Here is a 56,016-nt window from a genome sequence, read left to right on the forward strand (position 1 = left end):
CGCTGAATCAGCAGCAGCAGGTGGACGAGGAGGACGAGCAGCACATGGTGCCGCCGCTGGAGGCACCCATCTCCGGCAGGGCGGCGGCGTCGCCGACCTCCAGCACCGACAGCTCCTCGACGTCGACCGCCGGGACCTCGGCCGACTCGACCTGCGGGGTGTTCACGGACTCGCTCATCTGTGGATCTCCATGGGATCTCGTCGGTTCGCTCCGGGAGCGGGCCCGTTCGGGCCGCGTTCCGGACTCCGCGCGGCGGGCGCCGGCGGAGCGGGGCCGGCCCGGGAGGGCCGGCGCTCACCCCTGACGGGGGAGGTCTGTGGGGGGGATCAGCCGATCCCGGGGAATGGGCCGCACGGGCGGCCGGATGTTCGGCCGGCCTGCGGCGGGGGCGCCCGGTCGGGCCGGGCGGGCACCCGGTTCGGCTACGCGGGCGCCTGGTCGGACAGTTCGGCGACCAGCAGGACACCGGTGTCCAGGCCGTCCAACTGCGCTGCCATGTCGAGCAGTTCCTGGTCGTGCACCCGCGGCCAGCGCACCGCGAAGCCGTGGGCGGCCGCGGCGTGCGCCAGACCGCAGCGCAGCCCGTCCAACACCGCCGGGTCGGTCTGCGGCTCGCCGGCGAGCGCGCACCAGAAGGATCCGTCCGGCCCTGTGGCCGGCGTGCCGAGGGCGGCCGCGAAGGCCTCGGCGAAGGCGTGGCCGTGGTACGCCCGGCCACCGAGCGGGAGGAGGACCCGGCCGTACCGGCCCGCCGTCCGCTCCAGCGCGAACCAGCGGCCCTCCGCCAGCGGCGGCCCGACCCGCTCGGCGAGCTCCGGCAGCAGGGTGGCGCAGGCGCGCTCGTACCCGCTCACCGGGGCGGCCGTCGTCCCGGCCGCCGTCCCGGTGACGGTCACGCCGCGGCCGCCGTACGGTGGCCCGCCCAGAGCTCGATCAGCACGCTGAGCAGGAAGACCTCCTGCTCGGGGCCGAAGCCCAGCCGGTTGAGCGTCATGTGCAGGTGCGAGGCGAGGATCTCCGGCGGGCTGGAGCTCAGCGTCCCGGCCCGGGCGGCGTCCCGCCAGACGTCCATGGCGGCGCCCAGCCGCTCCGCCCACCGGTCGGCGGCCCGGCCGGCACCGGGCAGGGCGCCCGGCCCGCCCGGGAAGCGTTCGGCGAGCAGTCCCGCGGAGCGCAGCGACGCCTCGCGGGCGGCGAGCGGGTTCATGCCCGGGTGCTCGGCGCGCCCGGCCCAGGTCAGCCAGGAGGTGCGCAGTCCGCGCAGGAACCGCTCCTGGGAGACCTGGTCCGGGTCGGCCGCGCGGACCGCCGCCGCGATCGCGAGCAGGGCGAAGGAGACCCGGGCGTTCCAGCTCGGACGGGTCCGCAGAACGGCCGTCACCAGCTCGCTGCTGTCGCCGAACAGCGACTCGCTGAGCCCCAGCCGGGCCGGACCACCGTAGCGGTCGGTCTCCGGGGTGTACGGCTCGCGGTGCACCCCGCCCGGTCGCAGCTCGGCCAGCGGCAACGCCTCGAAGCCGTCCGCGCCGCCCTCGCCGGCCTTGGCGATCGGGCCGGTGCTCCGGTGGTACTGCTCGGTGCTCATCCGCTCGCCGTCCGGGATGCCGGCGTTGACCGGGGCCAGCCGTTCGGCGAGCGCCGCCGTGACGCCGGGCTCGGCCGACTCGTCCAGACCGGCGAGCCGCAGCCGCAGGTGCGGCCCGTGCTGCCAGTACCGGATGAAGAACCAGCCGGTGATCGCGCCGTCGGCCCGCAGCTCGCGCACCACCGGTTCGACCACGTCCAGCAGGACGGTGTCCACCAGCGCCGGTACGGCGGAGTCGAGGTGGAGGTGCCAGCAGCTCCAGCGGGGGCTGCCGCCCGGGGTGGCGGTCATGACCGCAGGTCCAGCATCGGCTCGCGGAACCGGCCGGTGCCGCAGACCACCTGGAAGACGGCGGTCTGGTCGCGGTCCAGCTCCAGCGTGCGGGCGATCCGCACCTCGTCGAAGGCGCGGGCCGGCCGGGCGTACATGCCGTACGCCGCTGCTCCGAGCACCAGGCCCTGCGCCGACCAGCCGCACGCGTACTGCAGCAGCTTCCACGCGCTGGGCCCGAACTCGGCGAACAGCGCGCGCAGGTCGGCGGTGAAGGTCCAGACGAAGGTGGCGTGCCGCACCGGGCAGTCGTTGCCGCCGCTCAGCGGGTACCCGAACTGGGAGTCCAGCGCGGCGTGCACGCCGGGCCGGGCGAGGTGCCCGGTGAGCCGGTTGTCCTCGACGCGGTGGATGCCGTCCGGCAGCCCCTCGACGTCCTGGGCGCAGAGGGTGAGCCGGACGTGTCCGGCGACGGCGGCGAGCAGCGGGGACGGCGGCGGCGCGCAGGCCAGCGCCAGGCTGTCGGCGACGGCCGCGTACGGCTGGGGCGCCCGGACGCCGGAGAAGCCTCCGACCCCTTCGGGGGTGCGCCCGGCCGTACGGTTCCAGAGCACCTCGGCCCAGCTCAGGCCGTTGCCCTCGACCGGGTACGGGCCGGTGCCGGTGACCTCGCCCGCCGGGGCGGGCGCGCCGGACGGCCGGGTCATCCGGTCGATCCGCAGCACCCGGTCCAGTGCCGGGTCGCCGGTCGGCGCCGGCCGGTCGGTGCCGGGGCGCCAGCGCGGGGTCGCGCCGTCCAGCCGGACCGCGACCGGGTAGGCCCAGCCCTCGGCGGGCCGGATGCCGATCCGCTCGGCCAGGCCCTCGGGGTCGGGGGTCGGCAGTTCCAGCTCCGCCCGGACCCCGAACAGCTGGGCCGCGAGGTACAGGCTGCGCAGGTTGTGACCGATTTCGAGGTCCACCAGCGGGCCGCGCAGCAGCGCGTACTGCGGTGGCAGGTCGGTGTGCCGCCCGGCCAGCACCACGGTGGTGCCGTGCTCGCCGTCGGCGGCGGGGGTGCCCTCGACGTCCAGGAGCGCGTGGCGCTGGACGTCCAGGTAGCGGGTGGCGCCGTCCTGCAGCAGGTAGGGGCGGACCGGGAACTTGCTGCGGACCGACGGCACGACGCGGTGGTCGTTGAAGGAGTTCGACGGCTCCCGGCGCTGCAGGCCGAACGCGGTGACCAGCAGGTGGTCCAGGGTGTCCTCACCGGCCGCCGGCCCGTCCGCCGGCCCGAGGCCGGCGGGGAAGGGGGTGCGGCGCAGCAGCCGGGAGGTTCCGAGGGCGAGCGGGCGGCCGGCGTCGGGGCGGACCGCTGCGGGGAGCTGCCCGCTGGTGGTGCCGATCGAGGGGTCGATCTGCGGGCCCGGGGCGACGAAGGCCTTGCCGGCGCCCTGTTCGAAGGCGAAGCGGCGCAGTTCCCGCAGCTCTTCCGTGCCGTGCGGGGCGTCGGTGGGCCGCGCTTCGGCGGTGCCGTGCGGGGTCTCGGTGCCGTGCGCTTCGGCGGTGCCGTGCGGGGCTGTGGTGCGGCGCGCTTCGGCGGTGCCGGGCAGAGCGCCGCGTTCGAGTGTCAGGCTCATCGGTCCTCCTCTCACGGGAACGGGTGGGGGTCGAGCGGAAGGTCGTCGGCGGTGACCGGGCGGCCGTCGACCAGGAGGCCGTCGGTCAGCCTGGTGAGGCCGAGCAACCGCTGGTTGGCGTGGCCGAAGGTCATCGGCAGCGTGCCGGGGACGATCACCTTGGCGGCGGCCAGTCCCAGGTCGCGGTGGTCCCGGGTGGACTGGTCGACGACGATCGCGGTGTCCATTCCGGCGTCGGCGTACAGGCCGAGCACGGTCTCCAGCGAGGCCCGTACGTCGGGCCGCGCGCCGGCCGCCGGACGCAGGGCGTCGGGCCAGCCGGGGAAGGCCTCGTCCAGCCGGACGACCGGCCCGCCCAGCACCTCGGTGACGCGGGGCAGCAGCTCGGGCCGCTTGTAGAGCTGGTAGTGGTCGTCGAGCACGCGCACCTCGAACGGGTCGGCGATCATCCGCTCCACCGCCGCCGGGTCGAACGGCACCCGCTCGTGGACCAGTTGCGCCAGTTCCCACAGGCCGGCCTCGACCGCGGCCTCCGGGTCCGGGTGGGTGCCGGCCGCGGAGTAGCTGGCGGGGAACAGCCCGTCCCGGTGGACGGCCAGCACCCACACCGAGGGCAGCGGGACGTCCTGGCTCGCCGCCAGCAGGTGCACGTCGTAACCGCGCGAGCGGATCAGGCCGATCAGCTCCCGGCTGCGCTCCCGGCGCACCGACGCGGGGTCGATGGCCGGCAGCGGGCGCCGCCGGTGCCAGGCGAGCAGGAACGCGTCGCGCTCGGTGACCTCGAAGAGGGCGTGCAGCGCCGCCTCCTCCAGGCTCGCGCCGAGCGCGCAGCCGCTGGAGGACTCCAGGAAGTGGATCTTCCGGTCGCCCTCCCGCTGCAGCTTGTACTGGTAGAAGCCGACCTCGGCCGGAACCAGCACCGGCTCGCCGGTGGGGATGCGGTGGCCCCAGACCCAGTCGGTCGGGGTCTGCGGCGCGTACGGCAGCACCCGGCAGTAGGGGTGGGCGAGCTGTCGCGCGGTGTGCCCGCCCAGCGTGGCCGGGTCCAGCGCGGGCAGGTCGATGCCCTGGTAGGCCAGGTTCCTGACGACCCGTCCCGTGCCGTACGGGAAACCGCCGATCCGCTCGTACATCTCCAGGATGGCGACGGGATCGCTCTCCCGGTAGGTGGCGCCGCGGCCGTGCCCCGCGCCGACCGGTCCGCCCGGCATCACGGCGTTGCTCATCGCGAACGGGGCCTGGGTCTCCCGCTGCACCCCGACGAAGGGGCCGAAGCGGGCGTCGACGGTCCGCCGGTGCAGCTCGTCGGCGGGCATCGGCAGGCCGGGGCGCTCGCGCAGCGGCAGCTGCTGCGGCGACGGGCGGTCGGCGAGCACCAGGGGCTCCGGCGTCCGGACGGGCGGCGCGGCGGTGCGGTCGTGCGGCATGCCCGCGTCCCCGCAGACCGGACAGGCGTGGTACCGGGCGATCCGGTGGCGGCGCAGTCCGCCCGGACGGACGGACAGCAACTCGCCCGGGGCCAGGGGGGTTCCGGCGGTCAGCGCGGCCCGGGCCAGCAGCGGGAGCAGCGGCGACGCGCCGGTGCCGGAGCGCCGGGCACCCCACTCACGGACGATCGGGTGGCCGCCGGCGATCGGCGCGGCGAGTCGCTCCCGCGCCTCGGCGCAGCCCGCGCAGGAGGGCGCGGGCGCGGCCGCGTCCCACAGCGGGCCGATCTGCACCTCGTCCGGGAGGACCCGGACGGAGAGCAGCGGCACCCCGGCCTCGCGGGCCGCCGTCCAGGCGGCGCGCTCGGCCTCGGTGTCCCAGCCCTCGGTCACGCTGAGGCGGGCACCGTGCAGCTCGGCGAACTCCGCCCAGGGGGTGGACGGTTCGGTGATCGTCAGGACAGCCATACCGGCCCCCAGCACAGCTTCTGCTCCCCGGCCAGCGGGTCGGCGACGACACGGACCCCGAGCGGACGCACGCCGTGCGCGTGGCAGTACGCCTCGATGTCCCCGGCCAGCGCGTTCAGCTCCGGCTCGGCCATCAGGTCGATCAGTTCGGTTCCGGGCGCCGGGTCGACGGTGCCGGGGTGACCGGCCTGTCCGGCCCGGCGGGCACCGTGGGCCGCGGCCAGCGCCAGGCCGGCGGCCCGGTCGGTGCTGTCGCCCCACGCGGAGCCCAGCACCGCGCCGGTACGGGCGTCCGCCACGGTGACGGTGCACCAGGGGCCGGCGAGTCCGGCGGGGCGGCCGAGCGTGAGCACGACCGGCTGGTCCTCGTACTCCTCCAGGGTGCGCCAGAACCGCAGGGTGTCGTGGTCGGTGATGTCGTCCCAGCCCAGGACGGTGGCCGGCGCCGCGGCCGAGCGGGCCAGGATCCGCAGGACACCGTCCAGCAGCCAGCGCGCCTCGGTGGTTCCGGCGGCCGACACCGAGCGCTCCAGGAGACGGATCCCGGGCGGGTACGGCACGGCGGCCAGGACGCGCAGCCCGGCGAGGATCGCCTGGACGGCGGCGGAGCCGTGGTCGATGCCGCGGCGGACGAGGGGCGTGCCGAAGTCGGGGGTGAGGCCTTCGAGGACGGCCAGCGCGGACGGGAGCTGCGGCAGGTCGTCGGGGGCGATCCACCGGAACGGGCCGGTCCAGGGTGCGAACAGCGGCAGCGAGTCGGTGAGCACCTCCTCGGTCACGACCGGCGCGAGCCCCGACGGGTCGGCGTCACCGAGGCTGCGGATGCCGCTCCACTCGGCCTGGCCCGTCCCGGCCAGCACGGCCTCGTCGGTCTCCAGCGCGGGGCCGTGCACCACCGAGACGGAGCTCTCCGGCGTGCCGAGGCCGATGTGCTGGAAGGCCCGGTGGGCGGCGAGCGCGCCGGCCATGATGGCGCCGGTGGGCGACGGTACGGTCCGCGCCTGGTCGCCCTGGCGGATCACCGCACGCTCGACCAGCCTGCTGTGCAGACCGCGCGCCTCGCCCGCCGTCCGCAGCGGGCCGACGACCTGGGGACCACCGGCCCTTGACGTGTCCGCGGTGGTCACCGGGACGATCGCGGCACCGGGCGCGAGGTCGGCGGTCGCGTCGACCGACGGCGCGGCGTCCACGACCACCGCCACGCAGGCACCGGACAGCAGTCCGGCGGCCTCGGCGGCGGAGGCGGGCAGCACGACGCGGTCGAGCTCCGGGTCGAGCAGCAGCAGCTCGGACGGGTCCGGGGCGCTCCCGTCCGTACCGGCCAGGACGACGCTGCCGAAGCCGGCCGCGGCCAGGCCGCGGGCCGCCGACTCGGCGGCGGGCCCCCGGCCGAGGACGACCGCCCGGCCCTCGCGCACCCGGCGGAAGGCGGTGTACGGGTCGTCGCTGCGGGTCTCCAGGTAGGCGAGCGAGTCGCCGTACGCGGCGCGCTCGTCCGGCCCGGGCTCCGGGGTGTCCAGCCGGTCGAGGTCGAACAGCAGCTCGCGCAGGAGGAGCTGCCCGGCCACCCAGCGCACGACACCGCGGGTCTTCTCGGCGCCGGCCGCCGCGACCAGTTCGTCCTCGGTGGCGCCGCGGTCCAGCAGCGGGGTCAGCCGGTCGACCAGCTGGAACAGGCTCGCCGGGCCGGCCAGCAGGAACGCCCCCTTGGCGGCGGAGACGTACACGCCCTTGCTGACCGGTGCGTAGTGCACGCCGGGGCGGGATCGCACGCCGCGGAGCGGCAGCGGAGAAGGTGCGGCAGACATCGGTCCTCGATCGCGGGTCGGATCAGGCGGATCAGATCGGGTCAGGTCGGGTGGGGCGCGGCCGGGCCGGGCTCCGGCGGGGCTCCGCGGTCACTCCCAGCGGAGGTCGCCGTGGCCGCCGTCCTTGCCCGGCTTGTGCGCGACCGGCTTCGGGACGAGGTGCAGCGGGTCGGCGTCCGGCCCGGCCGCCTGCACGGTGATGGTGGCGGCAGCGGCGGCGGTGGCGGCAGCGGCGGTGGTGGCGGCGGACGCCGGGCCGGCCATGACGGCGGTGGCGAGAGCGGTCAGAACGAAGCAGGAAGCAAGGCGCTTGCCCATGGTGTTTTCCCCCGTTGTGTCGATCGCCGGATCACGGCGTCGTACGTTCCCTCAGGCTCCTGCGCCGTTCCCGGCCGGGAGCCGCACCTGCTTTCCGGTGCAGCTCCACATTGGCCCGCCGATCGGGGGGATCTCCACCCAGCGCCCCTGTCATAAAGTTGCAGCGCAGTGAAATCACTATGATCAAACGGGGGCAATCATGGTCTTTCCGGACATCCTTCCATCACTTTCAGGCCGTCTCGACGAGACCGCGGCGAGGGTGTTCACCTGGGCCGTCAGGCACGGCCGGCTGGACGAACGGGCGGCCGACGAGCTCGGCCTGACCCCCGAGCAGCTGGAACGGGCGACCGACGACCTCTCCGCACTCCACCTGCTACGCCCCGCCCCCGACGGCTCCTCGGCGCTGATCGCCACCAACCCCGAGCTCGCCGCCGCCGAACTGATCGGCCCCATCAACGCCGTCCTGCAGGCACGCCAGCAGCAGGCCGCCCAGGTGCGGACCGAACTGCTCGGACTGGTGCCCTTCTATTACGAGATGCGGCGCGAGCGCAGCAGCGCCGAGGCGATCGACGTGATGGAGAACCCCGACGACGTCCGCGCCATGTTCCAGGAGCTGGCCGCGAACTGCCGTACGGAGGTGTTCAGCGCCCACCCGGGCATCGGCTCCACCGAGGGCATGACGGACGCGCTCGCCCGCAACCTCGAACTGCTCGAACGCGGCGTGCGGATGCGGGCGCTGTACCAGCACACCGTCCGCGTCAACCCGGCCATGCAGAGCTACGCCAGCCAACTCACCGCCTCCGGCTGCGAGTTGCGCACCGACAACGAGATCGTCGACCGGGTCGTCATCGTGGACCGCGAGGTGGCGTTCATCCCCCGGACGGGGATCGGCGCGCCCGCCGGCGCCGTCATGGTGCGCGAGCCCGCCCTCGTCGACTACATCTACCGTTCGCTGGAACAGTGCTGGGGCCGGGCCATGCCGTTCGACCAGGAGGAGACCCGCAGCGTGGTCGCGGGCTACGGCGAGGCCGGCGCGGCGATCAAGCGCTCCATCGCCCGGATGCTCGCCGAGGGCAGCACCGACGAGCAGGCCGCCCGGCGCCTGGGCATGTCCGTCCGCACCTGCCGCCGGCACATCGCCGAGCTCATGGACAGCCTGGGCGCGGACAGCCGCTTCCAGGCCGGCGTCCTCGCCGAACGGGCGGGCGTCGTCACCGCGTCGGCCGCCTGAGCGGACCGCCGTCCGCCGCCCGGGACCGCGGCACCGGCCCCCGGGCCGCCCCGGGCCGGACCGCCGCACCGGCCCGGCCCGGCCCGACGGCCGGGGCTCCCGGCCGTGACCAGGGCCACGGCCCCCGTCACAGCAGCGCGTAGAGGGCCGAGGCGTCGTCGTGCGCCTTGCCGCGCGGCCAGCGCTCGCATGCGGTGTCCGTCCGCTCGACCGCCCGCACCTGGGCGATCAGCTCGCCCGGGCCCGACTCGGCGAGCAGCCGCAGCGCGTCGGCCCAGCTGCCCAGGCCGAAGCGCTCGGTGTAGCGCGAGGCGCCGTCGGTCAGCGCGGCCACCGCGTGCAGCCGCTCCGCGTCGACGAAGCCGGTCTCGGCGTACCGGGCCGCCTTCGGACTGGCGGCCGCGATCCACGGGCCGTTGCCGGTGTTCCGGGCGGCGCGGACGGCCAGCACGTACTCCAGGTGCAGCGCGGCGCGCTCGGCCGAGCCGGGCACCGTCGACCAGACCTGCCGGCGCAGCTCCTCGCCGCCGGGGAAGCGCTGGTTGTCGCCGATGACCTTCGGCGGGCCGTCCTTGAACTGGAGCACCAGCAGCGAGTCCCCGAGCACCAGGTACTCCAGCGCGGCGCCGTGCCGGCGGGCCGCCACCACCATGGCGGCCGGCGTGTTGGGGTGGCCGAGGTCGCAGCGGCCGCCGTGCAGCGCGGCGGTCTCCGCGATGGCGTCGGCCAGGCACTCCCCGATCGACCGGTCCGCGCGGTCGGTGAGTCTGGCCAGCAGGTGCACCCCCAACCGCCGCACGTACCAGGGGGTGCCGTGGCGGCACCCGGACTCCAGGCCGGTCGGCGAGCTCGAACCGTCGAGCAGTACGAGCGCCTCCGGCGAGGCCGCCGCGAAGTCCTCGCTCTCGCGGTCCGGCCGCCGTGCTTCCCCTGCGAGCTGTACCTGCATCCCGACAGTGTGGCCGCCGGGCGGGGCGCAGGCCCAGACCCGTGCACGCGGCACGCGGATCCGTCCCGGTGGCAGTGGGGGAAATTCGGCCATACCGTCGGATACCGAGTGGACAATTCGGCCAATCAGGGCCTGTCGGGTTTGGGATCTCCTTCGAGGGGCCCGGCCCTCCGGGGCTGACGGGCCTCCCCGGACTGGCGAGGAGCGAGAAATGGTCTGGCAGTTCTTCGTGCTACTGGCCGCCTCGATCGGCTTCCCGATCGCCGCACTGCTCTTCCTGATCGGCGGACCCCGCTTCCCCGACGAGCAGCCCGACCGTCGCTGAGCCCGGCCCCTGCGGCCCGACTCCTGCGGCCCGTCGCCGGACTCCCGCCCCCGAAGGCCCGGCAACGCCCCTACCGGACGGGCGGGGCCCAGCCGGGGTCGCGGCCGAGAAGCGCCAGCACGCGGTCGAACGACCCCGCCCCGCGGGGCCACTGACGAGGCTTCCGGAAGGCGGCCCCCGGCACCCGGTCCTCGGGCGCGGCCGGCACCAGCACGGCCGCCGAGAGCAGGGCGGACGCCAGCCACTCGTCGGCGTCCACCGCCCCGGCGACCTCCTTCGGCGTGCCCAGGGCGGCCGCGACGTCCCAGGCGTGCACCAGGGTGTCCAGCAGGTGGAAGCCGACGGCCTGGCGCAGCGGGAAGGCGGCGCCGTCGCGGATCTCCGGCAGCCAGAGTCCGTGCCCGGCGCGCGGCGCGGCGTGCGCCTCGGCGAAGGCCGCCGTCAGCTCCCCGGCCGAGAGCCGGAACGCGCCCGCCGGATCACCGTCGACCGGGACGTCCCGCCAGAGCGCCGGGTCGGGCCCGGCGCCCCGGGCGGCCGCGGCGAAGCCCCGGTGCTGGCCGACCACGTGCTCCAGCAGCCGGCGGAGCGTCCAGCCGGCGCAGGGCGTCGCCAGCACCAACTGCTCGGGCTGGACGGTGGCCACCACCTTGCCGGCCAACTCCAGCGACCTGGTGTGCAGTTCGAGCAGGATCATGCCGCGCCGACCTCCCGTCCGGCCGCCTGCGCGGTCTCCCCGCCGGCGGGGGGAGCGGCCGCCAGGAAGCCGACGGCGTTGTCCACGACGGTGGGCTCGGTGAGGATCCGGCGGTGGCCGAGGCCCCGGGTGACGATCAGGTCGAGCCGGTCCCCGTACGCGGCCTTGAGCCGGTGGGCGTGGGCGAGGGGGACCACGTCGTCGTCCTCGTCGTGCGCGACCAGGATCGGCAGGCCGAGCTCCTCGGGCCTGCGGGCGGCGTCGAAGTACGCGCCGACGTCGGCGACGCCGGGGAACATCTCGTGGTTCATCAGCCACCGCAGCCGCCGCTCGACCACGGCGTTCAGCCCGGCCCGGGCGCAGAAGGCGGCCGGCATGAAGGAGACCTCGCCGACCCCGGCGAGGGCCACCAGCCGCCCGGCCCGCAGGCCGCCGCGCAGGGCGAGGAAGGCGGCGTTGACGCCGAGCGAGTGCGCGACCAGCGCCTCGAAGTCGCCGTAGCGCTCCTGGAGCCGGACGGCGATGTCACGGTGGTCGAGCACGGTGGAGGTGCGGCCGCCGGAGTCGCCGTGCCCGGGGGCGTCGTAGGCGACCGGGCTCAGTCCGAGCGCCCGGAGCCGGGGGACGAAGTCCGCGAACCGCGAGGCGCGGGACTGCCACCCGTGCAGCAGCAGGACGGGCCGGGTGCCGTCGCCCCAGCGGTAGACCACCACGCGCTCGCCGTGGTGGGACAGCTCCTCGGTGACGGCGCTCCGGTGGACCTCGCGCTCGCGGATGCGCACCCGGCCGCGCCCGACGGGGTGGCGGAACAGCCGGAACGCGGCCCGGCCGGCCAGGCCGGGGGCGATCAGCGAGGTGGCGTTGAGGGTGGTGCGGATCAGTGTGACGGCCGGGTCCATCGGGTCTCCCTGTCGGTGCTGACGGGTCTGCCTGGGTGCGGGGGCCGAACTCGGGGAGATATTAGCACGACCGTTCGTGCAGTTTTATGGGCGCAGACCTGCGTCTCCTCCGCCCGGGCGTACCGGGCGTACCGGGCGTACCGGGCGTCAGACCAGCTCGGAGGCCCCCGGGTCGGTCGCCTCGGCCCGCAGCAGGCGCAGCACCGCGCGCCCGGCCCGGTCGTACGGGGTCTCCTCGTCGAACAGCAGCGCCTGCGAGTTGGCCGCCTCCATCACCGCGACCAGCGCGAAGACGAGGTCCTCCAGGTCGGCGTCGGCCCGCAGCCCGCCCGTCGCCCTGGCCTGCGCCAGCGTGTCGAGCAGCAGCTCGTGCCACTCCCGCGCGCAGCCGGCCAGCGCGTCGCGCAGCGGGCCGGGGCGGGCGTCGAACTCGGCGGTCACCTCGAAGAAGAAGCAGCCGCCCTCGAAGACCCGGACCCGCGAGTACGCGAGCCAGCTCTCGCAGAGCGCCCGGGCCCGGCCGAGGCCCGGGGCCACGCCCTGCACGGGAGCGACCACCGCGTCCGAGAAGATTCGCCGGGCGGCCCGGACGGTCGCCAGCTGGAGCTCCTCCTTGGAGCCGAAACCGGCGAACACCCCGCTCTTGCTCAGCCCGAGGTCGGTGGCCAGCCGGCCGATCGACAGCGCGTCCAGGCCTTCGACGGAGGCGATCTCGACGGCCCGCGACAGCACCGCCCGGCGGGTCTCCTCGCCGCGCACGACCCGCCCGTCGGCGCGTCCGTCGGCGCGGACGGCCGTGCGTCCCTCGGTGCGTCCGTCCTTGACCGAACCGCTCACGGTCCACCTCAGCTGTCCGTCGTGGCGGGAGCGCCGCCGGGCGGCCCACAGTCGTGAGCCGCCCGGTGCGCCTGCGTCCAGCCAGGGTATAGCGGTCGCCACTCCCACCCGCCCGCCCGGCGTCACCCGGCCGGGACGGCGAGGGCGGGTGCCCGCAGGGCCTGCCTCGCCGGCAGGGTGGTGGCGGCCAGGGCCAGCACCGCGGCCAGCGCGAGCACCCCGGCGTATCCGGTCCAGCCCCAGGCCACCCCGGCCGCGCCCGTCATGCCGAGACTGAAGGCGGTGAGCACCGCGAAGGCGATCGCCGAGCCGACGGTGACACCGGTGACCACCACCGCGGCCGACTCCAACCGCAGCATTCCGAGGACCTGGCGGCGGGTGGTGCCGGTCAGCCGGAGCAGGGCGAACTCCCGGCGGCGGTCCGCGGTGGCCATGGCCAGGGTGTTCACGACCGAGATCGCGGTGAAGCCGAGCACCAGGGCCATCCCGAGGTAGTTGGCCTCGGCGCCGTTCTGCCGGGCCTCGGCCGCGATCTCCCCGGCCTGCGCCCGGTCGAGCACCCGCACCCCGGGGAAGCCGGCCACCGCCGCGGTCAGCCGCTCCCGGGTGACCCGGCCGTCGCCGGCCACCAGGACGGCCGCGGCGAGCGGGTTGTCGACGTGCCGGGCCAGCAGGGCGTGCGAGAGCGTGAGGTCGCCGAAGCCGAGGCCGCGGGCGTAGACGGCCCGGACGGTCAGGGTGGCGGGGGTGCCGTCGCCGAGGACCAGCCGGACGGTGGAGCCGGGGCGGACCCCGAGGGCGCCGGCCGCCGTCTCGCTGACCGCGAGGTCGCCGTCGCCGAAGTCCGCCAGCGTGCCCGCCGTGACGCCCGGGTCCCAGCTCGCCGCCAGTCCCCCGGTGGTCATGCCCTGCACGGTGTACTTCTCCAGGTCGATCCGGGCCGAGCTGCGGAGCACCTCGGTCGCCGCGGTGACGCCGGGGAGCTCCCGGACGGCCTGCGCCGCCCGGCCGGGCACCCCCGGCGCGCTCGCGGCCAGCGTCCACGGGGCCCGGACGCCGTCCTCGGCCTGCCGGGCGGCCGCTCCCCCGAGGGTGGACTCGGTGAACAGCACCGTGCAGACCATCGCGGTCAGCAGGGCCAGCGGCGCGGCGGCGGCGCCGAGCCGGCGGGACTCGGCCCGCAGGTTGGCGGCGGCCAGGTGGCCGCTCACCGGGAAGATCCGCAGCACCCCGCCGAGGACGGCGGACGCGCCCCGGGCCAGCACCGGGCCGAGCAGCGAGACCGCGACGGCCAGCACCACCACGGCGGCGAAGGTCACCGGGGTGGCCGCCTTCTCGGTGTCCAGCGCGGCGAGGACGGCGACCAGGACGATGCCGCCGGCCAGCACCACCACGCCCGCCACCGCCCGCGCCCACCCGGCGCCCGGCACCTCGACCGCGGCCTCGGACAGCGCCTGGCCGGGGCGGATCCGGGACGTCCGGCGGGCCGAGATCCGGGCGGCGGCCCAGCCGGCCAGCACGGTCGCGGGCACCGCGGCGAACACCGGGAAGACGCTGAGCGTGTGGTGCAGGGTCTCCGGCACCGCGCCGAGGCCGACGAAGCCGTCGTACAGCCACCCGCCGGCCGGCAGCCCGGCCAGCGAGCCGAGCACGCCGGCGGCCAGACCCAGCAGCAGCGCCTCGCCGCCGATCATCTTCCGCACCTGCCCGGGTGTCGCCGCCACCGCGCGGAGCAGGGCGATCTCCCGGCCCCGCTGCTGGATCATCAGGGCGAAGGTCCCGCTGACCACGAGGACGGCCACCAGCAGCGCGGTGCCGCCGATCGCGGCGCCCATGCTGACCAGCTTCACCCGGGCACCGGCGGCGTCCGGGAACTCCGCCTGCCCGCGGTCGGCGCCGCGGTGGACGACGGCGTTGCCGCCGGCCAGCGCCGGGGCGAGGTCGCGGGCGAGCTTCGCCGGGTCGGTGCCGGGCGCCGGCAGGACGGCGATCGCGGCGGCTCGGCCGGGCCGGTCGGCCAGCCTCCCGGCCTCGGCCGGGCTGAAGAACAACGCGCTCTGACTGGTCAGTCCGCCGCCCCGGGCGGCGGCGATGCCGGAGATCCGGTAGGCGGCCGGCGTCTGCGTGGAGCGGACGGTCAGCCGGTCGCCGACGTGCAGTCCGGCCCGGGCGGCGAGGCCCGCGTCGACCACCAGCTCGTCGTCGGCGCCCGGCGCCCGGCCCTCGGTGAGGGTGAACGGGGTCAGCTCGGCGGAGGCCCAGGAGTGCCCGTACCCGGGGAGCCGGTCGACGGCCACCGGCTGGGCGGGGAAGGTGAGTTCGGGAACGACGGCGCGGACGCCCGGCACGGCGGCGATCCGGTCGGCCAGGGCGGCGGGCAACCAGGCCCGCTCGGCGAGCGGCTTGGCCTTCTCCTTGGCCTTGGTCTTCCCGTTGCCCTTGTCCTTGACGACCGTCTGGTGCACCTGCTGGTCACCGGCCACCACGAGGGGGGCGCCCGCGTACCGCTCGGTGCGGATCTCGCCGCGCAGGCCGGTCTCCAGCAGGGTGCCGCAGGCGGTGACGGTCAGGGCCGCGAAGAACAACGCGCAGAAGGCGCCCACGAAGCTCGACCGGCGGGCGTTCAGGCTCTGGAGTGCGTAGGAGAGCAGCATCAGGCCCGCACCCCCGGGCGCATCGGGGCGCGGCCCGCCCGGCGGGAACGGCACTGCGGACTGGGGTGACGGAGCGGCGTCGGCATGGCCCCACCCTCCCGCGCGGCAGGGCGCGGACGCAGTGCGGCGGTCCGGCGGATCCGGGCGGGGGTTAACCCCCTACTCGCCCCGGCGGTGCGCCCCCAACTCCGCTTCCAGCACGGCCGACTGCGCCAGCAGCCGCTCGTCGGCGCCGGCCGGGGCGACCACCTGGAGGCCCAGCGGCAGGCCGTCCGCCGCCGGTCCGGCCGGCAGGCTGAGCGCCGGCAGCCCGGCGAAGCTCCACGGCAGCGACATGGCCGCGTCACCGGTGGTCCCCAGCCCGGCCGGGGCCGGCCCGGTCGCCGCGGGCGTCAGGACGAGGTCCGCCCCCGAGGCCGCCCAGGCCTCGGCGAGCAGGCCGCACAGGTGCTCGCGGGCGTGCAGCGCCGCCTCGTAGTCCTCCGGCTGGACGGACTGGCCGTGCCGGATCCCGGCCGCCGTCTCCGCCCGGTAGAGACCGCCGAAGCGGACGAACCAGTCGGCGTGGGTACGGGCCAGCTCGAAGCGGTTGATCGTCCGCAGCAGGCCCAACAGCTCCGCGAGGTCGGCCGGAAGATCGACCCGACGGACCGTCAGTCCTGCTGCGGCCAGGTGCTCCAGCTGCTCCTCGAAGGCCTTCCGCGCCTGCGGACCGGCCTGCTCCAGACAGGGGCCGGCCGGCACCCCGAGGACGGGTGGCGCGGCGGCCCCTGCCGCCCGGGCCTCCTCGGCGCGCCAGTCGTCGCAGAGCAGCGGCGCCGCCAGCGCGGCGCCCGCGAGGTCCGCGGTGAACAGGCCCGGGGTGTCGAAGGTCGGCGAGTGCGGGATCACCCCGTCCATCGGGATCCGCCCGTGCGTCGGACGGAAGCCCACCACCCCGCAGTAGGCGGCGGGCCGGATCACCGAGCCGCCGGTCTGGATGCCGATCGCCAGCGGCACCAGCCCGGCCGCGACCGCCGCCGCCGACCCGCTGCTGGAACCGCCCGGGGTGTGTCCGGGGTGGTGCGGGTTGCGGGTCGGGCCGGGGGCGGTGCCCGCGAACTCGGCGGTCACCGTCTTGCCCGCGACCAGCACGCCCGCCGCCCGCAGCCGGTCCACCACGGCGGCCTGCGGCCCGGCCAGCACACCGGGCGGCAGGGCGGAGCCGGCGTGCGTCGGCAGGCCGTCCACGTGCACGATGTCCTTGATCCCGACCGCCACCCCGTACAGCGGCGGCGCGGTGGCCGGGTCGGGGTGGCGCGCGGCCAGCGCGCGCGCCTCGGCGTGCAGCCGCCCGGGCCGTCCGGGCTCGGGCACGAACGCGTGGAGCAGCGGGTCCACCTGCTCGATCCGGGTGCAGAGCCGGTCGACGTGGACGGACAGGCCGGGATCGCCGGCCCGCAGCCCGGCGGCCTCGCGGGCCAACGACCTTGGCCGGACCAGGGATTCGTCCATGCCGACCACAGTAGACCCGCCGGCGGGTACCGGCACCGACCGTCGCACGCCTACGGGTTCCCCTGGTGCTCGCTCCCCAGGTAGGGCGTCTCGCGCAGGTAGTACGCCCCGCAGGTGTGGCAGCAGAGTTCGGGCGTCTTGCCCCAGTCCACCGGCTCCCGCATCGGCGCACCCTCATCGAGGTCCCGGCCGCACATGGCCACGGCGTCGGAGCCGCGGACCATGTGCCAGAGCCTCACCCCGGCGGCCGGGCCGCCGTCGCCGTACTCGGCGCGCATCTGGTGCATCATCTCCCCATCGTCCGGCGGCCGTCCGGCACCGGCAACCGGGGAGGGCGCCAGGACCGCGGCCGGACGGCGGCGGCGGGTTCAGACCAGGCTGCCGTGCAGCCGCAGCCGGGCGATGCCGCCGTCCGGGAAGACGTCGAGCCGGACGTGGGTGGCCGGCCGCGGCGCGTCCAGCACCAGGCGGTGGACGGCGTCGGGCTGGAGCCTGGTGCGCGGGACCAGCTCGAACCACTCCTCCGGGTCCGCCGCCTGCTCGTCCCGTCCGTGGAGCGCGGCCCAGCCGGCCGCGTTGCCCACGTAGTAGCCGGTGTCGATCTCCACGGCGCGGATCGCACCGCGCCCGGCCAGCCGGAGCCGGACCCAGTCGTGGCCGTCGTCCCGGCGCCGGCGGTTCTCCCAACCATCGCCCATGGCACGGGACTTGCCGGGAAGGGCCAGGTTGGACGGGGGCGAGAAGAAGCGGTCCGAGGCGTCCTCGACGGCGCCGCCGTGCTCGATCGCGGCCAGGTCGAAGGTGCCGAGCGCGGCCAGCCAGGCGGTGTCCGGCCTGGCCTCGCCGTGCACCCGGAGCCGGGCGATGCCGCCGTCGGGGTACTGGCTGAGCCGCAGGTGCGTGAAGCGGCGGCCGCCCTCGACGGTGAAGCCGTTGGCCGCGTGGCCGCGCACCGGCGAGCGGGGCACCAGCGGGTGCCAGACGACGGAGTCGGCGAGCAGCTCCTCCGGGCCCGGGGTGCCGGGGAGTTCGGTGCCTTCGAGGCTGATCTGCTGCGGGTGGTTGCCGCGGAAGTGCGCAGTGTCCACGATCACGCCCTGGACGACTCCCGGCACGCCCAGGCGGATCAGCGCCCAGTCGTGGTCGTCGGCGGCCGGGTGCGGGCGGTCGGCGCCGGCGCCGCGGCGGCGGCGGGTCTCCCAACCGTCCATGATCTGGCCCTTGTTGCCGAAGGTGTGCGGACGGAACTCGGCGGGCTCGGGCAGCAGCAGGTTCTCCCGCTCGGCGAACAGCTCGTCGTTGGCGGCGATCACGGCGCCGCCGAGCCGGCGGTCGGCCAGGTCGGTCAGCGCGGTGAAGGCGAAGTCGCCGGAGCGGTAGTCGGCGTACGGATTGCCGCCCCCGTAGGGCAGGGCGTCGGCGTCGGGAAGGGTCCCGGGAGCGTTGTCGGTGGCCATGCGTCCACCATGAACCCGGGGCACTGATCAGGTCCATCACAAAGAACTGAGCAAACCGTTCACTGCGACTGAACGGTCTGCACGGTCACCGCCACCTCGGCCAACGCCGCCAGCACCCGGCGCAGCGGCGGCGTCCCCTCCGTCCCGGCCCGCACCGCCGCGACCACCCGGCGGGTCGGCAGGTCGGCCGGCAGCGCCCGGACCACCGCGCCGCCACCGCGGCCCGCCGAGGCCAGCCGGGGCACCAGCGCCACCCCGAGGCCCGCCGCGACCATCGCCAGGATCGCCGTCCAGTCCGCCGCAGTGTGCGCCCGCTCCGGCACGAACCCGGCGTCCGCGCAGGCCGCCGACGTGATCTCCCGCCAGGGCCCGGCGGCGCCGTAGATCCACGGCTCGTCGGCGAGGTCCGCCAGCCGCAGCCCCGGCACGCCGGCCAGCGGGTGGCCCGGCGGCAGCGCCACGTCCAGCGGGTCGCTGAGCAGCACCGACTCCACGAACCGCGGGTCGCCGCCGGCCGGCTGCACCGCGAGCGACAACGCCAGGTCGACGTCGCCCGCCGCCAGCAGCCCGTACGCCCCGGCCGCCTCCGCCTCCACCACCCGCACCGCCAGCCGCGGCGCGGCTTCGCGCAGCCGGGCGATCGCCGGCACGAGCAGCCCGCCGATCGCGGTGGCGAACGCGCCCACCCGGACCTCGCCCGCCTCGCCGTGCAGGTACCCGGCCAGCTCCGCCTCGGCCCGCTCCAGCTGACCGAAGACCAGCTCCGCGTGGCGCAGCACCAGCCGGGCCGCGCTGGTCAGCCGCACCCGCCGCCCGTACGGCTCCAGCATCGGCGCGCCCAGCTGCTTCGCCAGCGCCGACACCTGCTGCGACACCGCCGACGGCGAGAGGCAGAGCCGCTCGGCCGCCGCCGTCACCGTCCCGCACTCGTCCACCGCCCGCAGCACCCGCAGCCGCCGCAGATCCCATTCGCCCACCGCACCCATCGCGCCAGCGTAAGTCCGCGCCGGCGGCGCCCGCCGGGAGCCCGTCGGCCGGCTCCCCCCTTCAGACGTTCAGCAGGGCCGGTAGTGCAGGAACTATGTCCCTCGCAGCCTGCAATGCAGCTCGCACCCGTGCGGCTCCGGCGGCGGCCACGGCCGCCCCACCGCTAGCCTGGACCGTTCGCCCACCGATGCCCGCGCACGCGGCACAGATGCCCGGCTGCGGCATGGGGTCGTGGCACTTGGCGCACTCGGCATAACGGGGCTTGGAGCGCTGCTGCGGGACCGGAACGGGAGGCATTTTGCGCTTCAGGCGGCTGCGGAGCACGCCGACCGGGGAGTGCAGGGGCACGGGCAGGCCGGGCAGCAGGGCCTGGGCCAGCTCCTGGGCTGTGCTGCCGCGCTCCAGCCACTGGGCGACGAGCGGCGCCAGCTCGGTAGCCTCGGCCTCGCCCAGCCGCAGGCGCGGCTCCGCACGGAGCACCCGGAACAGCGTCGCCATCGCCTCACGGAGCCGTTCGTCCGGTATGGCCGGAGTCTCCTGGTCGAGGGTGTGGCCCTCCTCCCGCCCTTCGGGCCGAGCGGCGGTCTCCCCGCCAGCAGTCGGCTGCTGGTCGACCTGCTCGGCAGGGTGGGAGGGTTCTTGGTACCGGTTCTTTACAAGAGGGACGTCAGCGCGGCCGGTGGTCGCCTCACCGGAGACCGGACGGGTGACACCCGGCACCGCCAACTGCGGCGTGTCGTAGACGTGCGTCTCGGTGCGGATCGTCCCGTCCGGCATGCGGATCTTCTCGACCCGGTAGTACCCGGCCTCGGTCAGCTCCTTCAGGGCCTTGCGGATCGCCCCACGCCCCTGCGGGCTGGGGTCGGCCATGTGCCGGCCGTCCTCGCGCCAGCCGTCCGGACGGGAGAGGAGGTCCGCGAGCAGGCCGCGGGCGGTGTAGGACAGCCGCCGGTCCTGCAGCAGGCCGTTGGGCAGCACGGTGAAGTTGCGCATGTGGGCGCTACGATGGACACGCATTGGGAGTGTCAGCTCCTGTTGCCGGACCCCGGGGTGTTGGTAGCACCGCCGGGGTCGCCTATTTTCGGTTGGACCACGGAACGTACCACGTCACCCGCTACACCAAGGTCCTTTTGCCGCAGCGGTCTTGATCACATCAAGGCCTGTCGTTTCTTGGCGGAGCCGTGTGCGGCGGCTGTCGCGGGTTGCGCGCGAATGTCGGGTGGCCGAGCCCACCCGGCCGCCTTTGCGGTCAGCGGGCGGCGAGGAGTTCCCCTCGCTCGACGGCGTCGCGCAGGACGGCCGCGAAGTCCTGGGGCAGGAGGTTGACCATGTCGAGGGCGTCGGCGGTCAGGGGGATCTCTTCGAGGATGTACTCGCCCCGGCCTTCCTGGCTGAACTCGGGGCCAGTGCGGTCCTCGAAGCTCCACTTCTCGATGGTGGCGAGGTAGAAGTCCTGACGCTCGTCGTCCGTCTCGATGGTGTGGAGGAGGCTGACGATCTCCGCCTCGCCCGCGATTTCCTCGCGGACCTCGCGCAGGAGGGCGTCCTCGGAGCCGGCATCGGTCGGCTCAATCTTGCCGCCGACGATCACCCAGTACGGGTCGATGCCGGGACGGATGCGCTTGATCAGCAGCATGGTGTCGTTCGGGGTGAGGAGGACGGCGCGGACGCGGTGCTGCATGGTGATCTCTTCCCTCTCGGTGGTCTCGGCAGTGTGGGGCGGGTCAGTGGAGGAGCCAGCCGCCGTCGACGTGCAACGACTGGCCGGTGATGAAGGACGCGCTGGCGGCAGATCTGGTCCTCGGGTCGGGCACGGTGGTGGGCGGGCAGGTCATTCTCCGCCTCGACCTGGATGGCCCCGGGTACGACAGTGTTCACGCAGATCCCGGCCGGTCCAAGTTCCCTGGCCAGCGACCTGGTGAGGCCGAGGAGTCCGGCCTTGGCGGCGCTGTAGGCGGCGAGTCCGGGGCGGCCGGCGCGGGCGTTGACGCTGCCGATGTTGACGATCCGGCCCCATCGGCGATCGGCCATGCCCGGGGTGATGGCCCGGCAAGTTCGGTAGTGGATCGTCAGGTTGGACTCGATGGCGCGCGCCCACTCGTCCTCGCCGAGCTCGTCCCACGGGATGCGCGGGTAGACGCCCGCGTTGTTGATGAGGACGTCGACCGGCCCGAGTTCGGACTCGACCTGACTTACCAGCGCGGCGACGGCGTTCGAGTCGGCGAGGTCGGCGCTGACCTCGATGCCGCCGCGGCCCCCGCGCCGCACGTCGGCGAGCACGGTGCGGGCCTGGCGGATCTGTGAGAGGTGGTTGACGGCGACGCAGGCGCCGGCGGCGGCGGCGAGCGCTCGGGCGATCGCGGCGCCGATCCCGGTGGCTCCGCCGGTGACCAGCGCCACTCGGCCCTGGAGCGGCAGGGCGGCGATGGGCAGTTCAAGCGGCGTGAGTGTGGTCATCGTCGGTCCGATCGTCGGGGCCGGTGGCCGGCGCGGGCTGGGTGCGGGTGAAGGTCTCGCAGACGGTCTCGGGCTGCTGGGTCTTGGCGAGCTTGGCCAGGAGCAGGAGGAGGTCGTGGCCGGTGAGACGGCCGGGCGGGATGACGCCGAGGATTCGCAGGGCGAGGAAGTGCCGGATCTGGTAGAGGAAGCGGTCCGGATCCAGCCCGGCGGCAAGCGCGAGGTCGGCACGAATACGCTTCAGCAGGTGGTCGATTGCGGCCTGGCGCCCGGCACCGACCGCCCAGGTGTAGCGGACTTCCAGACGGCGGTGGTGCTCGTCGTGGTCGACGTGTTCGAGGTGCGGGGTGGTGACCGGCAGCAGGGCACTGGCAGCATGCGGGCGGCGGCCTGCCAGCCCTGGACCTCGGCCTCCGCTGCGGCGGGGGCGAGGATCTTGCGGAAGACCGGCAAGCCGGTGCACGAGGACCTGGCCGCGATCATCACAGCATGCGGCGAACGGATCGACGTCGTGGCCTGACTAAGGCGTGTCTCTTTGATGGGCTGAGCAGTTGATCGGATGTGTCTGTCCGGTTGGTAATCAGTGATGCGATGTGGGACCGGATTGAGCCGTTGATGCCGGCCGATCCGGCCCGTAGACGGCGGTGGGCGGACCACCGACGCACGCTTGAGGCGATCGCATGGAAGTACCGCACCTGGTCAACCTGGCGGGATTTGCCGGAGGAGCTGGAGCCGTTCCAGACCGCGCACAAGCGGTCGTTGCGGTGAGCGGCCGACGGCACGTGGCAGCGGGTGTTCGCACGAACGCAATGAGCGCCAAGGTCCACAGGGCGAGGTCTTCGCACTCTCCCTCGACGGCATCGACTTCGACCGCCGCATGGTGACGGTCCGGCGCCGAATCCGCTTCGTGGCAAAGAAGATGGTGTTCGCGCTGCCGAAAGGCGGCAAGGTCCGACAGGTTCCGCTACCCGACGGCCTGGCGAGCGCGCTGAAGGCCCACATGAAGAAGCACCCGCGACTCGGGTCACGCTCCCCTGGCGTACTGCCAACAGTGACGCCCACACGGCGAACCCGGTCTTCACTGACCGCTACGAGGCGGCCCTCAGGAGGGCGTCGTCCTGCCACTTGAGGATCTTGTCGAAGCTGACGATCGCGCCGCGGAGCGGGTGGTTGCGGAGCTGGACGTGGTCGGTGAGGGCGTGGATCAGGAAGAGGCCGCGGCCCGACTCGGCGGTGAGCTCGGGGAGGGTGTCGAGGTCCACCGGGCGCAGGGTGGGGGCCGGCGGGCGGGGCGGGAGGACGTGGGTGTCGTAGGGGCGGCCCTCCCGGCGGGGGCGGTGGGCGGTGAGGACCGGGGCGGGGACGCTGGCCCGGCCGCCGCGCCGCGTGCGGCGGGGCCCGCGGCCGGCCGCCGCCGGGCGGGCCGGCGGGGCGCTCGGCCGGCGCAGCGGGAGCGGTCCGGCGGCGGGGGCGGGAGCTGCGGGGGCCGGGGCCGGGAGGCCGGGCCCGGCGTCGGTCACCTCGATCCGCAGCAGGTCGCCGCTGATCGACGCGGAGACCTGGAAGCCCTCGTCCGGCCGGCCGCCGGCGCCGTGCTCGACGGCGTTGGCGCAGGCCTCGCTGAGGGCGACGCCGAGGTCGTGGGCGACCTGCGGGTCGACGCCCGCCGTCGCCATCGCACCGAGCAGGATGCGCCGGGCCAGCGGAACGCTGGCCGGGTCGCGCTTGAGGTGCAGAGTCCACCAGATGTCCACGGGAGGTCCCTCCTGGCTGCGGCTCCACATACAACTAGGTATCTCCGGGCGATCCGGCGGTGAACCGTGCCTGAGGTCCGTCACCGCCCGTTCGGCGGATGGACTGGGGCCGCGGACTGTGCCGAGCGGCGCACACCGGGGTCCGCACGCCGGGGCCGAACGGGGCATTCGTGGGACTTTCCCACCCTGCCCGTGTCGCCCTCGTAGGCGATGAGAGGATGGGGCCCGCCATGACTGCCCTCGCCGCCGCCCCGCACCCGGGCGCCCCCGCACCGGACGCGCCGGTGGGGGCCGCCGCCTGGGACCTGCGGCTTGCGCGGGCGGTGCCGTTCGCCCTGGTCTGCACGCTGATAGCGGCCGCCGGGCACGCCCTGGCCGGCGGCGGGAACGTGGCCCCGGCCGCGCTCGCGACCGGCTTCGCGGCCGTCCTGGTGCTCGCGGTGGCCCTCGGCGGGCGGGAACGCTCGCTCGGCGCCATCGCCGGTGCGCTCGGCGCGGGCCAGCTCGGCCTCCACTGCCTCTTCCACGCCGTCGGCGGTCACGCCACCGCGGCGGCCGGCGCGATGGCCGGCATGCACCACGGCGGCGCCGGCGGCTCCGGGCCGCTGACCCTGCCGCAGGTGGCCGGCCGGCTGATCTGCAACGAGGCCCGGCCCGGCACGCTGGCCGGCCTGCCCGGCAACCCGACCGCCGAGCAGCTGGTCTCCAGCGCGGGCCTGGACCCGCAGGCGTACGCCGTCGCGCCCTGGTGGCAGGGCGGCGTGCTCGGCATGACGCCGTCGATGTTCGCGGGCCACCTGGCCGCCGCCCTGGTGGCCGGCTGGTGGCTGCGCCGGGGCGAGGCGGCGCTCTGGCGACTGGTCCGGATCACCGCCACCGCCGCCCGGGACCACTGGGCAGCGCCGCTGCGGACGGCGTTCGCGCTGGCCGCCGCCCTGCTGCGCGGCCTGTTCGGCACACCCGGCGGCCCGGCCCGCCGGTTCGGCGCGCGCGGCGGGGAGCACCCGCTGCCGGCCGGTGCCGCACTGCGGCACAGCGTGGTGCGGCGCGGTCCTCCGTTCGGGGCGCTCGCGTACTGACCCGCCGTCCCCGGTGCTCCCACACGCACCGGGCCCGGGTGTACGCCGCAGCCGGCCGCACCCGCACTCCCGTGGTCAGCGGCCTCCCCACATTCGTCCCCACGCCGCGCGGCCCCGTCTGCGCACGGATCACCGTGCCCGCCGGGCCTGCCGCCGAGCCTCCGAACGGAGACCCCGAAATCATGCGTTCCCTTCCCGCCCGTCGCATCGCCGCCGTCGCCCTCACCGCCGCCGCCTCCGTCGTGGCCCTGGCCGGCCCGGCCTTCGCGCACGTCACCGTGAACCCGGGCAGCGCCCCGCAGGGCGGCTACACCGCCGTCGACATCCGGGTGCCGAACGAGAACGACACCGCCTCCACGGTGAAGCTGGAGCTCAGCCTCCCGCTGGACCACCCGCTGGCCTCCGTCCGGACCCTCCCGATGCCGGGCTGGACCGCGACCGTCGAGAAGTCCAAGCTCGACAAGCCGATCAAGGTGCACGGCAACGACGTCAACGAGGCCGTCTCCAAGATCACCTGGACCGCCGAGGCGGGCACCAAGATCGCCCCCGGCCAGTTCCAGGAGTTCCGCGTCTCGCTCGGCCCGCTGCCGACCGACACCGACAAGCTGACCTTCAAGGCGCTGCAGAGCTACGACAACGGCGACGTCGTCCGCTGGATCGACGAGGCCAAGGACGGCCAGCCGGAGCCGGCCAAGCCCGCGCCCGTGCTCGCCCTGACCAAGGCCGCCTCCGCCGACGGCCACGGCGTCACCGCCTCCGCCGCCCCGGCCACCGACGGCCACACCCACGACGACGGCGCCAAGGACGAGGCCGCCGGCTCGGACAAGGCCAACGACTCCACCGCCCGGGTGCTCGGCGTGGTCGGCATCGTGGTCGGCGTGATCGGCGCCGCGTTCGGCGTCCTCGGCCTGCGCCGCAAGAACGGCGGCTCGGCCTCCTGACCCCTCACACCGGCGGGGCCGCCCCGCGCCGCACCCCTGCCCGGGGCGGCCCCGCCGGTGCTCCACCGCGCACGATCGGACCTCCCATGCCCCGCACCCCCCGTACCGCCCGCCTGGCCGGCGCCGCCGCCGTCGCGCTCGCCGCCGCCCTCACCCTCACCGCCTGCGGCTCCGACGGCGGCGGCACCAGCCCCGCCAAGGTCACCCGGCAGAAGGCCGACTCGCCCTACGAGGGCACCGTGCTGGGCAAGAACTTCGAGAAGCCCGACCTCCAGCTGACCGACACCGCCGGCCAGCCGTACGACCTCCGGCAGAAGACCAACGGCAAGGCCACCCTGCTCTTCTTCGGCTACACCAGCTGCCCGGACGTCTGCCCGACCACCATGGGCGACATCGGCGTGGCGATGAAGAAGCTCTCAGCCGAGGAGCGGCAGAAGGTCAACGTCGTCTTCGTCTCCACCGACCCGCAGCGCGACACCCCGCAGGTGCTGCGCACCTGGCTGGACTCGATGGGCAGCGACTTCACAGGCCTCACCGGGGACCTCGCCAAGGTGAAGACCGCCGCCAAGTCGCTCGGCATCATGATCGAGGACCCGGTGGTCAACGGCGACGGCACGGTCACCTCCACCCACGGCGCGCAGGTGCTGGCCTTCCTGCCCTCGGACGACAAGGCGCACGTCCTCTACCTCAGCGGTACCGAGGAGAAGACCTACGAGCACGACCTGCCGCTGCTCGCCAAGGGGGTCTCGGCGTGAGGGGCACCGGCGTCCCCGGTTTCCGGCGGACCGCGCTCGCGGGCGCGGTGCTGGCGACGGCACTGGGCGGCGGCGCCATCCTGGTCGCCTGCGGGGCGGGCGGCCAGGACGGCGCCGCCGACGACGGACCGGCCAGGCTGAGCGTCGCCGGCTCCTACATCCCGCTGCCCCCGGCGGGCGGGATGGCGGCCGGCTACCTGACCGTGCGCAACGACGGCGGGCAGGACCAGCTGGTGAAGGTCTCCAGCCCGGCCGCCCAGTCGGTCACCATGCACCGCTCCACCGCCTCCACCATGGAGCAGGTCGAACGCCTGGACGTCCCCGCGCACGGCGCGTTGCAGCTCGCCCGCGGCGGCACCCACCTCATGATCATGGGGTGGCAGAAGACCCCCGCCCTCGGTGACGAGCTCGAACTCGACCTGACCTTCGCCAGGACCGGCACCATCTCGGTCAAGGTGCCGGTCAAGGAGCTCACCTACCGCCCCGGCCAGCAGTAAGGGACCCGCGAGATGCCGAAGGCCGCCTTTCCGCAGACCCTGCCGCCGGGAACCCCGCCGCCGCGGACCGCCGGAGGCCGGACCGCCCGCCACCGGATCGCCGCGCTGCTCGGTCTCCTCGGCGCCGTCCTCGCGCTGATGCTCGCCGGCGCCGGCCCGGCCTCCGCGCACGCCACCCTGCAGTCCACCGACCCGGCACAGAACTCGGTCGTCGCCGCCGCGCCGCAGACCGTCACGCTGACCTTCAGCGAGGCGGTGTCGCTCTCCGGCGACTCGGTGCGGGTGCTCGACCCGGCCGGCCGGGCGGTCGACACCGGCAACCCGGCGCACGCCGACGGCAGGGACAACACCGCACGGGTCGGGCTCAACAGCGGGCTGGCCAACGGCACCTACACGGTGGCCTGGCGGGCCGTCTCCGAGGACTCGCACCCGATCGGCGGCGCCTTCACCTTCTCCGTCGGAGCCCCCTCCGACACCTCCGTCTCCGCCACCGCACTGAGCGGCGCCGAGGCCGACAGCACGGTCGCCGCCCTCTACGGCACCGGCCGGACCGTCGCGTACGGCGCTTTCGCGCTGCTGGCCGGCGCGGCCGCGTTCGTGCTGATCTGCTGGCCCGCCGGAGCGGTGCAGCGCTCGGTGCAGCGGCTGCTGATGTCCGGCTGGGTGGCGCTGCTGGTCTCCACCGTCGCGGTGCTGATGCTGCGCGGCCCCTACGAGCGGGGCTCCGGCCTCGGGCAGGCCTTCGACCTGTCGCTGGTGCGCGCCACGCTGGACGAGCGGATCGGCACCGCGCTGGCCGCCCGGCTGCTGCTGCTCGCCGCGAGCGGGGTGTTCCTGTCGCTGCTGGTGGGCCAGCTCGGGCAGCCGCCGCGGACGGCCGGCCCCGCGGCCGGGGGAGCGGAGGAGGACGCCGAGGAGTCGGAGCTGCGCGAGCTGGAGCAGCGCGCCGCCGAACGGCCGCAGCGCGAGGCCCGGCTGGGCCTCGGGGTCGCCGGACTGGTGCTGGCGGTCGCCCTTTCGGCGACCTGGGTCGGCGCCGACCATGCCTCGGTGGGCATCCAGGTCTGGCTGGCGCTGCCGTTCGGCATGCTGCATCTGATCGCGATGGCGCTCTGGCTCGGAGGCCTGGCCGCCATGCTGGTCGGCCTGCGGCACGGGATCGGCGCGGACGTCGCCGACCGCTTCTCCAAGGTCGCCTTCGGCGCGGTCGCGGTGCTGACCGCCACCGGGATCTACCAGTCCTGGCGCGGCCTGGGCAGTTGGGGCGCGCTGACCGGCACCGAGTACGGGCGGCTGCTGCTGGTGAAGACCGGCTGCGTGGTCGCGATGCTCGGCGTCGCCTGGATCTCCCGGTCCTGGCTGGCCCGGCTGCGGGCCGACCCGGAGGAGGCGGTGGCGGTCGCGCCGGCCGAGGCGCCGGAGCCGGTCGTCGTGGCGGCGCACTCCGACGACCCGGTCCGGCAGGCCCAGCTGGCCCGCCAGCAGGCCGCCCGGGAGAGCGCCGGACGCGACCGCGGGCTCACCCCGACCCGGGCCGGCCTGCGCCGCTCGGTGCTGGTCGAGGCGCTGGTCGCGGTGGCCGTGCTGGTGGTCACCACGATGCTCACCAACTCGCCGCCCGGCCGGGTGGCCGGCGAGGTCGCGGCCGGGGCACCCGCCGCCGGTGCCGGCCCGGCCGCCCCGGGCGTGCCCGCCCCGCAGACCGTGCCCGGCCAGACCCTGGAGCTGAAGCTCCCGTACGACACCAAGGGCCGGACGCCGAACGCCAAGGGCACCGCCACCGTCACCCTCAACCCGGCCCGGACCGGGCCCAACGAGGTGCACCTCAAGCTGGACGGCGCGGACGGACAGCCGGTGGAGGTCCCCGAGGTGCAGCTCGCCTTCACCCTGCCGGACCGCGACCTCGGCCCGCTGCCGGTCACCCTGACCGCCGAGGGCACCGGCCGCTGGAGCGGCACCGCGCAGCTGCCGCTGGCCGGCAACTGGGTGGTGTCGGTGCAGGTCCGCTCCTCGGACATCGACCAGACCACCGAGATCAAGCCGCTGAAGATCGGGTGACCGCGATGGACAGCACCAAGAGCACCAAGAGCGCCGAGAGCACGGAGAGCACGGGGAGCGCCACGACCGACGGGCCCACCGGCGGGAGGCCCCGCCGCGGCGTCACCCGGCGGGCCCTGCTGGGCACCGCCGGGGCCGGGCTGGTGGTCGGGGCGGGCGCCGGCGTGGCCGGGGCGGCCGCCCTCGACCGGTCCCCGGCGGCCGGGCCCGCCCCGGCCGGGCCCGCCCTCGGCGCGGGCCGGCTGCCGTTCCACGGGGAACACCAGGCCGGCATCGTCGAACCGCAGCAGGCCCGGATCCAGCTGGCCGCCTTCGACCTGGTCGGCGGGACCGGCCGGGACGGCCTGCGGACACTGCTCCAGCGCTGGTCCCGGACGGCCGCCCGGCTCGCCGGCGGCGAGCCTGCCGACGAGTTCGAGAACCAGGTCGCGCTGGACGCCGGCCCCTGCTCGCTCACCCTCACCTTCGGCTTCGGCGCCACCCTGTTCGACAAGGCCGGGCTCGCCGACCAGCGCCCGGCCGCACTGGAACCGCTCCCCTCCTTCCCGGCGGACGCCCTCGACCCGGCCCGCGGCGACGGCGACCTGTTCGTCCAGATCTGCGCCGACGACGCGCTGGTCGCCGTACACGCACTGCGGGTGCTCCAGCGGCAGGCGGCCGGCACGGCGGCGCTGCGCTGGCAGTCGGCCGGCTTCGCCCGCACCCCCGGCGCCGCCACGCGGCAGATCACCGGGCGCAACCTGATGGGCCAGGTCGACGGCACCAACAACCCCAAGCCGGGCGAGGACGACTTCGCCGCCAAGGTGTTCTGCGCCGCCGGGGGCGACCAGCCGGCCTGGCTCGCGGGCGGCTCGTACCTGGTGTTCCGGCGGATCCGGATGCTGCTGGACAACTGGGAGGCGCTGCCGCTGGACCGCCAGGAACGGGTGATCGGGCGGCGGAAGTCGGACGGCGCCCCGCTCTCGGCGGCCCCCGGCAGCAGCGAGTTCACCCCGGCCGACCTGGCCGCGCAGGGCCCGGACGGCTCGCTGGCCATCCCGGCCGACGCGCACGTCCGGGTCGCCGCGCCGGCCGCCAACGGCGGGGCGGCGATGCTGCGGCGCGGGTTCTCGTACCACGACGGCCTGCTGGCCGACGGCTCGCCGGACGCCGGGCTGCTCTTCCTCGCCTTCCAGGCCGACCCGCGCAGGGGCTTCACCCCGGTGCAGCGCAAGCTCTCCCGGGGCGACGGCCTCTCCCGCTTCCTGCGGCACGAGGCGAGCGGCCTGTACGCCGTCCCGCCCGGCACCCCGCAGGGCGGCTACGTGGGGCAGACGCTGCTCGGCTAGGCCGGGCGGGGCGCCCACCACACGTCCGTGGCGCCCCACCCGGGCCGCCGGTTGCCCACAGGCCGGAACTCCCCCGTGGGCAACCGGCGAAATGGTTAAGGTGACGTGCTCGGTATCCCTTTCGCATGGAGGCGCGGCATGTCGGCGACCCGCTACACCTACCTCGGCCCGGCGGGCACCTTCACCGAGGCGGCGCTGCGCACCCTGCCCGAGGCGGCGACCCGGGAGCTGGTCCCGCTGGCCTCGGTGCCGCTGGTGCTGGACGCGGTGCGCGGCGGCGAGGCCTCGGGCGGGTTCGTGCCGATCGAGAACTCCGTCGAGGGCGCCGTCACCGCGACCAACGACGAACTGGCCTCGGGCACCGCGCTGATGATCTACCGCGAGGTGCTGCTGCCGATCTCCTTCGCGCTGCTGGTCCGGCCCGGGACGGAGCTGACCGACATCAAGACCGTCACCAGCCACCCGGTGGCCCAGCCGCAGGTGCGCCGCTGGCTGGCGGCCAACCTGCCGGAGGCGCGGTGGGAGTCCTCGGCCTCCAACGCCGACGGCGCCCGGCTGGTCGCCGAGGGGCGGTTCGACGGCGCGTTCGCGGGCGAGTTCGCGGCGCCGATCTACGGCCTGGACCCGCTGGTCAAGGACATCGCCGACGCGGCCAACGCGACCACCCGGTTCGTCCTGGTCGGCCGGCCCGGGAGGGTCTCCTCACCGACCGGCGCGGACAAGACCTCGATGGTGGTCTGGCTGCCGGACGACCACCCGGGCGCGCTCCTGGAGCTGCTCCAGGAGTTCGCGGTGCGCGGGGTCAACCTGATGCGGATCGAGTCCCGGCCCACCGGGGAGGGGCTCGGCAACTACTGCTTCCTCATCGACTGTGAGGGGCATCTCGCCGACCGCCGGGTGAGCGAGGCGCTGATGGGCCTCAAGCGGATCTGCCCGCAGGTGCGTTTCCTCGGCTCCTATCCGCGGGCCGACCAGCAGGCCTCCGAGCACCAGCGGCCGGGGACCTCGGACACCGATTTCACCGAGGCGGCCGACTGGCTCTCCCGCTGCCTCGACGGCCGCGGCGACATTTGAGGACCTGGCGGCATCTGCTCGCCGGCTTTTGTCCTCCTGACCTTTTCCAACCGTTTTCGACCCCGCCCGGACGGCGGTGCGGGTGACCGCACCGCCGTCCGGCCGTCGTCCACAGGGGCCTGCGCCGCCGGAACCGGATGTCCACAGGACCGGCCACTGTCCACAGCCCCGAGTTATCCACAGGCCTGGGGGCGAGTCGACAAACCGGTATAGCCACTACGCGTATCGGTCGGATCATCGGTTAGCGTCGCAGAGATGACCAATCGGACCAGAGTCACCCGTGTACCGGCAAATCACCCGTTCGAGTGCTTCAATTTCCTCATCCAAGAAGGTCAAGTGAGGTTTGAAACCTCAATTCCTTAGTCGGACGCGTCGTCCACCGGGGAGGCCAGGCCGTCCACAGCCCACCGGATCCTCCTGTGGATAACCTCACAGCGAGCCGTTCCTCACAGGGGTTGTCCACAGGCTCCGGGGAGTTATCCCCAGGGGAAAACCCGTACCGGTGGAGGGGCCCCCGCCCGGTAGGCTTGGGCCCGTGATTGACCTTCGCCTGCTTCGTGAGGACCCTGACCGAGTGCGCGCCTCGCAGCGCGTCCGTGGCGAGGACGTCGACCTGGTCGACGCCCTCCTCTCCGCCGACGAACGGCGCCGGTCCTCGGGCAGTCGCTTCGACGAACTGCGCAACGAGCAGAAGACGCTCGGCAAGCAGGTCGCCAAGGCCCAGGGCGAGGAGAAGACCGCCCTGCTCCAGCGCACCAAGGAACTGGCCGCCGAGGTCAAGGCCGCCGACGCCGAGCAGAGCGCGGCCAAGGACGAGGCCGAGCGCCTGCTCCGCTCGCTGGCGAACCTCATCGACCCGGCCGCCCCGGTCGGCGGCGAGGAGGACTTCGTCACGCTGGAGGAGATCGGCACCCCGCGCGACTTCGCCGCCGAGGGGTTCGAGCCCCGCGACCACGTCGAGCTGGGGCAGATCCTCGGCGCGATCGACACCGAGCGCGGCGCCAAGGTCGCCGGCGCACGGTCCTACTACCTGACCGGTGTCGGCGCGCTGCTGGAGCTCGCCCTGGTCAACATGGCGATCGCCCAGGCCACCGCGGCCGGCTTCACCCCGATGATCACCCCGGCCCTGGTCCGCCCGGCCGCCATGGACGGCACCGGCTTCCTCGGCCAGGCCGCCGAGAACGTGTACTTCCTCGCCGAGGAGGAGCGCTACCTCGTCGGCACCAGCGAGGTCCCGCTCGCGGCGTACCACATGGACGAGATCATCGACGCCGAGAAGCTGCCGCTGCGGTACGCCGGCTACTCGTCCTGCTTCCGCCGCGAGGCCGGCACCTACGGCAAGGACACCCGCGGCATCATCCGCGTCCACCAGTTCGAGAAGGTGGAGATGTTCGTCTTCACCTCGCCCGAGGACGCCGAGAACGAGCACCGCCGCCTGCTCCAGTGGGAGAAGGACTTCCTCAACGCCCTGGAGCTGCCCTACCGGGTGATCGACGTCGCCTCCGGCGACCTCGGCTCCTCGGCCGCGCGCAAGTTCGACATCGAGGCGTGGATCCCGACCCAGGGCAAGTACCGCGAGGTCACCTCGACCTCCAACACCACCGAGTACCAGTCCCGCCGGCTCTCCATCCGGATGCGCGAGGAGGGCAAGGTCCGCCCGCTGGCCACGCTGAACGGCACCCTGGTCGCCGTCCCGCGCACCATCGTCGCGATCCTGGAGAACCACCAGCAGGCCGACGGCTCGGTCGTCGTGCCGGAGGCGCTGCGGCCGTACCTCGGCGGGCGCTCCGTCCTCCCGCCGGTCAAGTAGCCACCTGCCCCACCTGCACCACCGCCCGAAAGCAACTCCCGGGAGACGTACGGCCCATGAGCAGCATCAGCCCCAGCCCCGTCTCCCCCGTCGACGGTGGCGGCCTGCCCTTCCGGCTGGTCGCCACCGACCTCGACGGCACGCTGCTCACCAGCGAGGAGACCGTCTCCGCGCGCACCCGGGCCGCGCTCGCCACGGCCACCGGTGCCGGGGCGCTGCACATCATCGTCACCGGCCGCTCCGCCGCCTGGGCCCGGCCGGTCTTCGACGAGATCGGCTACCACGGGATAGCGGTCTGCGGCCAGGGCGCGCAGGTCTACGACGCGGGCGCGCACAAGCTGCTCACCTCGCTCACCCTGGACCGCCGGCTGGCCGCGCTGGCGATCGCCAAGATCGAGGCGGAGACCGGCCCGCTGGCCGTCGCCGCCAACCAGGACGGCCTGGACGGCGAGGTGCTGGCCGGCCCCGGCTACGAGCTGCTGATCGGCTCCGACCTGCCGGTGACGCGGGTCGCCAAGGACGAGCTGTTCGCCTCCCCGCTCAGCAAGCTGTACATCCAGCACCGCGGTCTGACCGACGACGGCCTCGCCGAGGTCGCCCGCCGGGTGGCCGGCGACCTGGTCGGCATCGTCATGGCGGGCGCCGGCATCGTCGAACTGCTGCCGCTCGGCCTCTCCAAGGCCACCGGGCTGGCCGTCGCCGCCCGCCGGCTGGGCGTGAAGGCCGCCGACACCATCGCCTTCGGTGACATGCCCAACGACGTGCCGATGTTCGGCTGGGCCGCGCACGGCGTCGCCATGGCCAACGCGCACGCGGAACTGCTGGCGGTCGCCGACGAGGTCACCGTCAGCAACGACGAGGACGGCGTCGCGGCCGTCCTGGAGCGGCTCTACCCGGCGCAGTGAGCGGCCGGGGAACCGGCGGGGCGGGTGTGGACCGGGTCGCGGATCGTTCCGGCGGCACCCGGATGCTGACCGTCACAGAAAGAGTTTGTATGCTCCGCTGAAGCCCCGCGTCTCCCGGTGCGGTGCTCCTGTGCGGTGCTCCCGGCGGACCCGGGCCGTGCCCCCGGACACGTACAGGATTGCTGCTTCCGCCGCTGAGAGGTACGCGCATGTCAGGCCAGTGGGACGAGAGCACGTCGGGGGCGGACGGCCGGCGGCGCGCCGAGGGCGGCTCGCGGGGCGGCGGTTCGCCGCGTGGCACCGGCGCGCGCGGCGGCAGCACACGTGGCAGCGGCACGCGCGGCGCGGGCGCTCAGGGCGCCGGCACCCCGCGCGTCGCCCGCACCGAGCAGGCGGCCGACGCGGGCGAACGCGTCCCCGCGCCCCGGCCCGGCGGCCGGGCCGAGGCCCGGCGGGCCGCCCAGGGCAAGGGCGGCGGCCGCGGCAGGTCCGACGGCGACGGAGCCGCGGACGCCTCCACGGCGGGCGGCCGGGCGGCCGCGCGCAACAGCCGCAAGCCGAAGCGGAACGTCAAGAAGATCGTCGCCTGGTCGGTGGCCGGCGTCCTCGTCGTGCTGGCCGGCACCGGCGGCGCGATCTACTACAAGCTCAACGGCAACATCAAGTCCTTCGACCCGGAGGCGGTCTCCACCGACCGCCCGCCGGAGGCGACCGCCGACGCCAACGGCAACAAGCCGGTCAACGTCCTGCTGATCGGCTCGGACTCGCGCGCCGGCAAGAACAGCGACCTCGGCGGCGGCAACGAGGGCGGCGCCCGCTCGGACACCACGATCCTGCTGCACGTCTACGCCGACCACAAGCACGCGGTGGGCATCTCCATCCCGCGCGACGCCCTGGTCACCATCCCACGGTGCAAGCTGCCGAACGGGACGTGGAGCAAGGAGGCGTCGAACCAGATGTTCAACTCGGCCTTCTCGGTGGGCAACAGCGAATCCGGGAACCCGGCCTGCACGCAGAACACCGTCGAGAAGCTCACCGGCATCCGCGTCGACCACACCATCGAGGTGAACTTCGAGGGCTTCGCGGCGATGACCGAGGCCGTCGACGGGGTCGACGTCTGCCTGCCGAACGACATCTACGAGGGGCACCTCAACCCCAACCTGGGCAAGAAGGGCAAGATCGTCCTGCCCAAGGGCAAGCAGAAGCTCTCCGGCCAGAAGGCGCTGGACTACGTCCGGCTCCGGCACGGCATCGGCGACGAGTCCGACGTCGGCCGGATGAAGCGCCAGCAGGCCTTCCTGGCCTCGCTGATGGCCAAGGTCAAGGGCGAGGGCCTCAGCCCGACCACGCTGCTGCCGCTGGCCGACGCGGCCACCAAGTCGATGACGGTCGACCCCGGGCTGGACTCGGCCAAGAAGCTGATGGACTTCGCGCTGTCGATGAAGAGCATCGACCTGCACGACGTCAAGTTCCTCACCGCTCCGTGGCGTTACAACGGCCCCCGGATCGACCTCGTCCACCCGGCGGTCGACAACCTCTGGAAGACCCTGCTGGCCGACCGGACCATCGACGGCCAGGACGCCACCGGCAAGCAGGACGACGCGCCCCAGACGCCGACCGCCGCACCCGAGACCACCACGGCCGCGCCGTCGCCGGCCGCCGTGGACACCCCGGTCAAGGTCGCGGTCTTCAACGGCACCACCGCCTCCGGGCTGGCCGCCAAGGCCGCCGAGACGCTCAAGGCCGCCAAGGTCACCGTGACCGGAGTCTCCACCGCCAAGAACACCAACAAGGCGGTCACCACGGTCGAGTACGGCAGCGGGCAGAAGGCCAACGCGGAGAAGGTCGCGGCGCTGTTCCCGAACTCCACCCTGGTTCCCACCTCGGCGGCCGGGATCAGCCTCGTCCTCGGCAAGGACTTCGCCGCCGCCAACGCCGCCGCGGCCCCTGCCGCCGCCGCCCCGAGCGTCCCGGCGCCGCTGCCCACCGAGGTGGTCAACGAGGCCCGCTCGGCCGACGACGACATCTGCAGCAACGTCTCCTACGGATAGCCGTCGCCGGCCCGCTCGGACCGTCCCCCGGGGCGCCGGAGCGGGCCGGGGCCGGGAGCGGACCGGCGCCCGGGCGGTCAGAGCGCCGCGCGGATCCAGCCGTCGACCAGGCCGGTGAGGTCCTGGTCGGCCTGGCCGTGGTCGACCACGTGGGTGCGGATGACGTCGCCGCCCCCGTGCCCGAACAGGCCGCCGCGCTTGTCCGCCTCCAGCACCACCTCGACCCTGTGCGGGGTGGTGACGAAGCTGACCTCCAGCGAGTTGCAGGAGTGCGCGTACTGCGGCGCCGAGGAGAACTCGATCTCCTGGTAGAAGGGCAGCGTCTGCCCGGTGCCCCGGATGTGGCCGGCCTCCAGGTCGGCGGAGCGGAAGCCGAAGCCGAGCTGGAGCAGGGTGTCCAGGATCCGGCGCTGCACCGGCAGCGGCTCGACCTCCAGCGGGTCGGAGTCGCCCTTGTCGAGCGCGCCCGCGATGTCCACCTCGGTCCGCACGCCGAGCTGCATCCCGTGCAGGCGCTGCCCGGCGACGGTGGTCACCGGCGTCTCCCACGGCACCTGGACGGCGAACGGGATCGACCGGTTCTCCCCGGGCGCCAGCACCAGCGGGGCCGTCACCGAGAACTTCGCGAACGGGTACAGCCCGGTGCTCTCGCCCTCCTCGTGCTCGATCTCCACCCGTGCGACCAGCGTCAGCGTGATCCCGCGGATGTCCGCCTCGACCGTCCCGCCGGTCAGCTCGACCGTCCCGTACAGGGTGCCGCCGGGCTGCACCACCGGCGTGGTCAGAACGGTGTCGACGCCGGGGCCGCCGACACCGAGGGCTCCGAGCAGCTTCTTGAACACCATGCGGGCGATCTCCTCGTCTAGGGATGGACCGAAGTCGTCGGGTGCAACGCCAGGGCGGCCCGGACGGTTCCCGGGCAGGTCACGCGGCAGTTGTAGGATGACCGGGCAATCAGTTGTAGGATGACCGACGACCAGACCCGAGGGGAGCTCCGCCATGACCGCGCCCGGCCACAGCCAGGACACGTTGCAGGCCGCCGGACGGCGCTCGCTGGTGGACACCGCCATCGACCAGCTGCGCGAGCAGCTCGCGGCGGGGGCCTGGCCGGTCGGCTCGCGGATCCCGACCGAGCACGAGCTGGCCGAGCGGTTGCAGGTCGGCCGGAACACGGTGCGCGAGGCGATCCGGGTGCTGGTGCACGCCGGCATGCTGGTCTCCCGGCAGGGCGAGGGCACCTTCGTCCGCAGCACCAGCGACCCCGCCGCCGTCCTGCGGGGCGTCCAGCGCTCCGGGGTGCGGGACGTGCTGGAGGTCCGTGCGGCACTGGAGGCGGAGGCGGCCCGGCTGGCCGCGCTGCGGCACACGCCCGAGGACGTCGTCCGGATGCGGGCCGCGCTGGCCCGCGAGGCCGAGGTGATCGCGGCGCACTCCGAGCGGACCGGCCGCGAGGCGACCGTCGAGCACGACCTGGAGTTCCACACCGCCGTCGTCGAGGCCGCGCACAACCCTGCGCTGACCGAGGTGTACCGCTACTTCGGCGCCTCGGTGCGCGAGTCGATGCGGACGGCCTTCGGCGACCACGAGATGCCCGAGGTGGTCGTGGCCACCCACGCGGCGCTGGTGGACGCGATCGAGAGCGGCGACCCGGACCGCGCCGAACGCGCGTGTCGCGCGCTGCTCGCCGAGCCGATCGCGGCCGTCGAGCAGCTCCTCGCGGCCATCGCGGCCCGGAAGTGAGCGGTACCCGCCGGTACCCGCCCCTTCCGCCGTCCGCCCCCGGTTCCACGTTTCACGAAAGAGCAGCACGCCCCATGGCAGTCACCCGTGCCCAGCAGCCGGTTGTCACCACCTCCCCGCTCCCCGTCCGCAGCCGGCTGGCCCACCCCGCGCTGCTGCTGACCGGCATCCTGCTGGTCGCCCTCAACATGCGCGCCTGCCTCGCGGCGATCTCCCCGATGGTCGGCGAGATCCAGCGCACCTTCGGCCTCTCCACCACCGCGAGCGGGCTGATCACCACCGTGCCGGTGCTCTTCCAGGGCGCCGGCGCCCCGCTCACCCCCCGGCTGACCAGGCGGTTCGGCACCGAGCGCGTGGTGCTGGGCGCGGTGCTGGTGCTCGGCGCGGGCGTGCTGCTGCGGGTGCTGCCCTCGGTGGCCGCCCTGTACGCGGGGTGCGTGGTGATCGGCGTGGCGATCGCGGTCCTGAACGTCTCGATGCCGGGCCTGGTCAAGCGCGAGTTCCCGGGCCGGGCGGCGGCCATGACCGGCGTCTACTCGACCACCATGCTGGTCGGCGCGACGCTGGCGGCCGGGACCTCGGTGCCGCTGGAGCACGTCCTCGGCGGCGGCTGGCAGGCCTCGCTGGGTGCCTGGTCGCTGCTGGCGCTGGTCGCCGCCGTGGCCTGGCTGCCGCAGGTGCTGCGCGCGCGTCAGGAGAAGGCGGCGGTGGCGGCGCCGGCCCGGCCCGCCGCGACCAGGCCGATCGAGGGGATCTGGCGCACGCCGCTGGCCTGGCAGATCAGCCTCTTCATGGGCATCTCGTCGCTGCTGGTCTACACCCTGGTGGCGTGGATGCCGACCATCCTGGCCGACCACGGGATGGACCGCGGCGAGGCCGGCCTGGTCTTCGCGTTCTCCAACCTGGTCCAGGTGACGGGCGCCTTCCTGGTGCCGCTGATGGCCGGCCGGATGACCAGCCAGCGCACGCTGGCCGTGGTGATGGCCGCGCTGAACGCGCTCGGCATCACCGTCCTGCTGGTCTCGCCGGTGCCCGGTGCCTGGGTGGCGGCCACCATCCTGGGCGTCGCCCAGGGCGGTTCGCTGGGCCTCGGTCTCGCCTTCATCGTGCTGCGGACCGACAGCGCCGCCGGCGCGGCCCAGCTGGGCGGCATGTCGCAGGCGGTCGGCTACCTGGTGGCGGCGGCCGGCCCGGTCGGCGCCGGGGCGCTGCACCAGCTGACCGGCGGCTGGACCACCCCGCTGACGCTGATGCTGGTGCTGGCCGCCGTCGTCGGCGTGGCCGGCTGGGGCGCCGGACGCAATCGGACGCTCTGAGGCGTCCGGCCGCGGCGGGCCCGGGGCGCGGGAGACCCGCCGCGGCTACTCCTCGGCGGCCAGGGTCAGCCCGGCCAGCTTCACCGAGGCCAGCACCGCCGCCCCCACCGTGAGCACCAGCAGCAGCGGCACCGCCACGCCGAGCCCGACGTCGGCGGTGATCGCACCGTCCCCGGCCACCGCCCCGGCCACCGACAGCCCCCACTGCTGGATGCTCAGCGTCCTGGCGCCCTCGACGAAGTTGCCGATCAGGGACTCCCAGACCAGCGCGTACGCCAGCCCGGCCACCACCGCGTGCCGGGTGACCACGCCGAGCAGCAGGAACAGCGCGCTGTACGCGGCCCCGGCCACCAGGGTGGCGACGGTGTAGCCGAGCGCCAGCCCGTCCTCGGTGCCGTACAGCAGCAGGCCGGCCAGGAGCGTCGGGACCGCCGCGAAGACCCAGGTGGTGCCGACGGCGACCGCCAGCTTGGTGGTGATGATCTTCCAGCGGGGCAGCGGCTTGGCGAGCAGGTAGACGATCGAGCCGTCGTCGATCTCGGTGGCGATGGCACCGGTGCCGACGACCAGGCCGAGGATCGGCAGCAGCGTGCCGAGGCCCAGCTGGCCGAGGATTCTGACGGTCAGGTCGTGCTTGTCCCCGCTGGAGCCGCTGGCGATCGCCGAGACGAGCAGCAGCAGGGCGGGGACCACCAGCAGCAGGATGCCGCGGCGGCGGCCCAGCAGGCCGCGCAGCGTCAGCCTGGCGACGGTCGGGTTCATGGTGTGGTCGGCCTTCCTGGGTCCGGGTGGGTGCGACGCGTCCGTGGGCGCTAGGCGGAGACGAGGTAGGAGAAGACGCTCTCCAGCGACTCGTCCGCCGGTGCGACGGTGTACAGCCGGACGCCGGCCTGCTGGGCGACCTTCGGCAGCAGGGTGGTGAAGCCCTGGAAGTTGACCGCCTGGATGCGCAGCGCCTTCTCCTGCTGGTCCAGCTCGATGCCGGCCGTCGACGCGTCGGCGATCAGCGCCGCCGCGAGCCGGCGGTCGTCGCTGGAGCGGACCAGGTAGCGGTGCGGGCGGTCGGTCATCAGCCGGCGGATCTTCCGGAAGTCGCCGGAGGCCGCGTGCCGGCCGGCCACCACGACCTCGATGTGCCGGGCCAGCTGCTCGACCTCCTCCAGGATGTGCGAGGAGAAGAGCACCGTCCGGCCGTCGGCGCCGAAGCGGCGCAGCAGCTCCATCAGCTGGAGCCGCTGGCGCGGGTCCATGCCGTTGAACGGCTCGTCGAGCAGCAGCACGGCCGGGTCGTGGACCAGTGCGGACGCCATCTTGACGCGCTGCTTCATGCCCTTGGAGTAGGTGCCGGTCTTCCGGTCCTGGGCGTACTCCATCTCGACCAGGGCCAGTGCCCGCCGCGCGGCGGCACCCGGGTCGGCGAGCCCGTGCAGTTCGGCGTTGGCCAGGACGAACTCCCAGCCGGTCAGGTAGTCGTACATGGACTCGCGCTCGGGGACCAGCCCGATCTGCCGGTACACCTGCTGGTTGCGCCAGATCGGCGCGCCGTCCAGGGTGACCGCCCCGGTGGAGGGGGCGAGGAATCCGCTCATCATGTGGATGAGGGTGGACTTCCCCGCGCCGTTCGGGCCGAGCAGACCGGTGATGCCGGGACCGATCGCCATGCTGACGTCGTTGACGGCGACCACGTTGCCGAACCAACGCGAGACCTTGTCGATGGTGATGGTGGCCATGGCGCCCTCTCAAATCCTGCGGTTGTCAGATGCGGCGGTAGCGGCGCAGCAGCAGCGCGTACGAGCCGGCCACCATCGCGACGGCGACGGCGGTGAAGACGGCCACGCCGAGGGCGCCGGGCGCGTGCATCCGCTCGGGGCCGCTGCCGAGGTCGAACAGCTGGTTGGTCAGGCTCTCCACCAGAGCGCCGGGCGAGAGCAGCACGATCCACTGGGCGGAGTCCGGCACGGCGGAGGAGACGCCCCGGCTGATGCCCACGACGATCCCGACCACCGCGGTGGAGACCGCCAGGTAGCCCATGATCGCGGCCACCCCGAAGCCCCGGCGCGGCGTGGCCGCGGCGATCACCACGGCCACCGAGGTCGGCACCACGGCGTACAGCACCGCGGTGACCAGGCCGTAGACGAAGTGCGCGCTCTGGTGCCCGAAGTCCAGCCCGCCGAGCAGCGCGCCCACGTACAGCACCAGCAGCGGAGCCGCCATCAGCAGCAGCTGGGCGGTGGCCATCGCGGCGAACTTGGCCCGGACGTAGTCGGCCCGGGTGATCGGGCGGGAGAAGTAGAGCGGGACGGTGTGGTGGCGCAGGTCCCGGGAGAGCAGGACGGGCGCCTGCGAGGCGAGGAAGATCGAGACGACCAGCCCGACCGCGCTCAGGTACTGCGGGTAGTCGATGGGCAGGTCCTCGCGCTTCGTGGCGAGGGTGATCGCCACCGTGATCGCGGCGGGCGCGATGACCGCGCCGAGCACCAGCATCGGCAGCACCTTGGACTTGCCGGAGCGCCCGAGCCCGTACGCGGCGCGCAGGCTCTGGGTGAACAGCGAGCGGGTGGCGTACGCGCGGCCCAGCCGGGGGCCGGTGTAGCCGCGGTAGCCGATGTCGTGGATGACGCCGGAGTCGGCCGGCCTGGTCTCAGGAGGCAGCGACATCTGCGGTACCTCCCTGCGGTGCGCCCGTGTCGGTGTCGGAGTCGGTGTCGGTGAACAGTTCGGCGACCCGGTGGCGGCGCTGCTCCAGCCGGACCAGCCCCAGGCCGAGGTCCGCGACGGCGTCGCGGATGGCGTCGTACGTCGCGTCACCCGCGAGCCGGACCAGCAGGACCCGCGGGCCGTCCGTCTCCGCCGAGAGCCCGGCGGCGGCCAGCCGGTCGCGCACGGCGGCGCTCGCGTCGGGGGCGTGGTCGTCCGGGAGGTCCGTCACCTCGACGACGAGGGTCGCCGTCGCGCCGGTGAAGGAGGCGGTGGACGAGGACCGCAGTAGCTTGCCGCCGTCGATCACCACCAGGTGGTCGCAGGTCCGCTCCAGCTCGCCGAGCAGGTGGGTGGTGACCAGCACCGAGATGCCGAAGTCGGTGTGGACCCGCCGGATCAGGGCCAGCATGTCGTCCCGGCCGACCGGGTCCAGCCCGTTGGTGGGCTCGTCCAGCAGCACCAGCTTCGGGTCGTGCACCAGCGCCTGGGCCAGCTTCACGCGCTGCTTCATGCCCGTGGAGTACCCGCCCATCGGCCGGTACCGCTCCTCGTAGAGCCCGACGTGGCGCAGCGTGTCGGCCGTCCGTTCCCGGGCGGCCGCCGCCGGCAGTCCGGCCATCCGGGCCATGTGCACCACGAACTCGGTCGCCGAGACGTCCGGTGGCAGGCAGTCGTGCTCCGGCATGTAGCCGACGCGCTCGCGGATCTGCGACCCCTGGGTGGCGATGTCCAGCCCGAGGACCTGCCCCGTACCCGAGGTCGCCGGGGCCAGCCCGAGCAGGATCTTGATGAGTGTGGACTTGCCCGCCCCGTTCGCCCCCACCAGGCCGACCACCCCGGGCTCCACCTCAACGGTGAGCTGATCGAGGGCGGTGACCCGGGGGAACCTCTTGGTGAGGCCGTCCGTCTTGATGACAGTGGACACGTTGCTCACCGTAGTGCGCCCGCGCGGTGCAGGTCGTGAGCTGGAATGACGAGCCCTCCTGCTGCTGCGGTATGACGTTCTCCCACCTGTCCCCTAGGGGTCGGCAGAGCCGATCTCCGCTTGTACTCTTGTCGGACTCTGACGGGGGACGCTCGGGCCCGGGTGCCCGACGGGACGGAAGTGAGCACATGACCGACCGCGCGACCGAGTTCGACCGGATGATGAACCCCTGGGCGTACGGCTCCGACGGCAACCTGACGGCGAAGGCGCAGCAGCAGGAGACCGCGCGCACGCGGCTCAACTCCTCGAACGCCCCGGGCGCCGGCGGCGGCACCGTCGACGTCGACCCGGCCGCCCTGGACGCCGCCGCCGGCGCGTCCGACCAGATCCACGGCCGCCTGAACGGCGACGGCCGGGCCGCCGACGACGAGACCACCAAGGTGTCCACCTCGCTGGCCAACTGGAGCACCGGCAAGGCCGCCGCGCAGACCGCGTCCACCTGGGACCAGCAGATCGCCGCGCTCAACACCACGATCGGCGAACTCACCCAGGCGCTGCGGCAGACCGCCACGAACTACCGGACCAACGACACCGCCGTCAAGCACGACCTGGGCGCCTGAGGGGGACTGACAGATGGTCGACTTCCACGAACTGAGCACCGCCAAGCTGGACGTCCTCGGCGAGGCCGCCACCGCCTGGGAAGACGTGGTCAAGAAGCTCCAGGCCATGGACCGGGACTGGGACGGCTCGGTGGTCGCCAAGGTCAACTCGGCCAACTGGAGCGGCCCCTCGGCCGACCAGGCCCGACCCAAGCTCCAGCGCGTCAACGAGCAGCTCACCGCCGCCGTCACCGAGGCCACCGCCATCGCCTCGGTCTTCAAGGACGCCGGGAACGACTTCCAGGCCGCCAAGGGCAAGCTGGACAAGGCGGTGGCCGACGCCCGCGGCGCGGGGCTGACCGTGACCGACGACGGCACCGTCAGCTGGCCGCCGGCCGACTCGGCCACCCGGCACGACCCGGACGCCAGCCGGGCCTACAACGACGAGTACCGCACCAAGGCCGAGGCGGCGCGGAAGGCGATCGACTCGGCCGTCCAGGAGGCCACCGCCGCCGACGAGCGGGCCGCCTGGGCGCTGCGCTCCGACGCGACGGCCCCCGACGACCTGAAGTCCTTCAACGCCAAGGCGGTCGGCGCCGGCCCGGACGCGGACGGCATCCGCGCCGCCCAGCTCGCGGGCAAGGGCGGCAAGATCTCCGACGCCGAACTCACCGAGCTCAACTCGCTGTTGGCCGCCAACCAGAACGACCCGCTGTTCTCCACCCGGTTCTACCAGGACCTCGGCCCCAAGGGGACGCTCCAGGCCTGGAACAGCATGGTCGGCGACGAGTCGCAGTTCAACGGCGCCAGCGACGCCCGGTGGAAGCAGTACCAGGAGCTCCAGAAGAACCTCGGGCTCAACCTGGCCACCGCCACCCGCACCACCAACGTGCCCCACCTGCCCGACCAGTGGGCCGCCGACCTGCGCAAGGCCGGCGCCGAACCGCTCTGGGACAAGCCCTACCGGCAGAGCGGCATGGACTACGCGCCCTACGGCTACCAGGTGCTGTCCGGCATCCTGCGCACCGGCGACTACGACCCGCACTTCCTCAACCCCATCGCCGAGCACGTCACCCAGCTCGACACCGACGAGAAGTACTGGCCCGCCCCGGTGTTCGGCCCGCGCAGCGACCGCCGCGGCTTCAACCTGCTGGGCCAGGACGGCGGTTCGGGCTTCGAGCCGACCACGGCCATCCTGGAGGCGCTGGGCCACAGCCCGGAGGCGGCCACCAAGTTCTTCCACGACACGCCGACCGCCTACAACACCGACGGCACCGTCAACCCGAACGGCAAGGCCAAGCCCGCCGACTACCTCGACTACTTCACGCACGACAAGGAGTACACGCCGGACACCGTCTCGCAGAAGAGCGAACTGCGCCAGGCGGGGATGAAGAGCGGTCCCGACGCGCTCGGCCACGCGCTGGAGGCGGCCACCACCGGCCGGGCCTACGACGACCACTCCGGCACTGCCGCCAAGCACACCGCCGACCAGGCCGACGTCATGAACAGGGTCGTGCAGACCTTCGGCACCCACGGCAACGGCGGCGTCCTCGACGACCTCAAGGGCGAGGACGCCAAGTTCGCCCCGCTGCGGGACAGCCTCGGGCACATGTCCGCCGACTACATCGGCGACGTCCAGCGGGCGCTCTCGCCGCACAAGGACGACCTGCCGGTCAACGGCGCCCCGGCCGGCCTGAAGGAGGCCCCGGTCCGCGGCCTGCTGGACGCGCTCGGCCGTGACCCGGACGCGTACGGCGCGGTGGCCAACGCCAACCAGGCCTACTCCACGGCGCTGGTCCGCGGCCACATCGAGAACGGGACCGACTTCGCCCGGCTGGAGTCCGACATCGACTCCACCTCGCGGGCCGGCGGCGTCATCGGCGGCATCCTCAACGAGGCCCGGATCAACGAGGTCCACCAGGAGCACGCCACCTCCGACAAGGAGTACAACGAGGCGCTGGAGAAGAACGCCGGCTACGCCAAGACGGCGTTCACCACCACGATCGGCGCCGTCACCGAGAAGGTGCCGATCGCGGGCGAGGCCGCCAACTTCCTGGTCGAGGAGATCACCGACAGCGTGGTCAAGGCCAACGAGCGCGACACCACCGAGGACGGCCGCCAGGAGGGACGCGACTACGTCGCCGAGGGCCGGGAGGGCACGGCGCTCGGCGCCAAGCAGGCCGTCATCGACGCCGCCAACGGCACGAAGCTGAGCCCCGAGGACGTCCGGAGGCTGGCCGACAGCGCCGGCGACCGGGCCCTCGACGGCTACACCGACGGCTCCGGCGGCAGCCAGAGCTCCAACGGGACGGTCTCCGGATGACGCGCGCAGCACGCCCCGCGGCGGCCGCCGGGCTCGTACTGGCCGCCGTCCTCGGCCTCGCCGCGTGCGGCGGCGGCGGCTCGGGCAAGGCCGCCGGCGGCGCAGCGGCGTGCGACGGGGTGGTCGCCACCGACCGCGCGGGAGCGCTGCTCGACGACGGCGCCGCCCCTGCGTACAAGCTCGACAAGCAGCTCGACGCCGCCCAGCAGCCCGGACTCCAGCTGCTGGGCTGCACGGCGGAGGCCGCCAAGGGCCTCGGGCTCAGCGTCCGGCTGACCGGCAGCGAGACCCCGGGCGGCGGCCTCAAGGGGCCCGAACCGCAGCCCGGCGAGCCGGTGTACTCGCTCGGCTTCGGCGACCGCAGCCAGGTCACCCGGTGGGGCGCCCGGCTGACCTTCCGGTGCGACGGCACGTACGCGAAGTCCGGCAAGCCGCTCTACTTCACCGCCGAGGCCGCCCCGTACCAGGCCTCGGGCCCGGCACCGCAGTCGCCCGCCGCCCGGTGGACCCCGGAGGCCTGGGCCAGGCTCGCCACCGACAGCGCCCGGCGGGCGGCCGGCGGCGTGCTCGGCTGCACCGCGCCGGTCGCCTGGCCGAGCGGGGAGCCGGCGCTCTCGCCGGCCACCGCCGCGCCGGCCCCGTCCGGCACCTCCGGGTGACGTTGCGGACCGACCCCGCCGCCGGCCCGCCGACGGGGCGCCGCCTGGTGCTCGGCGCCCTCGGCGTGGCCGTCGCGGGCGCCGGGGCCGTCGGCTGGCTGGACTGGGACCGGCACCGGCCGGCCGAACCCCCCGGCCGGGCCGCGACCCTGTGCGACCTCCCCACCGGGGCCGGGACACCGCTCGGACGGCTGCTGCCGGACGGCGGGCAGGAGACCGAGGAACGCCTCTCCCGGTGGGTGCTCTCGACCGACCCGAAGGGCTGTTCGGTCCGGGTGGACGGCCGGGCGGCGCTGACCGTCCGGGCCACCGTGCACGACGGCTCCGTGGAGCCGCTCCCGGTCGGCGACGCCCGGCCGGACGAGGTGAGGAGCTTCGGCGCCGGCTCCCGCTCCGCCTCCTGGCCCGCCGGCGCGGCGGTGGCCGAGTACTGCCCCGGGAAGCAGCAGCCGATCCGGCACGTGGTGGTGGAGGTGGCCCCGGGCGAGGCCGCGCGGACCGGGCGGCCGGACGGCGACCGGGCGGACTTCGAGGCCATCGCCCGGGGCCTGCTCGGCGCCTACCAGAAGGCGGTGTGCGCGTGAGGGTGACCCCGGACGGCACACGACGGGCCGGCGCCGCCCTCGGTGTCCTGGTCCTGCTCGGCGGCGGCCTGGCCGGCTGGCACGCGTACCTCGACGCCGCGGCGGACCACCCGCCCGCGGTGTCGCTGAGCCACGGCGAGTGCCGGGGAGCCCTCGCCGACGAGCGGATCGGCCGGCTGCTGGGAGCGGCCCGCACGGTCCGGGTGGAGAGCGACTACCGGCCCGCGGAGGCCGGCCGGCCGCCCCGGCTCCGTTGCTTCGCCGCCGGGCAGGGCGAGCACGCGCTCTCCTTCGAGGTCGAGGCGGCGCGGTCGGCCGAGGAACGCGCCGACGCCGCCGCGCGGGCGCTCCCGAAGGGGGCCCGCAGGTTCGACGGCGGCGGGGCCGACCACCGCACGGGCGTGCTCCGGTTCGACTGCGCGGTCAAGGCGCCGGAGACCGGCGAGGAACGCACCGCCTACTACCTGGCCACGGTGAAGGCCGGCCTGCGGGACAGACCGCCGGCCACCGGGCCCGGCGAGGAGACGATGGCCGAGCTGGCCGTCGTGCTCGGCCGGCAGGCGGCGGAGCAGGTGCTGGGCTGCACCGGCCCGGTCGACTGGCCGGCCACTCCGGTGCGCTCCGCCTGACACCCGCACTCCGGTGCGCCTCGCGTAGCGCCCGTGCTCCGGTGCGCCTCGCGTAGCGCCCTTCGCGGGGGCGGGCGGCGCGTGGGGCGAGGCTCCGGCGCGGTGCCCACGAGCGGTGCCCCGGGGCGGGCGCTTCCCCGGGGCGGGCGGCGCACGCGTGGCACCGCCCGCCCGGGGATCAGGCCAGCAGGTCGGACTGGAGGGTGACGACCTGGCGGAAGGCCGCGGTCTTGACGCCCTTGGGGTTGGTCATGGTGACGACCCCGACGACGTCGCCCGCCGACAGGTACGCCACCCGGCCGGTCGGTCCCGCGTCCGGACCGGTGGCCGGGGTCTCGCGGGTGGCGAGGTCGACGCCGTTGACCGAGTCCCAGCCCTGGGTCGGGCCGGTCTTCAGGCCGGGGACGCCCTTCGGGTCGCCCTTGGAGCGCAGGTCGGCGAAGACGTCCCAGGCCTCGGTCGAGCCGCCGAAGGCGAGCAGGCGGATCTGGGTGCGGGTGCCATCGGTGGCGGTCCACTCCCGGACGGTCGCGGCGCGGCAGGCGTTCTGCAGCAGCAGGGCGCGCAGCTCGGCCGCGTCCTTCTGCTCGCCGGCGAGGGCGTCGCAGGGCACCCAGTCAGTGGTGGCCGCGGTGGTGGCCGCAGCGGTCGGGGCCCCGCTGGAGGGGGTGCCGGACGCCGTGGCACCGGCGGTCGGGCTCGCAGCCGCGCCGACGGACGCGCTCGACGAGGCCGACGCGCTCGCCGGTGCCGTCGGGCTGGGGAAGACCACCGGCGCCAGCGAGCCGCCGGCCTCCTTGGGGGCGGGCAGGAGCAGGTACCGCAGGTCGGCGGCGTGACGGCTCTTGCTCTCCCTGGGCACGGCCTTGCCGGAGGGCAGCGGCGGCAGGACCAGGGCCGGGAAGGTGTAGCGGCCGTCGCGCTCGGTGGCCAGGCCCGGGATGTCCGTGCGGTCGGGTGTGGTGACGGCCACCGCGGCTTCCGTACCGGCGAGCGCGCAGACCAGGACGGCGGCGCTCCAGCGCACCGCCGCGCGGCGCCGGCGGGTGCGGCGGGCCGCGAGCTCCTCCGGGCTCAGCGGCTCGGGGACCGGCGGGGCGACGGGGACGCCCCACGGGTCGGCGGCGGGCGCCCCGACCGCGTCCTGACCGGTGACGGCCCCCGGCGAGGGCGGCGCGAACGCGGCCGGGGGTGCGACGGGCGGCGGCGCGGGCGCGTCGGCGGGGCTCGCCGCGCCGTCCTGCGGGGTGACCGCGCTGTCCTGCGGGGTGGCGTGGTCGGTCATGCGGACGCTCCCGGGGTGGCGAGGCGGTCGAGCTGCTGGGTGAAGAGCGAGACGATCTTGTCCTTGGGCAGCGGTGCCACGCCCTCGGCGGACATCACCACCAGGAGGTCGCCCTCGGCGGCCGAGCACTCCAGGTAGTCGATCGGCGCGGCCGGCGGGGCGGGCATCAGGTAGCAGTGCGCCTCGGGGTGGTTCGGGATCGCGGGACCGATGCGGAAGATGCCGGTGTCGCCCGTGAAGACGGCGGTGTACTCGTTCAGCTTCTGCACCTCCTGCTGGTTGAACTGGCGCAGCTTCATGCCCATGACCAGGTCGTCCCCCTTGGCCTTGTAGCTGCGCACGCCGGTGGCCTTGACGTGCAGGCCCTGCCAGTACTGGCGCAGCTTCTCCTGCTTGTCCTTGGGGATCTGCTGGAGGTCGTCGTCCAGCTCGGCGGAGAGCTGGTCGGCGCTCAGCTCCGCGTCGTTGCCGTAGCCGCCCTCGTCCGGGCCGAGCGAGTACCCGACCGGAACGGGCAGCAGCAGGTCGCGCAGCGAGCCGAAGTGGTTGCCGTTGGACTTGGCGCCGAACGGCGTCGGTGTGGCGGTCGGGGCGGGGGCGGCCGTCGGCCCGGCGGCGGAGACGGGCGCGGGGTCGTCGTACTGGGTCTTGATGATGCCGATGCCGATGCCCACGCCGACCAGGGCCGCCGCGACGGTCGCGCCGGTGGCGCGCAGCAGGCGGCGGGAGGACGGGGCGGGGCTCGCAGGGGCCGGCGCCTCGGGGGCGGACGGGGCCGCGGCGAACGCCGGCGGCAGGGGCGCCCCGGGGGCGGGCGCCGGCTCGGGGGTCGTGGACCCGGTCACGCTGCTGTCGCTCATACCAGCCGCTCCCACTGCTGCTTGGCAAGGCCCTTCAGGACCTCGGGGTCCACGGGCTGGGTGCCGAAGACCTTGATCTCCATCACCACCGTGCCGCGCTGCGCGAGCGCGGTGCCGAGGTAGAACTGCTCGGTGGTCTCGGCCCAGTACGAGGCCTCGCTGTCGACCTGGTAGCCGCCGTTGGCGTCGTCGGCGAACGGCTTCAGCCGGTAACCGGACGCACGGGACTTGGCCTCGGCGGCGCGGTCGGCCGAGAACTGGATCAGCGAGACCCGGACCTTCAGCCCGTCCTTCATCCAGTCGGCCTCGGCGGCGCGCCGGAACTCCCTGGCGTTCAGGTTCTTGAAGGCCTCCGCCGACCGGCCGCTGTGCTCGGCGAGTTCGCCGACCGAGATCCAGCTGGGGGTGTCCGGGTAGTCGCCCCACGCGGTGCTGCCGGAGGGGGCGGAGATCAGCAGCTTCCGCAGGTCGCCGTCGATGGCGAGCGGCTTCGGCGCGGCCGCGGCCACGGCCGCCGGGTCCACCGACCCGGCCGGGTAGGACGGCAACGCGACCTGGATCGGCGGCAGCGGCGTCGGCGGGCGGCTCGCCTGGACCGCGTAGCCGACGGCGCCGCCGACGACGGTGCCGAGCACCAGCCCGGACACCAGCAGCAGCACCGGCCGCGGACGGCGGGGGCGGCGGACGGGCGCGGGCGCCTCGGCGGGCGGGAAGGCGAACGGGAGGGCGGGCGCCGGCACGGACGGCATGGCGGACGGTACGGCGGACGGCATGTCAGGCGCCGTGGCGGGCTGGCTCGCGGGCGGGCTCGTGGGCGGCGCGGCCGGCGCGGCAACAGCCGGCGGCTCGGCGGCCGGCGCGGCAACAGCCGGTGCGGCGGCCGGCGCGGCAACAGCCGGTGCGGCGGCCGGCGGAAGCGCGTCGGCGGGCGACGGCTCCACGGGTTCGGTGGTCACGGAGTGGCTCCAGAAGGGGAAGGGTGACGGCGGACGCGGGCGGCGGCGGAACTCAGCCGCCGGAGGACAGCCACTCGCGCTGGCGCTTCATCAGTTCGCTCAGCAGTGCCTTGTCCGGATTGCCCTTCACGTCGACGTCGATCGTGTACTGCACGTCGCCCTGGCTGGAGATGCCGGTCATCGAGCCGGTGTAGGCCTGCTGCTTGGGCTTGTGCACGTAGCCGTGGGCGTTCGGGTCCCCGTCGATGTCGATCGGGTCCAGCTTCATGGTGTAGTTCCTGGCGAAGTCGCCCGCTCCCCCGGTCGACGCGAAGCGCATCAGGGTCACCGTGACCTCGGCCTTGCCGTCCGCCGTGCGGTACGTGCGGTTGGCGGCCTCCTTGTACCCGTAGGAGCCGAGGATGCGCATGATGCCGTCCTGGTTGCCGAAGTTCGCGGCCACCTCGTCGTCGGTCATCGTCATGCCGTCGGCCGGGCCGTAGGACTCGCCGCCGTCGGGGATCGGGAGCAGGAAGTAGCGCAGGTCACCGTCGTGCCTGCCGCCGCTGACGCTGCCCTTGACGGTGCTGCTCGGCTTGGGCGCGGGCGCGGCGGTGGCCGGCGCCTCGGTGGTCGGCGCGGCGGTGGGCGTGGCCTGGGCGGTGGCGGAGGCCGACGCGCCCGGGCCCGGACTCGCACTGCGGCCGTTCTGCCCCGCGTTCGGCGAGGCACCGGCCGCTCCGGCGACGACGGCCGGCCCGGGGTCCGGCTTGCCGACGGCCACGGTGACGGCGGCGCTGGCCGCGGTCACGGCGAGCAGGCCGGCGGTGGCCAGGGCGACTCCGACAGCGCGCGGCAGCTTCCGCGCGGACGCGACGCCCTCGACGGGCGCGGCCCCGGGCGCGAGCACCGGCGCGGGAGCGGCAGCGGAATCGGGTGCAACAGCGGTTTCGAACGACGCCGCGTGCGCCGGGTCGGCGGCAGACGGCACGTTTTCGGGCGCGGACAAGGAACTCCCCCGGGGGACATGTGGGATGTCGCGCACGGGCCCCTCGCGGGCCACCCCCGTGGCTCCCCAGGCCGACCGTCACGCGTCTCGCCAGGAATTATGAGAGCCCGTCCACTCCGGTGCCAACAAAGTTAATCGCCGCACTCCCACCCATGCTCGACTATTCGGACACGCCGTGATCGAACCGCAATGGGCGGGTCGGCCCCCGCTGCCGACCCGCCCCCGCCATCGCATCGCACCACGCCACGCCGCGGCGGCCCGCACCACGCCGCACCGGGCCGGGCCCGTCGAAGGCTTGACGGCCTGCCACCGTTCGCCGCGCGCCCGGTCCGGCCGTGGAGACCCGGTGACCCGGCGACCCGGTTCAGGAGTGGGCGCGCTCGGTGGCCTCGACGACCTTGCCGGAGGAGTCGATCGCGATCTTGTAGTCGCCGGCCGAGCAGGGGTAGAAGCCCTTGGTGCTGGTCGGGTCGGCGAGGCACTCGCCGATGTGCTTCACCAGGTCGGCGACGTTGACGTCCTTCGGGGCCGTCATGACCGAGTTCAGATGCCCCTTGACGGTGGGCGCGAACGGCGCGCTCTTGTCGGCGCCGGTCGGCTGGAAGACGACGTCGTTGACGCCGCACGCGGTCTTGGTGTCCTTGTAGACCAGCGTGGTCGCCGTCGTCCCCTTCACGGGGTAGACCCACTTCTGACCCGCCGGCAGCGGCGTGGCGTCGCAGAACCCCTCGGCCCCGTCGCTCGCCCCCGCCGAGGGCTTGGCCGCCCCGCCGGGCTTGCCGCTCTGGCCCCCGGTCGGCGCCGCGGAACCGGTGGCCGCGGCGGTCGGCGCCGTCGTGGCAGGGGCCGTGGTGGCGGGCGCGCCGCCGCCCGCCTGGTCGGAGGAGTTGTCCGGCCCGCAGGCCGTAAGCCCCAGCGCCGCGGCGGCCACCAGGCCGACGCCGAGGACCCGCTGGACGATGACCGTTCCCCGGAAAGCAGACATGCTGAAAGAACCCCCGTTTAACGCATGATCAGATTGTGAGGTGCGGCGGAAAGACTAGCGCCTCGGTCCGATACCGTGACCGGTGGCGGGGCAGGGGCCCCGGCCACGCAGAACGCTCGGGGGAGCTCGCATGCCAAATCCTGATCTGGCCTCGCAATTCACGGTCAATCCGGCCGCACTGGACGGCTGCGGGCAGAGCGCGCAACACATCGGCGGGCAGATTCCGGGCGAGACGACGAAGATCACCGCGCCGAGCGACCAGGCGTCGGCGACCCTCGCGGGCTGGCAGACCGCCGCCTCCCTGCACAACTGCAGCACCAACTGGAAGACGCTGCTCGACAAGCTCGGCGGCGACATGTCCACCTGCGGCAGCAAGCTCGTCCAGACGGCCGCCGGCTACCGGCAGGGCGAGCAGAGCGCCTACGCGCACCTGCGGGGGAGCAACGCGGCCGCCGCCGGCGGGGCACCGGCCGGCGCCGCCACCGACCCGTTCGGGACGGTGCTGGCGAGCGAGACCGCAGGCGCCGGCCGGAAGGACCGGTAGCCGTGGACATCGCGACGCTGTACAACGCCAACATCAACAACATCACCATCGCCAAGAACGCCTACGACGCCCTGGCCACCGCTTTCGGGCAGCACGTGGAGGCGTGGCAGCGCGAGGTCGCCGACCGGCTGGGCGCCTCGCACTGGACGGGCGACACGTCCGACAAGGCGCAGGCGGAGATCCGGGACCTCAGCACCAAGCTCCAGGCCGCCCGCCAGGAGATCTCCTTCGTCAGCCGCGCCCTCGCCGACGCCGCCGAGGCCTTCGCGGCGGCCCAGTCCCACCTGATCAAGGCCCTCGACGACGCCAAGGCGAAGAAGTTCGAGGTCGCCGCCGACGGCCGCATCACCTGGGACAACGAGCCCACCTCCGCGAACTACGCCGGCGACGGCGCCGAGGCGGCCGCCAGGGACATCAGCAAGCGGATCACCGACGCGCTGAACGAGGCCGACCACTCCGACGGGGAGATCGCCAAGCGGCTGAACCACCTCTCCCACAACGCGACCAGCGGAACCGGCCTGGACGCCGGCACCGCCAAGGCCGACCAGGACGCCATCGCCGCCCTCGACCAGGCGCCCCCGGCCGGCACCGACCCCAACGCCGTCAAGGACTGGTGGAACAGCCTCACCGACGAGCAGCAGCACCGGTTCGTCCTCAACCACCCCGACCAGATCGGCAACCTCGACGGCATCCCCGCCGTCACCCGCGACCAGGCCAACCAGATCCGCATGGCGCGGACCAAGCAGGACCTCCAGACCCAGCTCAACCAACTGGGCCCGGAGCCGCCGAAGACCGTCGTGACCGCGGGCGGGATCATCACCAACCCCATGTACAGCGCGTGGAAGACGCTGCACGACGACGCACAGGAGAAGCTCGACAGCATCAACACCATCGAGAGCCGGCTGAACGGCGACAAGCTGAAGGCCCGTGACGGCAGGCCGGCGTTCCTGCTGGGCTTCGACACCACGGGCAAGGGGCGGGCGATCATCGCGATCAACAACCCCGACACAGCGGACAACGTGCTCACCTTTGTCCCGGGTACGCACGCCCGCTTCGGTCAGGCTCCCGGCGACATCGACAAGGCGGACGAGATGGCCAAGACCGCCGCGGAAGCGGACCGCACCAAGACGACGGCGACCATCGCCTGGGTGGGCTACGACGCGCCGCAGAACCTCGTCCCCGAGGCCTCGTCGGACTCGTACGCCGAGAACGCGGAGAAGGACCTCGCCCGCTTCCAGACCGGCCTGCGCACCACCCACGAGGGCGCACCGTCCCACAACACCCTGATGGGCCACAGCTACGGCAGCGTCACCGTCGGCTTCACCATGCGGGACCTCAGGCCCCCGGTCGACGACGTCATCCTCGTCGGCAGCCCCGGGGTCGGCGTCGACCACGCCAAGGACCTGAACATCGACCCCTCCCACGTCTACGTCTGCCGCGGCAGCGAGGACACCATGATCAAGAACGTCGCACGCACCGGCCTGGCCTTCGGCACCGACCCGGTGGCGGACGAGTTCGGCGCCCAGCACCTGCCGGCCGGGGACACCGACCACTCGCACTACTGGAAGCCGGGGACACCGCCGGTCAAGGCGTTCGGCGCGGTCGCGGCCGGGAAGTGGGCCGGCTGATGAACCGGACGAGCACCCGGCGGGTGGCCGCGGCCCTGGCACTGCTGTTCACGGTCGCGGCGTGCGGCCACGACTCCGACAAGCCGACCATGACCCGGGCCGAGGCGAAACAGCGGACGCAGGACTACATCGCCCAGGTACTGGCCGCGTTCCCCCAGCCCGTCACCGCCGCCGCCGGGCGGGAGAACGACGGCTACTGCTTCAAGGACGACGCGGTCTCCGAGGAGGACGGCCGGGTCAACGCCGTCACCGAGAAGACACTGCCCGGCGTCCCCCTGGCGAAGCACGCCGAGTACGTCGCCGCCTTCCGCAGCAAGGCCGAGGCACTGGGCTTCACCGCGACCGGCTCCGGGACGTCGCTCTACTTCACCAACAAGTCGAACGACTTCTCCGCCAGCATCATGGAGATCGGCGACGCCGAACGGACCCTGCAGATCGGCTTCGTCTCCCCCTGCGTCTGGCCGGACGGCACGAAGCCGCCCGGCTAGGAGCGCGCCACCGGACCGGCCCGGGACACCCCCGGGCCGGTCCGGCCGCGGAGGGCCGGAGGCACGCGTGGCGACCTCCTCGACCGCGGCGCCGCCGGGTCCTGCGAGGAGACCGAGGAACCGCGAAGGAGGACGACGACGTGACCGACCTGCCGGAGGACACCCCCGAGAGCGCCGCGCGGAGGCTGGACAAGCTCCGGACACCGTCCGAGATCGATGCGGCGTTCGATCGTGGCGACCCCGACGTCGGGACGGCCGTCATCCGGCTGGTCTTCAGCTGCGAGGACTTCGACGTCGTCGCGTCGCGGGTGGAGCGGGCACTGCGGTCGGCGGACTTCACCACGCGCGAGCGCGGCTGCACGGCCGCCGGGGACATGACGCGGGTGTTCGGGAGGCTGTCGCCGGGGATCTACCGGCGGCTGCGGGAGATGGGCCCCAAGGGCCAGGCGGAGGACCCCGTCTCGGACGTTCTGACGTTCATCCCGTTCCGCGAACTTCCGCGGTGGTTCAAGCTGCAGAAGATCCGCAGCAGGGTGATGCGGTTCTGCTACCGGCGGTGGAGTTCGATCGTCGATGCCGGCGACTTCACGGCCCGGCTGGTGAAACGCGTGGCCGGCCGCCCGCGCGGCCGTGCCGGGGGATAGCGGCGGTCCTCACCAAGGGTGCCCGGGAGCCGCCCGGGCTCAGATCGCGATCAGTCGGATCCGCCTGCCGCAGAGCTTGGCCATGTCGTCGACATCCGACGTGAGCATCGCCACCGGTCCCGGTTGGCGCAGTGCCATCTCGGCGACGGTCGCGTCGATCGCATACTTGTGGCCGTGCAGGCCCGCCTGCTTCAGCAACTCGGCAGAGGCTCGGGCGGCCTGCTCGGTGACCGCCTCGATCTTGACCTGTGAGAGCACCCAGTGCAGCCGAGGAGCGCTCACCCGGGCGTGCACGACCTCCACGATCGTGTTGGCGCAGACCACCAGATCGGCCGCCATGGAGTGGAAGGACCGGATCATCGCGAGCACGCCACGATCCTGTGCGATCCAGGCGGATACTCCCTGGGAGTCCAGTACGACGGTCTCGA

The 56,016-nt window shown here is 74.4% G+C and carries 54 protein-coding genes and 1 pseudogene (1 of these 55 cut by a window edge); 24 read left to right on the forward strand and 31 right to left on the reverse strand.

The features are described from left to right. Positions 1-7 precede the first annotated feature (7 nt). The 7 genes from C2142_RS18245 to C2142_RS18275 form a co-directional block, all read right to left on the reverse strand. The gene (locus tag C2142_RS18245) at positions 8-178 is read right to left on the reverse strand and encodes a thiazolylpeptide-type bacteriocin (RefSeq protein WP_148643631.1); all 171 of its coding nucleotides are present in this window, start codon (positions 176-178) and stop codon (positions 8-10) included. A 245-nt stretch (positions 179-423) separates the two neighbouring features. Next, on the reverse strand, positions 424-897 hold the full coding sequence (locus C2142_RS18250) for a hypothetical protein (RefSeq protein ID WP_148643632.1): 474 nt from the start codon (positions 895-897) through the stop codon (positions 424-426). Then, complete coding sequence (locus C2142_RS18255) at positions 894-1,877, reverse strand: thiopeptide-type bacteriocin biosynthesis protein (protein WP_148643633.1); 984 nt, start codon at positions 1,875-1,877, stop codon at positions 894-896. Before C2142_RS18255 ends, C2142_RS18250 begins: the two co-directional genes overlap by 4 nt. After that, positions 1,874-3,475, reverse strand: coding sequence for a hypothetical protein (locus tag C2142_RS18260; RefSeq protein WP_148643634.1), 1,602 nt, complete (start codon positions 3,473-3,475; stop codon positions 1,874-1,876). Before C2142_RS18260 ends, C2142_RS18255 begins: the two co-directional genes overlap by 4 nt. Positions 3,476-3,486: 11 nt before the next feature. Continuing rightward, positions 3,487-5,370, reverse strand: coding sequence for a YcaO-like family protein (locus C2142_RS18265; RefSeq protein WP_148643635.1), 1,884 nt, complete (start codon positions 5,368-5,370; stop codon positions 3,487-3,489). Then, a complete protein-coding gene (locus C2142_RS18270) occupies positions 5,358-7,142 on the reverse strand; it encodes a hypothetical protein (protein WP_148643636.1) in 1,785 nt (594 codons plus the stop codon). The genes C2142_RS18265 and C2142_RS18270 overlap by 13 nt, the downstream gene beginning before the upstream one ends. Before the next feature lie 126 nt (positions 7,143-7,268). Further along, positions 7,269-7,496 (reverse strand): hypothetical protein, encoded by a 228-nt coding sequence (locus C2142_RS18275; protein WP_153882791.1) that lies wholly within the window; start codon positions 7,494-7,496, stop codon positions 7,269-7,271. 259 nt (positions 7,497-7,755) lie between these two features. On the opposite strand from C2142_RS18275, the gene C2142_RS18280 reads away from it, so the two are divergent. Continuing rightward, the gene (locus C2142_RS18280; protein WP_162002500.1) at positions 7,756-8,727 is read left to right on the forward strand and encodes a LuxR C-terminal-related transcriptional regulator; all 972 of its coding nucleotides are present in this window, start codon (positions 7,756-7,758) and stop codon (positions 8,725-8,727) included. Between the two features lie 127 nt (positions 8,728-8,854). Here C2142_RS18280 and C2142_RS18285 read toward each other — a convergent pair whose 3' ends face one another. The 12 genes from C2142_RS18285 to C2142_RS18340 all read right to left on the reverse strand — a co-directional run bounded on the left by C2142_RS18285 (position 8,855) and on the right by C2142_RS18340 (position 21,483). Next, complete coding sequence (locus tag C2142_RS18285; RefSeq protein WP_148643639.1) at positions 8,855-9,676, reverse strand: integrase; 822 nt, start codon at positions 9,674-9,676, stop codon at positions 8,855-8,857. Between the two features lie 395 nt (positions 9,677-10,071). Then, positions 10,072-10,698, reverse strand: a complete 627-nt coding sequence (locus tag C2142_RS18290) for a TIGR03086 family metal-binding protein (RefSeq protein WP_148643640.1) — start codon at positions 10,696-10,698, stop codon at positions 10,072-10,074. After that, on the reverse strand, positions 10,695-11,597 hold the full coding sequence (locus tag C2142_RS18295; RefSeq protein WP_148643641.1) for an alpha/beta hydrolase: 903 nt from the start codon (positions 11,595-11,597) through the stop codon (positions 10,695-10,697). Before C2142_RS18295 ends, C2142_RS18290 begins: the two co-directional genes overlap by 4 nt. Before the next feature lie 147 nt (positions 11,598-11,744). Next, entirely contained in the window at positions 11,745-12,434 is a 690-nt protein-coding gene (locus C2142_RS18300; RefSeq protein WP_148643642.1) for a TetR/AcrR family transcriptional regulator, read from the reverse strand. A gap of 122 nt (positions 12,435-12,556) precedes the next feature. Further along, a complete protein-coding gene (locus C2142_RS18305; RefSeq protein WP_148643643.1) occupies positions 12,557-15,088 on the reverse strand; it encodes an ABC transporter permease in 2,532 nt (843 codons plus the stop codon). A gap of 159 nt (positions 15,089-15,247) precedes the next feature. After that, entirely contained in the window at positions 15,248-16,582 is a 1,335-nt protein-coding gene (locus tag C2142_RS18310; RefSeq protein WP_148643644.1) for an amidase, read from the reverse strand. Positions 16,583-16,632: 50 nt separating this feature from the next. Then, positions 16,633-16,872: a hypothetical protein gene (locus C2142_RS18315; RefSeq protein ID WP_148643645.1), complete on the reverse strand. Its 240-nt coding sequence runs from the start codon at positions 16,870-16,872 to the stop codon at positions 16,633-16,635. 78 nt (positions 16,873-16,950) lie between these two features. Further along, positions 16,951-18,039: an allantoicase gene (gene alc / locus C2142_RS18320; protein WP_148643646.1), complete on the reverse strand. Its 1,089-nt coding sequence runs from the start codon at positions 18,037-18,039 to the stop codon at positions 16,951-16,953. 59 nt (positions 18,040-18,098) lie between these two features. After that, a complete protein-coding gene (locus C2142_RS18325; protein ID WP_148644867.1) occupies positions 18,099-19,016 on the reverse strand; it encodes a LysR family transcriptional regulator in 918 nt (305 codons plus the stop codon). Between the two features lie 70 nt (positions 19,017-19,086). Then, positions 19,087-20,043 carry a hypothetical protein gene (locus C2142_RS18330; RefSeq protein ID WP_148643647.1) on the reverse strand — a complete coding sequence of 319 codons (957 nt, stop codon included), beginning with the start codon at positions 20,041-20,043 and terminating at the stop codon, positions 19,087-19,089. A gap of 232 nt (positions 20,044-20,275) precedes the next feature. Continuing rightward, complete coding sequence (locus C2142_RS18335; protein WP_148643648.1) at positions 20,276-20,707, reverse strand: NUDIX domain-containing protein; 432 nt, start codon at positions 20,705-20,707, stop codon at positions 20,276-20,278. After that, complete coding sequence (locus C2142_RS18340) at positions 20,653-21,483, reverse strand: SDR family NAD(P)-dependent oxidoreductase (protein WP_241002649.1); 831 nt, start codon at positions 21,481-21,483, stop codon at positions 20,653-20,655. The genes C2142_RS18335 and C2142_RS18340 overlap by 55 nt, the downstream gene beginning before the upstream one ends. On the opposite strand from C2142_RS18340, the gene C2142_RS18345 reads away from it, so the two are divergent. Both C2142_RS18345 and C2142_RS18350 read left to right on the forward strand, forming a co-directional pair. Next, a complete protein-coding gene (locus tag C2142_RS18345; protein WP_148643649.1) occupies positions 21,470-22,003 on the forward strand; it encodes a hypothetical protein in 534 nt (177 codons plus the stop codon). The genes C2142_RS18340 and C2142_RS18345 overlap by 14 nt on opposite strands. 41 nt (positions 22,004-22,044) lie before the next feature. Further along, a pseudogene (locus C2142_RS18350) lies at positions 22,045-22,248 on the forward strand (transposase); the annotation flags it as partial. Positions 22,249-22,571: 323 nt separating this feature from the next. Here C2142_RS18350 and C2142_RS18355 read toward each other — a convergent pair. Then, the gene (locus C2142_RS18355) at positions 22,572-23,237 is read right to left on the reverse strand and encodes an ATP-binding protein (RefSeq protein WP_174315659.1); all 666 of its coding nucleotides are present in this window, start codon (positions 23,235-23,237) and stop codon (positions 22,572-22,574) included. Positions 23,238-23,467: 230 nt separating this feature from the next. Between C2142_RS18355 and C2142_RS18360 the strand changes: the two genes are divergently transcribed. The 10 genes from C2142_RS18360 to C2142_RS18405 all read left to right on the forward strand — a co-directional run bounded on the left by C2142_RS18360 (position 23,468) and on the right by C2142_RS18405 (position 35,735). Further along, positions 23,468-24,316 carry a hypothetical protein gene (locus C2142_RS18360; protein ID WP_148643651.1) on the forward strand — a complete coding sequence of 283 codons (849 nt, stop codon included), beginning with the start codon at positions 23,468-23,470 and terminating at the stop codon, positions 24,314-24,316. Between the two features lie 182 nt (positions 24,317-24,498). After that, complete coding sequence (locus C2142_RS18365; protein WP_148643652.1) at positions 24,499-25,257, forward strand: YcnI family protein; 759 nt, start codon at positions 24,499-24,501, stop codon at positions 25,255-25,257. Between the two features lie 86 nt (positions 25,258-25,343). After that, positions 25,344-26,012, forward strand: coding sequence for an SCO family protein (locus C2142_RS18370; RefSeq protein WP_148643653.1), 669 nt, complete (start codon positions 25,344-25,346; stop codon positions 26,010-26,012). After that, complete coding sequence (locus C2142_RS18375) at positions 26,009-26,509, forward strand: copper chaperone PCu(A)C (protein WP_148643654.1); 501 nt, start codon at positions 26,009-26,011, stop codon at positions 26,507-26,509. The genes C2142_RS18370 and C2142_RS18375 overlap by 4 nt, the downstream gene beginning before the upstream one ends. A 12-nt stretch (positions 26,510-26,521) precedes the next feature. Then, positions 26,522-28,567: a FixH family protein gene (locus tag C2142_RS18380; RefSeq protein WP_148643655.1), complete on the forward strand. Its 2,046-nt coding sequence runs from the start codon at positions 26,522-26,524 to the stop codon at positions 28,565-28,567. A 5-nt stretch (positions 28,568-28,572) separates the two neighbouring features. Continuing rightward, positions 28,573-29,895 carry an iron uptake transporter deferrochelatase/peroxidase subunit gene (gene efeB / locus C2142_RS18385; protein WP_148643656.1) on the forward strand — a complete coding sequence of 441 codons (1,323 nt, stop codon included), beginning with the start codon at positions 28,573-28,575 and terminating at the stop codon, positions 29,893-29,895. Between the two features lie 138 nt (positions 29,896-30,033). Next, positions 30,034-30,969 (forward strand): prephenate dehydratase, encoded by a 936-nt coding sequence (gene pheA, locus C2142_RS18390; RefSeq protein ID WP_148643657.1) that lies wholly within the window; start codon positions 30,034-30,036, stop codon positions 30,967-30,969. 535 nt (positions 30,970-31,504) lie between these two features. Continuing rightward, positions 31,505-32,779: a serine--tRNA ligase gene (serS, locus tag C2142_RS18395; RefSeq protein ID WP_148643658.1), complete on the forward strand. Its 1,275-nt coding sequence runs from the start codon at positions 31,505-31,507 to the stop codon at positions 32,777-32,779. Between the two features lie 56 nt (positions 32,780-32,835). Beyond that, positions 32,836-33,684, forward strand: a complete 849-nt coding sequence (locus C2142_RS18400) for an HAD family hydrolase (RefSeq protein WP_148643659.1) — start codon at positions 32,836-32,838, stop codon at positions 33,682-33,684. A gap of 209 nt (positions 33,685-33,893) precedes the next feature. Beyond that, positions 33,894-35,735: an LCP family protein gene (locus tag C2142_RS18405; RefSeq protein WP_148643660.1), complete on the forward strand. Its 1,842-nt coding sequence runs from the start codon at positions 33,894-33,896 to the stop codon at positions 35,733-35,735. Between the two features lie 77 nt (positions 35,736-35,812). On the opposite strand, the gene C2142_RS18410 is transcribed toward C2142_RS18405, so the two are convergent. Next, positions 35,813-36,580, reverse strand: a complete 768-nt coding sequence (locus tag C2142_RS18410) for a sporulation protein (RefSeq protein ID WP_148643661.1) — start codon at positions 36,578-36,580, stop codon at positions 35,813-35,815. Between the two features lie 154 nt (positions 36,581-36,734). Here C2142_RS18410 and C2142_RS18415 point away from each other — a divergent pair, with 154 nt between their 5' ends. Next, the gene (locus C2142_RS18415) at positions 36,735-37,475 is read left to right on the forward strand and encodes a FadR/GntR family transcriptional regulator (RefSeq protein WP_148643662.1); all 741 of its coding nucleotides are present in this window, start codon (positions 36,735-36,737) and stop codon (positions 37,473-37,475) included. Positions 37,476-37,549: 74 nt separating this feature from the next. Further along, entirely contained in the window at positions 37,550-38,791 is a 1,242-nt protein-coding gene (locus C2142_RS18420; protein ID WP_148643663.1) for an MFS transporter, read from the forward strand. A gap of 45 nt (positions 38,792-38,836) precedes the next feature. Here the strand turns inward: C2142_RS18420 and C2142_RS18425 are convergent, their stop codons facing one another. Genes C2142_RS18425 through C2142_RS18440 form a run of 4 tightly spaced genes read right to left on the reverse strand, consistent with a single transcriptional unit; the run spans position 38,837 to position 42,416 of the window. Beyond that, a complete protein-coding gene (locus C2142_RS18425) occupies positions 38,837-39,553 on the reverse strand; it encodes an ABC transporter permease (protein ID WP_148643664.1) in 717 nt (238 codons plus the stop codon). Positions 39,554-39,603: 50 nt separating this feature from the next. Next, positions 39,604-40,521, reverse strand: a complete 918-nt coding sequence (locus C2142_RS18430; protein ID WP_148643665.1) for an ABC transporter ATP-binding protein — start codon at positions 40,519-40,521, stop codon at positions 39,604-39,606. A 25-nt stretch (positions 40,522-40,546) separates the two neighbouring features. Continuing rightward, positions 40,547-41,449, reverse strand: a complete 903-nt coding sequence (locus tag C2142_RS18435; RefSeq protein ID WP_148643666.1) for an ABC transporter permease subunit — start codon at positions 41,447-41,449, stop codon at positions 40,547-40,549. After that, positions 41,433-42,416, reverse strand: coding sequence for an ABC transporter ATP-binding protein (locus C2142_RS18440; protein WP_148643667.1), 984 nt, complete (start codon positions 42,414-42,416; stop codon positions 41,433-41,435). Before C2142_RS18440 ends, C2142_RS18435 begins: the two co-directional genes overlap by 17 nt. A gap of 188 nt (positions 42,417-42,604) precedes the next feature. On the opposite strand from C2142_RS18440, the gene C2142_RS18445 reads away from it, so the two are divergent. The 5 genes from C2142_RS18445 to C2142_RS18465 are packed head-to-tail and all read left to right on the forward strand — an operon-like array spanning position 42,605 to position 47,210. Continuing rightward, positions 42,605-43,036, forward strand: coding sequence for a WXG100 family type VII secretion target (locus tag C2142_RS18445; protein ID WP_162002501.1), 432 nt, complete (start codon positions 42,605-42,607; stop codon positions 43,034-43,036). A gap of 13 nt (positions 43,037-43,049) precedes the next feature. Then, a complete protein-coding gene (locus C2142_RS18450) occupies positions 43,050-45,338 on the forward strand; it encodes a hypothetical protein (RefSeq protein WP_148643669.1) in 2,289 nt (762 codons plus the stop codon). Beyond that, complete coding sequence (locus tag C2142_RS18455; RefSeq protein WP_148643670.1) at positions 45,335-45,997, forward strand: hypothetical protein; 663 nt, start codon at positions 45,335-45,337, stop codon at positions 45,995-45,997. Before C2142_RS18450 ends, C2142_RS18455 begins: the two co-directional genes overlap by 4 nt. Further along, positions 45,994-46,581: a hypothetical protein gene (locus tag C2142_RS18460; RefSeq protein ID WP_153882792.1), complete on the forward strand. Its 588-nt coding sequence runs from the start codon at positions 45,994-45,996 to the stop codon at positions 46,579-46,581. Before C2142_RS18455 ends, C2142_RS18460 begins: the two co-directional genes overlap by 4 nt. Then, complete coding sequence (locus C2142_RS18465) at positions 46,578-47,210, forward strand: hypothetical protein (RefSeq protein ID WP_153882793.1); 633 nt, start codon at positions 46,578-46,580, stop codon at positions 47,208-47,210. The genes C2142_RS18460 and C2142_RS18465 overlap by 4 nt, the downstream gene beginning before the upstream one ends. 178 nt (positions 47,211-47,388) lie before the next feature. Here the strand turns inward: C2142_RS18465 and C2142_RS18470 are convergent, their stop codons facing one another. The 5 genes from C2142_RS18470 to C2142_RS18490 all read right to left on the reverse strand — a co-directional run bounded on the left by C2142_RS18470 (position 47,389) and on the right by C2142_RS18490 (position 52,284). Continuing rightward, a complete protein-coding gene (locus tag C2142_RS18470; RefSeq protein ID WP_148643672.1) occupies positions 47,389-48,495 on the reverse strand; it encodes a hypothetical protein in 1,107 nt (368 codons plus the stop codon). Then, positions 48,492-49,355, reverse strand: a complete 864-nt coding sequence (locus C2142_RS18475; protein ID WP_194235788.1) for a hypothetical protein — start codon at positions 49,353-49,355, stop codon at positions 48,492-48,494. The genes C2142_RS18470 and C2142_RS18475 overlap by 4 nt, the downstream gene beginning before the upstream one ends. Next, positions 49,352-50,311: a hypothetical protein gene (locus C2142_RS18480; protein ID WP_148643673.1), complete on the reverse strand. Its 960-nt coding sequence runs from the start codon at positions 50,309-50,311 to the stop codon at positions 49,352-49,354. The genes C2142_RS18475 and C2142_RS18480 overlap by 4 nt, the downstream gene beginning before the upstream one ends. A gap of 52 nt (positions 50,312-50,363) precedes the next feature. Beyond that, positions 50,364-51,299: a hypothetical protein gene (locus C2142_RS18485; protein ID WP_148643674.1), complete on the reverse strand. Its 936-nt coding sequence runs from the start codon at positions 51,297-51,299 to the stop codon at positions 50,364-50,366. Positions 51,300-51,663: 364 nt separating this feature from the next. Further along, on the reverse strand, positions 51,664-52,284 hold the full coding sequence (locus C2142_RS18490; RefSeq protein WP_148643675.1) for a hypothetical protein: 621 nt from the start codon (positions 52,282-52,284) through the stop codon (positions 51,664-51,666). Between the two features lie 130 nt (positions 52,285-52,414). Here C2142_RS18490 and C2142_RS18495 point away from each other — a divergent pair, with 130 nt between their 5' ends. The 4 genes from C2142_RS18495 to C2142_RS18510 all read left to right on the forward strand — a co-directional run bounded on the left by C2142_RS18495 (position 52,415) and on the right by C2142_RS18510 (position 55,588). Then, positions 52,415-52,828 carry a hypothetical protein gene (locus tag C2142_RS18495; protein ID WP_148643676.1) on the forward strand — a complete coding sequence of 138 codons (414 nt, stop codon included), beginning with the start codon at positions 52,415-52,417 and terminating at the stop codon, positions 52,826-52,828. A 2-nt stretch (positions 52,829-52,830) separates the two neighbouring features. After that, on the forward strand, positions 52,831-54,456 hold the full coding sequence (locus tag C2142_RS18500; protein WP_148643677.1) for an alpha/beta hydrolase: 1,626 nt from the start codon (positions 52,831-52,833) through the stop codon (positions 54,454-54,456). Further along, the gene (locus C2142_RS18505) at positions 54,456-54,944 is read left to right on the forward strand and encodes a hypothetical protein (RefSeq protein ID WP_148643678.1); all 489 of its coding nucleotides are present in this window, start codon (positions 54,456-54,458) and stop codon (positions 54,942-54,944) included. Before C2142_RS18500 ends, C2142_RS18505 begins: the two co-directional genes overlap by 1 nt. Positions 54,945-55,084: 140 nt before the next feature. Next, positions 55,085-55,588 carry a hypothetical protein gene (locus C2142_RS18510; RefSeq protein ID WP_148643679.1) on the forward strand — a complete coding sequence of 168 codons (504 nt, stop codon included), beginning with the start codon at positions 55,085-55,087 and terminating at the stop codon, positions 55,586-55,588. A gap of 39 nt (positions 55,589-55,627) precedes the next feature. On the opposite strand, the gene C2142_RS18515 is transcribed toward C2142_RS18510, so the two are convergent. Beyond that, positions 55,628-56,016, reverse strand: the 3' portion of a protein-coding gene (locus tag C2142_RS18515) for a DNA-binding protein (protein WP_148643680.1). Its footprint extends 13 nt past the window's final position; the window shows 389 of its 402 coding nt (coding positions 14-402); the start codon falls outside the window, past its right edge; its stop codon occupies positions 55,628-55,630.

The organism is Streptomyces sp. CB01881, assembly GCF_002953255.1.
Classification (GTDB): domain Bacteria; phylum Actinomycetota; class Actinomycetes; order Streptomycetales; family Streptomycetaceae; genus Kitasatospora.

Coding starts and splice junctions, on each gene's coding strand:
- C2142_RS18245 (WP_148643631.1), bottom strand. CDS start 178: ATGAGCGAGTCCGTGAACACCCCGCAGGTCGAGTCGGCCGAGGTCCCG.
- C2142_RS18255 (WP_148643633.1), bottom strand. CDS start 1,877: ATGACCGCCACCCCGGGCGGCAGCCCCCGCTGGAGCTGCTGGCACCTC.
- C2142_RS18260 (WP_148643634.1), bottom strand. CDS start 3,475: ATGAGCCTGACACTCGAACGCGGCGCTCTGCCCGGCACCGCCGAAGCG.
- C2142_RS18265 (WP_148643635.1), bottom strand. CDS start 5,370: ATGGCTGTCCTGACGATCACCGAACCGTCCACCCCCTGGGCGGAGTTC.
- C2142_RS18275 (WP_153882791.1), bottom strand. CDS start 7,496: ATGGGCAAGCGCCTTGCTTCCTGCTTCGTTCTGACCGCTCTCGCCACC.
- C2142_RS18285 (WP_148643639.1), bottom strand. CDS start 9,676: ATGCAGGTACAGCTCGCAGGGGAAGCACGGCGGCCGGACCGCGAGAGC.
- C2142_RS18290 (WP_148643640.1), bottom strand. CDS start 10,698: ATGATCCTGCTCGAACTGCACACCAGGTCGCTGGAGTTGGCCGGCAAG.
- C2142_RS18295 (WP_148643641.1), bottom strand. CDS start 11,597: ATGGACCCGGCCGTCACACTGATCCGCACCACCCTCAACGCCACCTCG.
- C2142_RS18305 (WP_148643643.1), bottom strand. CDS start 15,088: ATGCTGCTCTCCTACGCACTCCAGAGCCTGAACGCCCGCCGGTCGAGC.
- C2142_RS18310 (WP_148643644.1), bottom strand. CDS start 16,582: ATGGACGAATCCCTGGTCCGGCCAAGGTCGTTGGCCCGCGAGGCCGCC.
- C2142_RS18315 (WP_148643645.1), bottom strand. CDS start 16,872: ATGATGCACCAGATGCGCGCCGAGTACGGCGACGGCGGCCCGGCCGCC.
- alc (WP_148643646.1), bottom strand. CDS start 18,039: ATGGCCACCGACAACGCTCCCGGGACCCTTCCCGACGCCGACGCCCTG.
- C2142_RS18330 (WP_148643647.1), bottom strand. CDS start 20,043: ATGCGTGTCCATCGTAGCGCCCACATGCGCAACTTCACCGTGCTGCCC.
- C2142_RS18335 (WP_148643648.1), bottom strand. CDS start 20,707: ATGCAGCACCGCGTCCGCGCCGTCCTCCTCACCCCGAACGACACCATG.
- C2142_RS18340 (WP_241002649.1), bottom strand. CDS start 21,483: ATGACCACACTCACGCCGCTTGAACTGCCCATCGCCGCCCTGCCGCTC.
- C2142_RS18360 (WP_148643651.1), top strand. CDS start 23,468: ATGACTGCCCTCGCCGCCGCCCCGCACCCGGGCGCCCCCGCACCGGAC.
- C2142_RS18365 (WP_148643652.1), top strand. CDS start 24,499: ATGCGTTCCCTTCCCGCCCGTCGCATCGCCGCCGTCGCCCTCACCGCC.
- C2142_RS18370 (WP_148643653.1), top strand. CDS start 25,344: ATGCCCCGCACCCCCCGTACCGCCCGCCTGGCCGGCGCCGCCGCCGTC.
- C2142_RS18380 (WP_148643655.1), top strand. CDS start 26,522: ATGCCGAAGGCCGCCTTTCCGCAGACCCTGCCGCCGGGAACCCCGCCG.
- efeB (WP_148643656.1), top strand. CDS start 28,573: ATGGACAGCACCAAGAGCACCAAGAGCGCCGAGAGCACGGAGAGCACG.
- pheA (WP_148643657.1), top strand. CDS start 30,034: ATGTCGGCGACCCGCTACACCTACCTCGGCCCGGCGGGCACCTTCACC.
- C2142_RS18400 (WP_148643659.1), top strand. CDS start 32,836: ATGAGCAGCATCAGCCCCAGCCCCGTCTCCCCCGTCGACGGTGGCGGC.
- C2142_RS18405 (WP_148643660.1), top strand. CDS start 33,894: ATGTCAGGCCAGTGGGACGAGAGCACGTCGGGGGCGGACGGCCGGCGG.
- C2142_RS18410 (WP_148643661.1), bottom strand. CDS start 36,580: ATGGTGTTCAAGAAGCTGCTCGGAGCCCTCGGTGTCGGCGGCCCCGGC.
- C2142_RS18415 (WP_148643662.1), top strand. CDS start 36,735: ATGACCGCGCCCGGCCACAGCCAGGACACGTTGCAGGCCGCCGGACGG.
- C2142_RS18420 (WP_148643663.1), top strand. CDS start 37,550: ATGGCAGTCACCCGTGCCCAGCAGCCGGTTGTCACCACCTCCCCGCTC.
- C2142_RS18425 (WP_148643664.1), bottom strand. CDS start 39,553: ATGAACCCGACCGTCGCCAGGCTGACGCTGCGCGGCCTGCTGGGCCGC.
- C2142_RS18430 (WP_148643665.1), bottom strand. CDS start 40,521: ATGGCCACCATCACCATCGACAAGGTCTCGCGTTGGTTCGGCAACGTG.
- C2142_RS18435 (WP_148643666.1), bottom strand. CDS start 41,449: ATGTCGCTGCCTCCTGAGACCAGGCCGGCCGACTCCGGCGTCATCCAC.
- C2142_RS18445 (WP_162002501.1), top strand. CDS start 42,605: ATGACCGACCGCGCGACCGAGTTCGACCGGATGATGAACCCCTGGGCG.
- C2142_RS18450 (WP_148643669.1), top strand. CDS start 43,050: ATGGTCGACTTCCACGAACTGAGCACCGCCAAGCTGGACGTCCTCGGC.
- C2142_RS18455 (WP_148643670.1), top strand. CDS start 45,335: ATGACGCGCGCAGCACGCCCCGCGGCGGCCGCCGGGCTCGTACTGGCC.
- C2142_RS18470 (WP_148643672.1), bottom strand. CDS start 48,495: ATGACCGACCACGCCACCCCGCAGGACAGCGCGGTCACCCCGCAGGAC.
- C2142_RS18475 (WP_194235788.1), bottom strand. CDS start 49,355: ATGAGCGACAGCAGCGTGACCGGGTCCACGACCCCCGAGCCGGCGCCC.
- C2142_RS18490 (WP_148643675.1), bottom strand. CDS start 52,284: ATGTCTGCTTTCCGGGGAACGGTCATCGTCCAGCGGGTCCTCGGCGTC.
- C2142_RS18495 (WP_148643676.1), top strand. CDS start 52,415: ATGCCAAATCCTGATCTGGCCTCGCAATTCACGGTCAATCCGGCCGCA.
- C2142_RS18505 (WP_148643678.1), top strand. CDS start 54,456: ATGAACCGGACGAGCACCCGGCGGGTGGCCGCGGCCCTGGCACTGCTG.